At 52.6% G+C, this 57,671-nt stretch carries 54 protein-coding genes and 1 tRNA gene; 21 read left to right on the top strand and 34 right to left on the bottom strand.

Features of this window, described 5'->3' with window-relative positions; translation table 11 throughout:
• Nucleotides 1-277: 277 nt before the first annotated feature.
• A complete protein-coding gene (gene htpX / locus BLV85_RS01325; RefSeq protein ID WP_090411329.1) occupies nucleotides 278-1,159 on the top strand; it encodes a protease HtpX in 882 nt (293 codons plus the stop codon).
• Nucleotides 1,160-1,295: 136 nt separating this feature from the next.
• Here the strand turns inward: htpX and BLV85_RS01320 are convergent, their stop codons facing one another.
• The 4 genes from BLV85_RS01320 to thiD form a co-directional block, all read right to left on the bottom strand.
• Nucleotides 1,296-2,072: an MlaA family lipoprotein gene (locus BLV85_RS01320; RefSeq protein ID WP_090411327.1), complete on the bottom strand. Its 777-nt coding sequence runs from the start codon at nucleotides 2,070-2,072 to the stop codon at nucleotides 1,296-1,298.
• Nucleotides 2,073-2,194: 122 nt separating this feature from the next.
• Complete coding sequence (hemL, locus tag BLV85_RS01315) at nucleotides 2,195-3,478, bottom strand: glutamate-1-semialdehyde 2,1-aminomutase (protein WP_090411325.1); 1,284 nt, start codon at nucleotides 3,476-3,478, stop codon at nucleotides 2,195-2,197.
• Between the two features lie 40 nt (nucleotides 3,479-3,518).
• On the bottom strand, nucleotides 3,519-4,139 hold the full coding sequence (thiE, locus tag BLV85_RS01310; RefSeq protein WP_090411436.1) for a thiamine phosphate synthase: 621 nt from the start codon (nucleotides 4,137-4,139) through the stop codon (nucleotides 3,519-3,521).
• Nucleotides 4,140-4,144: 5 nt separating this feature from the next.
• Nucleotides 4,145-4,987 carry a bifunctional hydroxymethylpyrimidine kinase/phosphomethylpyrimidine kinase gene (gene thiD, locus BLV85_RS01305; RefSeq protein WP_090411323.1) on the bottom strand — a complete coding sequence of 281 codons (843 nt, stop codon included), beginning with the start codon at nucleotides 4,985-4,987 and terminating at the stop codon, nucleotides 4,145-4,147.
• Nucleotides 4,988-5,039: 52 nt separating this feature from the next.
• Between thiD and BLV85_RS01300 the strand changes: the two genes are divergently transcribed.
• The 4 genes from BLV85_RS01300 (at nucleotide 5,040) to erpA (ending at nucleotide 7,794) form a co-directional block, all read left to right on the top strand.
• The gene (locus BLV85_RS01300; RefSeq protein ID WP_090411322.1) at nucleotides 5,040-5,228 is read left to right on the top strand and encodes a rubredoxin; all 189 of its coding nucleotides are present in this window, start codon (nucleotides 5,040-5,042) and stop codon (nucleotides 5,226-5,228) included.
• On the top strand, nucleotides 5,228-5,614 hold the full coding sequence (gloA, locus tag BLV85_RS01295) for a lactoylglutathione lyase (RefSeq protein ID WP_090411320.1): 387 nt from the start codon (nucleotides 5,228-5,230) through the stop codon (nucleotides 5,612-5,614). Before BLV85_RS01300 ends, gloA begins: the two co-directional genes overlap by 1 nt.
• 14 nt (nucleotides 5,615-5,628) lie before the next feature.
• Nucleotides 5,629-7,116, top strand: coding sequence for a helicase HerA-like domain-containing protein (locus tag BLV85_RS01290; RefSeq protein WP_090411317.1), 1,488 nt, complete (start codon nucleotides 5,629-5,631; stop codon nucleotides 7,114-7,116).
• Between the two features lie 312 nt (nucleotides 7,117-7,428).
• A complete protein-coding gene (gene erpA, locus BLV85_RS01285) occupies nucleotides 7,429-7,794 on the top strand; it encodes an iron-sulfur cluster insertion protein ErpA (RefSeq protein WP_090411314.1) in 366 nt (121 codons plus the stop codon).
• Between the two features lie 131 nt (nucleotides 7,795-7,925).
• Here erpA and BLV85_RS01280 read toward each other — a convergent pair whose 3' ends face one another.
• On the bottom strand, nucleotides 7,926-9,023 hold the full coding sequence (locus BLV85_RS01280) for an anhydro-N-acetylmuramic acid kinase (protein ID WP_090411312.1): 1,098 nt from the start codon (nucleotides 9,021-9,023) through the stop codon (nucleotides 7,926-7,928).
• Nucleotides 9,024-9,051: 28 nt separating this feature from the next.
• Nucleotides 9,052-10,269: a M23 family metallopeptidase gene (locus BLV85_RS01275; protein ID WP_342706990.1), complete on the bottom strand. Its 1,218-nt coding sequence runs from the start codon at nucleotides 10,267-10,269 to the stop codon at nucleotides 9,052-9,054.
• A gap of 208 nt (nucleotides 10,270-10,477) precedes the next feature.
• Here BLV85_RS01275 and tyrS point away from each other — a divergent pair, with 208 nt between their 5' ends.
• The 5 genes from tyrS to BLV85_RS01250 all read left to right on the top strand — a co-directional run bounded on the left by tyrS (nucleotide 10,478) and on the right by BLV85_RS01250 (nucleotide 17,067).
• A complete protein-coding gene (tyrS, locus tag BLV85_RS01270; RefSeq protein WP_090411308.1) occupies nucleotides 10,478-11,686 on the top strand; it encodes a tyrosine--tRNA ligase in 1,209 nt (402 codons plus the stop codon).
• Nucleotides 11,687-11,721: 35 nt separating this feature from the next.
• Complete coding sequence (locus tag BLV85_RS01265) at nucleotides 11,722-13,095, top strand: surface carbohydrate biosynthesis protein (protein WP_090411306.1); 1,374 nt, start codon at nucleotides 11,722-11,724, stop codon at nucleotides 13,093-13,095.
• 95 nt (nucleotides 13,096-13,190) lie between these two features.
• Nucleotides 13,191-14,288 (top strand): Gfo/Idh/MocA family protein, encoded by a 1,098-nt coding sequence (locus tag BLV85_RS01260; protein WP_090411304.1) that lies wholly within the window; start codon nucleotides 13,191-13,193, stop codon nucleotides 14,286-14,288.
• An 18-nt stretch (nucleotides 14,289-14,306) separates the two neighbouring features.
• A complete protein-coding gene (locus BLV85_RS01255) occupies nucleotides 14,307-15,368 on the top strand; it encodes an acylneuraminate cytidylyltransferase family protein (protein WP_090411302.1) in 1,062 nt (353 codons plus the stop codon).
• Nucleotides 15,369-15,558: 190 nt separating this feature from the next.
• The gene (locus BLV85_RS01250; RefSeq protein ID WP_090411300.1) at nucleotides 15,559-17,067 is read left to right on the top strand and encodes an N-acetylneuraminate synthase family protein; all 1,509 of its coding nucleotides are present in this window, start codon (nucleotides 15,559-15,561) and stop codon (nucleotides 17,065-17,067) included.
• Between the two features lie 23 nt (nucleotides 17,068-17,090).
• Here the strand turns inward: BLV85_RS01250 and nrdR are convergent, their stop codons facing one another.
• Both nrdR and glyA read right to left on the bottom strand, forming a co-directional pair.
• Nucleotides 17,091-17,558, bottom strand: a complete 468-nt coding sequence (gene nrdR / locus BLV85_RS01245) for a transcriptional regulator NrdR (RefSeq protein ID WP_090411299.1) — start codon at nucleotides 17,556-17,558, stop codon at nucleotides 17,091-17,093.
• A 79-nt stretch (nucleotides 17,559-17,637) separates the two neighbouring features.
• Nucleotides 17,638-18,888, bottom strand: coding sequence for a serine hydroxymethyltransferase (gene glyA / locus BLV85_RS01240; protein WP_090411297.1), 1,251 nt, complete (start codon nucleotides 18,886-18,888; stop codon nucleotides 17,638-17,640).
• Nucleotides 18,889-19,083: 195 nt separating this feature from the next.
• On the opposite strand from glyA, the gene BLV85_RS01235 reads away from it, so the two are divergent.
• Nucleotides 19,084-19,827 (top strand): 4-aminobenzoate synthase, encoded by a 744-nt coding sequence (locus BLV85_RS01235; RefSeq protein ID WP_090411295.1) that lies wholly within the window; start codon nucleotides 19,084-19,086, stop codon nucleotides 19,825-19,827.
• A gap of 241 nt (nucleotides 19,828-20,068) precedes the next feature.
• On the opposite strand, the gene BLV85_RS01230 is transcribed toward BLV85_RS01235, so the two are convergent.
• Nucleotides 20,069-21,004 carry a LysR family transcriptional regulator gene (locus tag BLV85_RS01230; RefSeq protein WP_090411293.1) on the bottom strand — a complete coding sequence of 312 codons (936 nt, stop codon included), beginning with the start codon at nucleotides 21,002-21,004 and terminating at the stop codon, nucleotides 20,069-20,071.
• Nucleotides 21,005-21,299: 295 nt separating this feature from the next.
• Between BLV85_RS01230 and BLV85_RS01225 the strand changes: the two genes are divergently transcribed.
• The gene (locus tag BLV85_RS01225; RefSeq protein ID WP_090411291.1) at nucleotides 21,300-22,043 is read left to right on the top strand and encodes a 4-aminobenzoate synthase; all 744 of its coding nucleotides are present in this window, start codon (nucleotides 21,300-21,302) and stop codon (nucleotides 22,041-22,043) included.
• 133 nt (nucleotides 22,044-22,176) lie between these two features.
• Here the strand turns inward: BLV85_RS01225 and BLV85_RS01220 are convergent, their stop codons facing one another.
• Nucleotides 22,177-22,437 carry a LysR substrate-binding domain-containing protein gene (locus BLV85_RS01220; RefSeq protein WP_245725032.1) on the bottom strand — a complete coding sequence of 87 codons (261 nt, stop codon included), beginning with the start codon at nucleotides 22,435-22,437 and terminating at the stop codon, nucleotides 22,177-22,179.
• 106 nt (nucleotides 22,438-22,543) lie between these two features.
• On the opposite strand from BLV85_RS01220, the gene metE reads away from it, so the two are divergent.
• Nucleotides 22,544-24,817 carry a 5-methyltetrahydropteroyltriglutamate--homocysteine S-methyltransferase gene (gene metE, locus BLV85_RS01215; RefSeq protein ID WP_090411287.1) on the top strand — a complete coding sequence of 758 codons (2,274 nt, stop codon included), beginning with the start codon at nucleotides 22,544-22,546 and terminating at the stop codon, nucleotides 24,815-24,817.
• A 357-nt stretch (nucleotides 24,818-25,174) separates the two neighbouring features.
• Here the strand turns inward: metE and BLV85_RS15045 are convergent, their stop codons facing one another.
• Nucleotides 25,175-25,327, bottom strand: coding sequence for a hypothetical protein (locus BLV85_RS15045; protein WP_176973884.1), 153 nt, complete (start codon nucleotides 25,325-25,327; stop codon nucleotides 25,175-25,177).
• Nucleotides 25,328-25,380: 53 nt separating this feature from the next.
• Between BLV85_RS15045 and BLV85_RS01210 the strand changes: the two genes are divergently transcribed.
• Nucleotides 25,381-27,009: a Na/Pi cotransporter family protein gene (locus BLV85_RS01210; protein WP_245725031.1), complete on the top strand. Its 1,629-nt coding sequence runs from the start codon at nucleotides 25,381-25,383 to the stop codon at nucleotides 27,007-27,009.
• A 193-nt stretch (nucleotides 27,010-27,202) separates the two neighbouring features.
• Complete coding sequence (locus tag BLV85_RS01205) at nucleotides 27,203-28,285, top strand: DUF21 domain-containing protein (protein ID WP_090411283.1); 1,083 nt, start codon at nucleotides 27,203-27,205, stop codon at nucleotides 28,283-28,285.
• Nucleotides 28,286-28,316: 31 nt separating this feature from the next.
• Here BLV85_RS01205 and sugE read toward each other — a convergent pair whose 3' ends face one another.
• Both sugE and htpG read right to left on the bottom strand, forming a co-directional pair.
• Nucleotides 28,317-28,637, bottom strand: coding sequence for a quaternary ammonium compound efflux SMR transporter SugE (gene sugE, locus BLV85_RS01200; RefSeq protein ID WP_090411281.1), 321 nt, complete (start codon nucleotides 28,635-28,637; stop codon nucleotides 28,317-28,319).
• A 181-nt stretch (nucleotides 28,638-28,818) separates the two neighbouring features.
• Complete coding sequence (gene htpG / locus BLV85_RS01190; protein ID WP_090411277.1) at nucleotides 28,819-30,741, bottom strand: molecular chaperone HtpG; 1,923 nt, start codon at nucleotides 30,739-30,741, stop codon at nucleotides 28,819-28,821.
• 117 nt (nucleotides 30,742-30,858) lie between these two features.
• Between htpG and BLV85_RS01185 the strand changes: the two genes are divergently transcribed.
• A complete protein-coding gene (locus BLV85_RS01185) occupies nucleotides 30,859-31,992 on the top strand; it encodes a PQQ-dependent sugar dehydrogenase (RefSeq protein ID WP_090411276.1) in 1,134 nt (377 codons plus the stop codon).
• Nucleotides 31,993-32,409: 417 nt separating this feature from the next.
• Here the strand turns inward: BLV85_RS01185 and nuoN are convergent, their stop codons facing one another.
• From nuoN to tpiA, 17 genes are all read right to left on the bottom strand, one after another.
• Entirely contained in the window at nucleotides 32,410-33,855 is a 1,446-nt protein-coding gene (gene nuoN, locus BLV85_RS01180; RefSeq protein WP_090411274.1) for an NADH-quinone oxidoreductase subunit NuoN, read from the bottom strand.
• A 64-nt stretch (nucleotides 33,856-33,919) separates the two neighbouring features.
• On the bottom strand, nucleotides 33,920-35,401 hold the full coding sequence (locus tag BLV85_RS01175) for an NADH-quinone oxidoreductase subunit M (RefSeq protein ID WP_090411272.1): 1,482 nt from the start codon (nucleotides 35,399-35,401) through the stop codon (nucleotides 33,920-33,922).
• Nucleotides 35,402-35,495: 94 nt separating this feature from the next.
• Nucleotides 35,496-37,442 carry an NADH-quinone oxidoreductase subunit L gene (nuoL, locus tag BLV85_RS01170; RefSeq protein WP_090411270.1) on the bottom strand — a complete coding sequence of 649 codons (1,947 nt, stop codon included), beginning with the start codon at nucleotides 37,440-37,442 and terminating at the stop codon, nucleotides 35,496-35,498.
• Between the two features lie 77 nt (nucleotides 37,443-37,519).
• A complete protein-coding gene (gene nuoK / locus BLV85_RS01165) occupies nucleotides 37,520-37,825 on the bottom strand; it encodes an NADH-quinone oxidoreductase subunit NuoK (protein ID WP_090411267.1) in 306 nt (101 codons plus the stop codon).
• A gap of 58 nt (nucleotides 37,826-37,883) precedes the next feature.
• Nucleotides 37,884-38,489 carry an NADH-quinone oxidoreductase subunit J gene (locus BLV85_RS01160; protein WP_090411265.1) on the bottom strand — a complete coding sequence of 202 codons (606 nt, stop codon included), beginning with the start codon at nucleotides 38,487-38,489 and terminating at the stop codon, nucleotides 37,884-37,886.
• 18 nt (nucleotides 38,490-38,507) lie between these two features.
• Nucleotides 38,508-38,996, bottom strand: coding sequence for an NADH-quinone oxidoreductase subunit NuoI (nuoI, locus tag BLV85_RS01155; protein WP_090411434.1), 489 nt, complete (start codon nucleotides 38,994-38,996; stop codon nucleotides 38,508-38,510).
• A 14-nt stretch (nucleotides 38,997-39,010) separates the two neighbouring features.
• Entirely contained in the window at nucleotides 39,011-40,111 is a 1,101-nt protein-coding gene (gene nuoH, locus BLV85_RS01150; RefSeq protein WP_090411263.1) for an NADH-quinone oxidoreductase subunit NuoH, read from the bottom strand.
• A 22-nt stretch (nucleotides 40,112-40,133) separates the two neighbouring features.
• Nucleotides 40,134-42,533 carry an NADH-quinone oxidoreductase subunit NuoG gene (gene nuoG, locus BLV85_RS01145; protein WP_090411260.1) on the bottom strand — a complete coding sequence of 800 codons (2,400 nt, stop codon included), beginning with the start codon at nucleotides 42,531-42,533 and terminating at the stop codon, nucleotides 40,134-40,136.
• A 67-nt stretch (nucleotides 42,534-42,600) separates the two neighbouring features.
• The gene (gene nuoF, locus BLV85_RS01140; protein WP_090411258.1) at nucleotides 42,601-43,878 is read right to left on the bottom strand and encodes an NADH-quinone oxidoreductase subunit NuoF; all 1,278 of its coding nucleotides are present in this window, start codon (nucleotides 43,876-43,878) and stop codon (nucleotides 42,601-42,603) included.
• A complete protein-coding gene (nuoE, locus tag BLV85_RS01135) occupies nucleotides 43,875-44,351 on the bottom strand; it encodes an NADH-quinone oxidoreductase subunit NuoE (RefSeq protein ID WP_090411256.1) in 477 nt (158 codons plus the stop codon). The genes nuoF and nuoE overlap by 4 nt, the downstream gene beginning before the upstream one ends.
• 8 nt (nucleotides 44,352-44,359) lie before the next feature.
• Nucleotides 44,360-45,613, bottom strand: a complete 1,254-nt coding sequence (locus BLV85_RS01130) for an NADH-quinone oxidoreductase subunit D (protein ID WP_090411254.1) — start codon at nucleotides 45,611-45,613, stop codon at nucleotides 44,360-44,362.
• Between the two features lie 61 nt (nucleotides 45,614-45,674).
• On the bottom strand, nucleotides 45,675-46,295 hold the full coding sequence (locus tag BLV85_RS01125; RefSeq protein WP_090411252.1) for an NADH-quinone oxidoreductase subunit C: 621 nt from the start codon (nucleotides 46,293-46,295) through the stop codon (nucleotides 45,675-45,677).
• A gap of 9 nt (nucleotides 46,296-46,304) precedes the next feature.
• Nucleotides 46,305-46,781 (bottom strand): NuoB/complex I 20 kDa subunit family protein, encoded by a 477-nt coding sequence (locus tag BLV85_RS01120; protein WP_090411250.1) that lies wholly within the window; start codon nucleotides 46,779-46,781, stop codon nucleotides 46,305-46,307.
• A 3-nt stretch (nucleotides 46,782-46,784) separates the two neighbouring features.
• On the bottom strand, nucleotides 46,785-47,141 hold the full coding sequence (locus BLV85_RS01115; RefSeq protein WP_090411432.1) for an NADH-quinone oxidoreductase subunit A: 357 nt from the start codon (nucleotides 47,139-47,141) through the stop codon (nucleotides 46,785-46,787).
• Between the two features lie 76 nt (nucleotides 47,142-47,217).
• A tRNA-Leu gene (locus BLV85_RS01110) sits at nucleotides 47,218-47,302 on the bottom strand.
• Between the two features lie 36 nt (nucleotides 47,303-47,338).
• Complete coding sequence (gene secG, locus BLV85_RS01105; RefSeq protein WP_090411248.1) at nucleotides 47,339-47,710, bottom strand: preprotein translocase subunit SecG; 372 nt, start codon at nucleotides 47,708-47,710, stop codon at nucleotides 47,339-47,341.
• A 28-nt stretch (nucleotides 47,711-47,738) separates the two neighbouring features.
• Nucleotides 47,739-48,494, bottom strand: coding sequence for a triose-phosphate isomerase (gene tpiA, locus BLV85_RS01100; RefSeq protein WP_090411430.1), 756 nt, complete (start codon nucleotides 48,492-48,494; stop codon nucleotides 47,739-47,741).
• A gap of 172 nt (nucleotides 48,495-48,666) precedes the next feature.
• On the opposite strand from tpiA, the gene gpmA reads away from it, so the two are divergent.
• From gpmA to BLV85_RS01080, 4 genes are all read left to right on the top strand, one after another.
• Nucleotides 48,667-49,416 (top strand): 2,3-diphosphoglycerate-dependent phosphoglycerate mutase, encoded by a 750-nt coding sequence (gpmA, locus tag BLV85_RS01095; protein WP_090411246.1) that lies wholly within the window; start codon nucleotides 48,667-48,669, stop codon nucleotides 49,414-49,416.
• A 390-nt stretch (nucleotides 49,417-49,806) separates the two neighbouring features.
• A complete protein-coding gene (locus BLV85_RS01090) occupies nucleotides 49,807-51,033 on the top strand; it encodes a murein hydrolase activator EnvC family protein (protein ID WP_090411244.1) in 1,227 nt (408 codons plus the stop codon).
• 98 nt (nucleotides 51,034-51,131) lie between these two features.
• Complete coding sequence (locus BLV85_RS01085) at nucleotides 51,132-52,547, top strand: S41 family peptidase (RefSeq protein WP_090411428.1); 1,416 nt, start codon at nucleotides 51,132-51,134, stop codon at nucleotides 52,545-52,547.
• Between the two features lie 43 nt (nucleotides 52,548-52,590).
• Nucleotides 52,591-53,376 (top strand): HesA/MoeB/ThiF family protein, encoded by a 786-nt coding sequence (locus BLV85_RS01080; RefSeq protein ID WP_090411242.1) that lies wholly within the window; start codon nucleotides 52,591-52,593, stop codon nucleotides 53,374-53,376.
• A gap of 167 nt (nucleotides 53,377-53,543) precedes the next feature.
• Here BLV85_RS01080 and BLV85_RS01075 read toward each other — a convergent pair whose 3' ends face one another.
• Together BLV85_RS01075 and BLV85_RS15040 are read right to left on the bottom strand one after the other, a co-directional pair.
• On the bottom strand, nucleotides 53,544-55,307 hold the full coding sequence (locus tag BLV85_RS01075; RefSeq protein ID WP_090411240.1) for an ABC transporter transmembrane domain-containing protein: 1,764 nt from the start codon (nucleotides 55,305-55,307) through the stop codon (nucleotides 53,544-53,546).
• A gap of 143 nt (nucleotides 55,308-55,450) precedes the next feature.
• Entirely contained in the window at nucleotides 55,451-55,621 is a 171-nt protein-coding gene (locus BLV85_RS15040; RefSeq protein WP_176973883.1) for a hypothetical protein, read from the bottom strand.
• A 171-nt stretch (nucleotides 55,622-55,792) separates the two neighbouring features.
• Here BLV85_RS15040 and BLV85_RS01070 point away from each other — a divergent pair, with 171 nt between their 5' ends.
• The gene (locus tag BLV85_RS01070) at nucleotides 55,793-56,311 is read left to right on the top strand and encodes a low molecular weight protein-tyrosine-phosphatase (RefSeq protein WP_090411238.1); all 519 of its coding nucleotides are present in this window, start codon (nucleotides 55,793-55,795) and stop codon (nucleotides 56,309-56,311) included.
• Here the strand turns inward: BLV85_RS01070 and BLV85_RS01065 are convergent, their stop codons facing one another.
• Both BLV85_RS01065 and BLV85_RS01060 read right to left on the bottom strand, forming a co-directional pair.
• Nucleotides 56,312-57,016, bottom strand: a complete 705-nt coding sequence (locus BLV85_RS01065) for a hypothetical protein (protein ID WP_090411236.1) — start codon at nucleotides 57,014-57,016, stop codon at nucleotides 56,312-56,314. It abuts the gene before it with no gap.
• 505 nt (nucleotides 57,017-57,521) lie between these two features.
• The coding region (locus tag BLV85_RS01060; protein WP_176973882.1) for a transposase at nucleotides 57,522-57,671 on the bottom strand (150 nt) is incomplete at its 5' end.

The raw sequence follows: 57,671 nt of genomic DNA, 5'->3' as shown, positions 1-57,671 counted from the left end.
ATCTTCTCCCCTTTTAATGTTCCGTAGTCGCAGTGTAATAATTAGCCATAGCCGCAAACAGATTAGAATTCCACTGCCTGAACTAAGGGCTCGTTAATAAATAACCGTTCATTATAATGGCATCTCAGGCAAATTTGCTCACGGCAATGCAACCCTGGCCGACAGTGAGCTGACACACTTGATATTATGAAATGTGTCATCATATGGGATCATGTTGTGATCGATTACCGTTTAACATTTTTGAATGCTCGTCAACCAACCTTGAAGGAACACGGCAATGAAACGAATTCTTCTGTTTATTGCAACCAACCTTGCAATATTAGTGGTATTAAGCATCACCCTGCGTTTGCTTGGGGTGGATCGGATTTTAGATGCCGAAGGCAGCGCCCTGAATTTTAATGCCCTGCTAGTTTTTTCGGCAGTCATCGGCTTTGGCGGCTCGCTCATTTCGCTGGCCATGTCGAAGTGGAGTGCAAAACACATGACGGGCGCCATGGTCATTGAGATCCCTTCGAATGCGACCGAGGGCTGGCTGGTCGATACCGTTCGCCGGCAGGCCAGGGCAGCGGGAATAGGTATGCCAGAGGTGGCTATTTATGATTCGCCCGACATCAATGCCTTCGCAACAGGGATGAACAAAAACAATGCACTGGTAGCAGTAAGTAGCGGTTTGTTGCAGAAAATGAGCCAAGATGAGGCTGAGGCGGTCTTGGCCCATGAAGTCAGCCATATCGCGAATGGCGACATGATCACCCTCGCGCTCATTCAGGGAGTCGTCAACACTTTCGTCATTTTCCTGTCGCGCGTGATCGGTCACTTGATCGACCGTGCCGTCTTCAAAACCGAAGAAGGCCATGGACCGGCCTATTTCATCACCAGCCTGATCGCTCAGCTAGTGCTTGGCATACTGGCGACCATTATCGTCATGTGGTTCAGCCGCCAGCGTGAGTTCCGTGCCGATGCCGGCAGTGCGCAACTTTCAGGGCGCACCAAGATGATTGCGGCACTGCAGCGCTTGCAGCAGGAATATGAGCCCTCCCATTTGCCAGAAAAAATTGCGGCTTTTGGAATTTCCGGGCAACGCAGCCAACTGGGACGTCTATTCATGTCACACCCGCCACTTGAAGAGCGAATCGAAGCGTTGCGTGCCGCCGGTTGATCCCGGCTGACTCTGCCGGACTCAGCACATATCATTATCCGTCGAGTCAGACAGCAATTGTTCCACCTGGAATTTTCTGCCGCCGCATGGCGAGGCACACCTTGCCATGTGGTTATTTCATTCGAGGATTCCGGGTTCAATCATCCAGCATAAACTCTTCATCGAGATCATTGAACTCTTCAAAATCTTCATCCGCTAACGGCCTGCCATCACGCACCAGGCTCGCGCGTCGCTGCAGAAAAGCATCGCGGACAAACTCGTACTTATCCAGCGCCGCTTCTTCCAGCGTTTTATCGAGATCCAGCATCTGCGCACGCCGGTCGATCAGCTGACCGGTCGAGGCCGGCGCCCGCACTGTCCATAAATCCAAATTGGTATAAATCGCCCGCGCAGGATGAATAAAGCTACTGTCCACACCGATGCCGATTGCATCTCTCACAGTGCTCGGGCCCAATACCGGCAGAACAAGATAGGGACCGCTACCGATCCCATAGTGCCCCAATGTCTGACCAAAATCCTCGTTGCGTTTGCTGATATCGACGTCGCTCACGCGGCTGATATGGCTCGCCAGGTCAACCGCTCCCAACATGCCGAAAGTCGTATTGATCAGCACGCGCGTCGAACTTGCTGCCGCATCCGCAAACTTCAGTTGCAACAGTGAATTGGCCGTGATGACCACATCATCCAGATTGGAAAAAAAATTCCCGACGATCATCTCGATCGGATCTGGTGTCACAGCCCGATAGCCCCTCGCTACCGGCTCCAGCACAACCTCATCCAGCTTCTCGTTAAACGCGAATATGGCGCGGTTCATCGATTCCAAAGGATCGCGCCGATCGTTCACGGAAGCACAACCTGACAACGCGCACCCCGTCAATAATAGCGCCACAAGTTTCTGAGGATAGGTAGACATTTTCGTTATTGTTGAGATCGATTGTTCATATTGCCATAGCGATGCTCGTGCAACAAGTTGCCAGACTAAAAAACCAACGGCAACCCAAATCGTTAATTGAGGCCCTCATCAAAAATGCGCGCTCATATACCTTGGCTGAATATATGCTCGGCTGCCGCGACGGTTTTCGCTATATCCGCATCGCTATGTGCAGCGGATACGAATCCGGCTTCAAATGCAGAGGGCGCGAAATAGACACCCGCCTTCAGCATGGCATGAAAGAAGCGATTGAATGCCTCACGATCGCTATCCATGACTTCAGCGAAACTTTTGGGCGGCTCCTGTCTGAAATACAGACCAAACATGCCCCCTACTGCTTGCGCACTGAAGGTCACACCATTTTTCTTGGCAGCAGCCGTCAGGCCATCGGTCAATTGCCGGGTTTGCGCAGACAGCTTGTCAAAAAAACCTGGCGCCTGGATTTGTCTTAATGTTTCCAATCCGGCCGCGACAGCAACCGGATTGCCCGAAAGCGTGCCCGCCTGATAAACCGGGCCCAGCGGCGCCAGGCACTGCATCACGTCGCGGCGCCCCCCAAAAGCCGCCAAGGGCATGCCTCCGCCGATCACCTTGCCGAGTATGGTGAGATCGGGCTTGATCTGGTACAGCCCTTGTGCACATTCTAGGCCTACGCGAAATCCCGTCATTACTTCGTCCAATATCAATAAACTGCCATGCTGCGTGCATAGCGCCCTGAGCGTTTCCAGAAATGCTGGTTCAGCTCGGACCAGATTCATGTTGCCGGCAATCGGTTCTACAATCACTGCCGCAATTTCGCTGCCGTGTTCACTGAAAGCCTGTTTCGCGCCAGCCACATCGTTGTAATCCAGTACCATGGTGTGCCCGGCCGTTTCTGCGGGCACACCCGCCGAGCTGGGATGACCGAAGGTCAGGGCGCCCGATCCGGCCTTGACCAGCAGCGCATCGTCATGCCCATGATAACAACCCTCAAACTTGATGATCCGGCTTCTGCCGGTATAGCCACGCGCCAGCCGGATCGCGCTCATGCCGGCCTCAGTACCAGAACTCACCAATCTAACTTGTTCCAGTGACGGCAGCAGCTGACAGAGCAATTCAGCAATTTCGAGCTCGGCCCGAGTCGGCGCACCGAAAGACATGCCGAGACTTGCAGCTTCCTGTACCTTTCCAACGACCGCGGGATGTGCATGCCCGAGAATCAAGGGCCCCCAGGAGCCAACATAATCAATATAGGTCTGGCCTTCTACATCCCAAAAATAAGCACCCTGGCCACGTTCGAAAAATATCGGGGTGCCGCCAACCGATTTGAATGCGCGCACAGGTGAATTGACACCACCGGGAATATACTGCTGGGAACGTTCAAACAATTGTTGATTACTGATTGTCATAAAAGGATTTATCTGGATAAGTTATAGAAAAGTGGAAGAATTAAAACAATCGGGAGAAACACTTTGCGGCAAACTCGATATCTTCGGCCCCGAACAATGCCTGGCTGACCGCAATTGCATCACATCCGCGCGCAACCAGGCTGGCTGCATTATTCAAATCAATGCCGCCGATCGCCACAACCGGGACAGACAACACAGATTTGGCTTCACTGATCAAGCTGACTGCAGCGCGAACCGCATTCGGTTTGGTTGCCGAGGGAAAGAAAGCACCAAACGCCACGTAGCTTGCGCCGGCCTTTTCCGCTTCGACAGCCCTGGCTAGCTGACTGTAGCAAGACACACCAATCAGCTTGTGCGGTGCCAAACGATCTTTGATCGCCGGGAGTGTGCTATCGTCCTGGCCCACATGCAGGCCATCGGCACCGATCTGGCAGGCAAGCTCCAGGTAGTCATTGATAATCAGAGGCACTTGATAACGTTGACAAAGCGGAAGAAGCGCGCTCGATTGCACGAGGCGGAGCGGGGCATCAGCGCTTTTATTGCGGTATTGCAAGCAGCCTACGCCCCCTGCCAATGTCTGTTCGACCATCTGACAAAGCCGTCCGGTATCCGTGATATCCGGGGTAATGGCATAAAGGCCACTGATTTCGGATCTGCTCATCGCCATCAATCTTCGGTTTTGCTATCTGGCTGCTCCGGATTACCGTTTTCCATCCAGAAAAAACGGTCTGGTATATATTGCCCCATCCCTGGCCTGAAACCTGCCTTGAGCGCATGCCAGGTATAATCCTGGGCCTCATAGACACTATCTGCAACGGATATGCCATGCGCCAGCGACGCGGCTATGGCTGAAGACAAGGTACAGCCCGAACCGTGATACGATCCCGGCAGCCGTTGCCAGGTATCCGATCGCACCACACCGTTGATATCGTATAACGTATTGACCACCTTGGGCGTGTTCTCATGCGTGCCCTTGATCAACACATAGCCACACCCCCATTGCAGCAACCGGTCGGCACTTTGCTGCAAACTGAGAATGTCCGGATCATCTTCGTTCTCGAGCGCAATTCGCCTGGCTTCGAGACTATTGGGCGTGATGATTGTTGCCTGCGGAAACAGCATTTCGCGCATGGCCATGATGACCTCTTCGTTTGCGAATGAATCGCCGCGTCCTGACGCAAGCACCGGGTCAATTACCAGCGGAATATCCGGGTAATCGGAAATGACTTCAGTAATGGCTGCTATGGTTTCAACGCTGCCCAGCATGCCGATTTTAAAGGCCTGGACAGGCATATCCTGCAGTACGGTGCGTGCCTGATCAACGACCCATTCCGCATCCAGCAGCCAAATATCTTCCACGCCAGTGGTATCCTGTACCGTGATGGCAGTAACGACAGTCAGCGGATGGCAGCCCATTCCGGCAAGCGTGAGAATATCCGCCTGGATGCCTGCGCCCCCGGTCGGATCACTTGCAGCGAAGGATAATACAATTGGAGGTGGTAGCGACATGCAATAATACCGTAAAATGTCATTTTAACTTAAGCGAGCATATTTATCCATCATGACTACTGAGGACAACCAGGTTTTTCATCGTTATATGTGCATGATTTGTGGTTTTATCTATGACGAAGCGGAAGGGTGGCCACAAGATGGCATTCCTGCAGGCACCCGCTGGGCAGATGTGCCCATCAACTGGACCTGCCCGGAATGCGGCGCACGCAAGGAAGATTTTGAAATGGTCCAAATATAATGCGCATCCTGCATACCATGCTGCGAGTGGGTAATCTCGAGCAATCCATCCAGTTTTACACCCATGTATTGGGCATGAGGGTGCTGCGCCGCAAGGATTATCCGGAAGGAAAATTCACATTGGCCTTTGTCGGCTATCAAGACGAAGCGGAAGGCACGGTATTGGAACTCACCCATAACTGGGAGACGAATCAATACGAACTGGGTACAGGTTTTGGCCATATTGCAATCGAAGTGGATAACGCCTATGAGGCTTGCGAGAAAGTCAAGCAACTCGGTGGACGTGTCACTCGGGAAGCGGGTCCGATGAAACATGGTACAACCGTGATTGCATTTGTGGAAGATCCGGATGGTTACAAAATCGAGTTTATTCAGAAAAAACAATAAAAACTGACGTCATCATGAATACCTCCCTTACCATTGCGCAATCCAGCCGCTCCAGCAATCAGGTGCTCAGCCTCAATCTGCGCATGGCAAACCGGCATGGCTTGATTGCCGGCGCAACCGGCACGGGCAAAACGGTAACCTTGCAAGTTCTGGCCGAGCAGTTCTCCCGGGCAGGGGTACCGGTATTCATGGCCGACGTAAAAGGCGACCTCTCTGGTCTGGCCATGCCCGGTGGCGGCAACCAGACGGTCGACGCACGTATTCGGGCACTGGAACTGAACGGCTTCGCTTACCATGACAACCCGGTTATTTTCTGGGATGTGTTCGGCGAACAAGGGCACCCCGTACGGGCCACAGTGTCGGACATGGGGCCACTGCTTCTGGCGCGCATGCTCCATCTCAATCCCGTGCAAACGGGCATCTTGACCATCGTATTCAAAATTGCCGACGACCACGGACTGCTGCTGCTCGATCTCAAAGATCTGCGCGCCATACTGACCTACGTCTCGGAAAATACACGCATTTTGTCCTCGGAATATGGGCATATCGCTCGCGCAAGTGTCGGCGCGATTCAGCGCAGCCTGCTGCAGCTTACCCAGGAAGGTGGCGATCATCTTTTTGGTGAACCCATGCTGGATATCACGGACTTGATGCAAACCAATGGCGACGGCCATGGCACAATCAATATTCTAGCTGCGGAAACCCTCTACCGCACGCCGCGAGTCTATGCCACATTATTGTTATGGCTATTGTCGGAACTGTTCGAACAGCTTCCCGAAACCGGCGATAGTGAGCGCCCCAGGCTGGTATTTTTTTTCGACGAAGCGCATTTGCTATTCAAGAATGCCCCCAAGGTATTGCTTGACAAGATTGAGCAGGTCGTACGACTGATCCGTTCGAAAGGAGTGGGCATTTATTTCATCAGCCAGAATCCCCTGGATATTCCAGATGCCGTACTGGGACAACTGGGCAATCGGGTCCAGCATGCCTTGCGCGCTTTCACACCGAAAGATCAGAAAGCAGTCAGAGCAGCTGCCCAAACTTTCCGCACCCATCCCGGCATCGACGTTGAAACGGCCATCACCCAGCTGGGCATTGGCGAAGCCTTGGTCTCGTTTTTGGACGACAAGGGCAGCCCTCATCCGGTGGAAATTGCCCGCGTTCATCCTCCCCACAGCCTGATTGGTATGCTGCCCGCCCCTGCGCGACAATCAATCATCCGCAATTCCCCCATTTATGGGCTATATGAAACGCCCATCGACCGGGAATCCGCTTATGAAATTTTGCAGGCGCGCACTGAACAATCCAGCAGGACAAACCCGGCCAGACAGGCGAATCTGCCCACTCAAAGTCAGGCCAGCAGCAGCAGACAATCAGACCGTACTTCACCCAATCTGATCGAAACGTTTGCCAGACAGACCGCCCGCACAATCGGCAATGAAATCGGGCGGCGCATCATAAGAGGGGTACTGGGCTCGATTCTGGGCAACGGGCGCCGCTAGGAGGCTATCCGAGAATAGCGATCGAAGCGAGGGCGAAGCGGGCTGAGCGGAATTTTTCTATCATTTGAGGCGAATAGTTGTACTATTCAACGAAAAGGATCGAAAAATCCAGCCTGCCAGGTTCATCCGCAGTAGATCAGTCTACTCTCGGACAGCCTCCTAGCAGACCGATTTCTCAAGCCAACGGCTGACCGGCATTCATTTGCATATGCCGGTTGCAGGCAACTTGATCAGGCAACACGGAATTTTGGATTTCCTGGAAAGTCTATGTAATTGCTATTCACAACAATTCACACATCCAAACGGACAAATATGAGCACATCAACACATGATTTAGTCAACGAGGTTCAACCACAGTTAATTTTTACCGACGGCGCCGCCGGCAAGGTCAAAGAACTGATTGAAGAAGAAGCCAATCCGGAACTGAAACTGAGAGTCTTTGTCAGCGGTGGTGGCTGTTCTGGATTCCAATATGGTTTCGCCTTCGATGAGACCATTAACGAGGATGACATCGTAATGGAAAAGCAGGGCGTGAAACTGCTTGTCGACTCAATGAGTTTTCAATATTTGATAGGCGCCGAGATCGACTACCAGGAAAACGCTCAGGGTGCGCAATTTGTCATCAAGAATCCAGCGGCAGCCAGCACCTGTGGTTGCGGTTCTTCCTTTTCCGTTTAGCCCTGCTCCAGGAAAAAGCCGCAGCGGTATCATACCTCCTGAAATCCGAGGCTTGCATGGTGCAAGACCAACGACTGACGCGCACCGGGATCCATCGCAGCCAGACAGTCTGTGGCGCACCACGATGGCGCTCAGGCAGGATAAATGGCACCCAGAATCCGGCTCTCGTTAGCGCCGGTCACATCCGGCAGGTTGCCCGGCGCCCGCTCGATAGCCCGCTGTGCCAACCAAGCAAAGGCACAGGCCTCCACCCAATCAGCATCGATCCCCAGCGCATTGGTCAACTTGATATCGCTGGCGGGCAATCCTTGCCGCAGCTGATCGACGAGCGCGCCGTTATGGGCACCGCCTCCGCACAAGTAAATTTCATCGGCCTCTGGAAAATAAGCCGACACCGCACGAGCGATCGTGGTAGCTGTCAGGGCCACCAGAGTCGCTTGCACATCCTGCGCCGCCTCATCGCCTTGCAAATAGGATTGCAGCCAGTCGATATTGAACATTTCCCTACCAGTACTTTTGGGAGGCGGCAGAGAAAAATAGGGAAAAGCCTGCAAGTTTTCCAATAGCCTGGGAATGACTCTGCCGCTTACACCCCATTGACCATCGCGATCATAAGGTGTATCCAAATGCCTGGCACACCACGCATCCAGCAAAATATTGCCCGGGCCACAATCAAAGCCAGTGACATGCCCATTGACCGGCAGACAGGTAATATTGGCTATCCCCCCGATATTAACGATCGAGCGGTCAATGGCAGAATGGGCAAACACTTCCTGATGGAATGCCGGTACCAACGGTGCACCCTGCCCGCCCGCCGCAATGTCACGGCTCCTGAAGTCGGTCACAACCGCAATACCAGTGAGCTCGGCCAGCAATGCGCCATTGACCAACTGAATACTGTAACCATTCTCTGGTTGCGGATAATGCCTGACCGTCTGCCCATGACAACCAATCGCCACGATCTGCCGCGGATTGATGCCAGTCTCATCGAGCAAGCGCCTCACCGACTCTGCGTATAGCCTGGCAATACGGTTGGCCAACACGGCGGCACGATGCAACTCGTCCTCACTACGCTGATTGAGTGCCAGTAACGCTGCCCGCAATGCCGCATCGTAAGGCATGTAACAAGTGTGCTCAAGTGGGCAAGATTGTGTGAAATCCACCAGAACCGCATCGACTCCATCGAGGCTGGTTCCCGACATGATGCCTATATAATGCGTGGCGCTCAATTATCCGCCGTCGTCAGCCAGCGACCTGTCAGTTGTTCAGTGCCGCAAACCCCGTGTTGCGCAACAGATCCAACTGCGTCAACAAGGTCTTGGTTTGTCGATGGAATACCGCTCGATATTTCTTGCCGATCGGTTGCGCAGCCGGCATAACGATTTTGGATGGATCACGCTGGACGCCATTGACCCTCAGCTCATAGTGAAGATGGGGGCCAGTCGCCATGCCCGTTGCACCGACATAGCCAATCACATCCCCCTGTTTGATTCGTTTCCCGGGTTGCAAATGCTTGCTGAACTTGGATAGATGCCCATAGGCAGAGCTGTACTGAGCATCGTGCTTCAGAATGACCAGATTGCCGTAACCATTCTGCCAGCCTTTGAACTCCACGATACCATTTGCAGTCGCCATGATGGGGGTGCCGGTCGGTGCGGCATAATCAATTCCTCGATGGGCACGCCATTTCTTTAGGATTGGATGATAGCGGGCCTTGGTAAAACCGGAACTGATCCGGGAAAACTTCAATGGCGCCAGCAGGAAGGGTCTGCGCAAGCTCTCGCCTGCAGGGGTATAGTAATCGCCTTCTCCATCCTCCATCTGGAAGTAAACCGCACGATGGGCCTTACCCTTGTTGAAAAATTCTGCCGCGAGTATCCGGCCTATTTGTGTCTTGCCGCTTTCATCCTGTCCCGATTCATAAACAACCGTAAAACGGTCACCTTTATGCAAGTCACGATGAAAGTCGATATGGCTGGAAAAAATATCAAAAATCTGCGAAGCAATCGCACTCGGCAGACCGGCCTTATCAACTGCTGCGAACAGAGAACTACTGATAACGCCCGAGCCCACTCGGATATGCGCATGATGTTCAACAGGCTGTTCGCGCAGCTCAAAGGCACCATCGATTTTTTCCATTAAAAACTGCTCGCCATTTCCGTAGAAATAACGCAGTTTCAACAATTCGCCATTCGGCTTGGTCTCGGCATGAACGACCTCGCCGGGTTTGAGCCGGCGCATGGCCTGACTGTCGCGCGCTGTATCCAAAAAACTGATCCTGTCTGCCTGATTGACTTCGAGCCGGGCAAGTATGGCCGCGATTGTGTCGCCACGACGTATGCTTTCCTGATGCCAGAAAGTCATATCGGGATCGGATGAAGCAAATTTTTCAGGAAGAGGCAGTGAGCGAACGATCCGCTGCGTGGATACCTCCTGCAACGAGGCGTCGGGGACGATTCCAAATGCGGTAACCATGCCAAATAAGGGTACACTGGATAAAATAGTAATCCAACGTACTTTTTTTTGTGCAAGAAAGCTAAGTTTTTGCGCTAGAATGCTCGTTTTTTTCGGGGGTGATTGGTAATACATCAGATGTCATCACTCCTGTTCACTGATTAAAACTTTTGTAGTCTAGCATGGAAATACTCCAATATGATGACGACTGATTTATCTTTGATTCGCCGTGGCTAAAACCATCGCTCAACAACTGGCAGCCATAAAGCGCGGCTGCCAGGAACTGCTGATTGAAGAGGAATTTGCGCATAAACTCGCTCAGGGAATACCGCTGAGAATCAAGGCGGGATTCGACCCCACGGCGCCTGACTTGCATCTGGGGCATACTGTCTTGCTGAATAAACTGCGCCTGCTTCAGGATATGGGACATCATGTCTTGTTTCTGATTGGCGACTTTACCGGCATGATTGGTGATCCCAGTGGCAAGAATGCGACACGTCCACCCTTGACACGCGAGCAAGTCGCCTCCAATGCCGAATCCTATACCACACAGGTATTTAAAATACTCAGACCCGATCAAACAGAGGTCGTATTCAATTCCACCTGGATGGACAAGCTAAGCGCAGCCGACTTGATCCGGCTTGCTGCCTCTCATACCGTGGCGCGCATGCTGGAGCGGGATGACTTCAGTAAACGTTATCGCAACAATCAGCCGATAGCCATACATGAATTTCTCTATCCGCTCATCCAGGGCTATGATTCAGTGGCATTAAAAGCCGATCTTGAATTGGGCGGCACCGACCAGAAATTCAATCTGTTAATGGGACGCGAATTACAGAAACATTTTGGCCAAGCCCAGCAATGCATCCTGACCATGCCTCTGCTGGAAGGACTCGACGGCGTCCAGAAAATGTCCAAATCATTGAATAACTATATCGGCATTACCGAGCCCCCGGGAGAGATTTTTGGCAAGCTGATGTCGATCAGCGATACCTTGATGTGGCGCTATATTGAATTGCTCTCCTTTGAATCACTGGACACAGTGCATCAGTGGCAGCAAGAAGTCGAAGCGGGACGCAATCCACGCGAAATCAAAGTACAATTTGCCCAGGAGATCGTCGCACGTTTCCACAGTCAGGCTGATGCCAATCAGGCGCTGGCCGATTTCGAGGCCCGTTTCAGCAGAGGGGCGCTGCCCGATGATATCCCGGAGAAAACCCTATACATCCAGGGCAATGCCTTGCCAATCGCGCAGTTGCTCAAGCTCGCATCGCTGACTGCCAGCACCAGCGAGGCCTTGCGTATGATCGGACAGGGCGGCGTGAAACTGGATGGCAACAAAATTGTGGACAAATCGATGACCATCCCGCTGAATGCCTCCATCATTGTTCAGATTGGCAAACGCAAGTTTGCCAAAGTCACACTTTTACCCGAATAAGGCAGACTAACGCCGTTGCAGGATCACTAATACCCATGATGAATGATGATATCGTAATACTCCCCTGCGAAACGCGAGCGCGTGAATTCGATGCCAAACTACTGCTCGCCTGTCATCTTGCCGAAAGCGGTCTGCCCACTATCGTTGGCGCCAAAAAAGTGATCGACAAAATGGCCACATCCCTGCCGCGGGGCCTCTACATTGGCAAGAGCATGACTGTGCGCAGCGCAACTGTTTTGCGCATGCTGCGGCGGTTAGGCTTCACCGTCACGGCCTGGGATGAGGAAGGACTGGTATGGGCCACACCCGAACTGTATCGCCTGACAAAACTGGATGCCCACGCACTTCGGGAACCTTCATGCATCTTTGCCTGGGGAGAGGCCAATGCAGCGGCCATCCGCGACCATCCCAGCTTCACCAACGCGCCACTGCATTTGACCGGCAATCCACGCACAGATCTGCTCCGGCCAGCGCTGCGCGGACTTTTCAACCAGCAGACGGATGAATTGCGTGCGCGCTATGGTAAATTTGTGTTGATCAATACCAATTTCTCCCGGATCAATCATTACTATCCGGGTGAAAGTCATCTACTCAATCTGCTCGAAGCCCAGAAACACAAGCAGGGACAACCCAGCGACCCCAAGCTCGGTATGGCCATCCATAAAAAGACGATTTTCGAGCATTTCCTGAAAATGGTGGCAGCGGTGGGCGAAGCGTTTCCCGAAATCACAGTTGTGATTCGCCCGCATCCGTCCGAGAATCACGCCACCTGGATCGAGGCGACCCGCCATTGCAGCAACGTACGGGTGCTTTATGAAGGCAATGTCGTTCCCTGGTTGATGGCGGCAGCCGTAACCGTTCACAATAGTTGCACGACAGCAGTCGAATCTTTCCTGCTCGATCGCACCGCCTTGGCCTATTGCCCGGTAACCGCCGAAGCCTATGACCATCCACTGCCCAACAATCTCAGCATTCAATGCCAGAATCTGTCCACCCTATTGGACTGGATCAAGCAGGCGCTGGTCGACAGCACAGCACTGGATGCGCAGCATATTCAGCAACGCAAGGACTTGGCCCGCCATCATCTGGCCTCGTATGACGGCACAACATCATGCGAACGGCTGGTATCGGTCATTCATCAGCTGAAAAAACAGTCCGTGCAGAGTCGCCCTCCGCTGCTGACGCGGGCGGTAGGATTGAGCACGGCTTACTGGCGCAAAGCGATCAAGAAACGCATTGAAGCCCAATTACCGGGGCATCGCAATAATACCAACTATCTGCGGCATATGTTTCCACTTACCTCTAGCGCAGATGTCGAATATCAAATACAACGCATGGGCAGTCAGCTGGGCCGCTTTCAGAAGCTGCGCATCAAGGAGCTGACCGAAAATGTGTTTATGATTCAGTGACAGTAAACGGAAGTGGCGATGGATGGCCAGCGCACTGCTCGGACACACCCAAAATTAGAGATTACTCATTATAAAATTCGCACTACCTCTAGGCTATGAAAACTAAAGTAAAAATTATCGGAGCCGGTTCAATCGGCAATCATCTCGCATATGGATGCCGGCAGCAGGACTGGGAAGTTGTGCTGTGCGATATCGATCCGGCTGCACTCGAGCGTACCCGCACGGAAATCTATCCCAACCGTTATGGTCGCTGGGATGAAACCATTCGACTGGCGCATCCCGAAGCTATGAGCGAAGAAAATTTTGATGTCGTCATCATCGGCACGCCGCCCGACACACATATCAAAATAGCGCTCGACATCCTGAAACAGCGCCCACCAAAATTGCTTTTGATCGAAAAACCATTATGCCCCCCTTCCCTGGCTGATTGCGAACAATTACGCAGCCGGGCAGAATCATTGGGCGTTCAGGTTCTGGTCGGTTACAACCATACCCTGACGCCCAACACGCGCCTGACAGAACAATGGCTGCAGGCCGGTTCGCTCGGCAAGATATTAACCATTCACGCCCAGATTAGAGAACACTGGCAAGGCATTTTCAAAGCCCATCCCTGGATTTCCGGCCCGGAAGAAACCTATCTTGGCTATACCGAACGCGGGGGGGGCGCACTTGGCGAGCATTCGCATGGATTAGCCATTTGGCAGCATTTTGCGCATCTCAGTGGTCATGGGCGGATTGTCGAGGTGTCAGCGATGCTCGATATGGTCGAGGAACGTGGCGCCTGCTATGATCGATTGGCGCAACTCAATCTGCGCACCGAAAGTGGCCTGACCGGCTTATTGGTCCAGGATGTCATCACAGAGCCGGCTGACAAGCAATTGCGGCTGCAAGGCGAGAATGGCTACATAGACTGGTTTATCAATCTCAAGCCGGGCATGGATGCCGTCAAGCTGCAATTGCAGGGCAAACCCGAACAATTGCAATACTTCGAAAAAACCAGGCCAGATGATTTTCAGCCCGAAATTGCGCATGTCGGCGATCTGCTCACAAATCCAGGGCAAATTTCACCCATCTCCCTCCAGCAGGGAATGGAAACCATGCTGGTGATCGCAGCTGCGCTCCGCTCGCACGCAACCGGACGCGTGGTTAAAATTGATTATGGTCGTCCCTACGGTCCAGACTCGCTGCAGTAGCCGCCTGAACCCTCGCATATGTACGCACAAAGAAAAGTACTGGCTGTCGTACCTGCCCGCGGAGGCAGCAAGGGCGTGCCATTGAAAAATTTACGCAAAATTGGCGGCACTTCCCTGGTCGGGCATGTCGGACAACTGGTGCGCGAACTGGGCTGGATCGATCGCGCGGTCGTCTCCACCGATCATCCGGAAATCGCCCGAACCGCCGAGCAAGCTGGCCTCGCCGCGCCATTCTGGCGGCCGGCCGAACTTTCCGGGGATCGGATTGGTGACATTCCGGTATTGCAACATGCTTTACAGGCGATGGAATCGATCGATGGCTGCGAATATGACATCATTCTCATGCTGCAACCGACTTCCCCCCTGCGCTTGCCGGAACATGTGGCCGCAACAGTCGAGAAACTGGTGCAAGGCAACTTTGATGCCGTCTGGACAGTCAGTCCGACCGATCTCAAATATCATCCGCTCAAACAGCTGGCGTTGGATGATGATGCCATGCTCGGGTTATGGGATCAGCGTGGCGCAGACATTATCGCCCGCCAGCAGCTCAAGCCTGTATACCATCGAAATGGCGCAGCCTATGCCCTGACCCGTGCATGTCTGCTCACCCAGTCTGCGCTCATGGGCGCGCGCAGCGCAGCAGTCGTGATTGACACGCCCATGCTGAGCATCGATAGCGAAGACGATCTCGACCAGGCAGAATGCTTGCTGAACAAGCAAGCAAGCCAGCATGCTCCCCAGCTGAGAGTACGCCAGGAAGGTGCAGCGGCACCGTTCAAAACCTTCGTGGTGGATATCGATGGCGTACTGGCATCATTGGTCGCCAATAACGATTACACGCTGAGCGAGCCCATACAGGAAAATATTGCCATCATCAATCGATTGTATGAAGCGGGCCACAGGATTATTTTGTTTACTGCACGCGGCTCGGCCACCGGCATAGATTGGCAGGATGTGACCCGCAAACAGATGACTGACTGGAAGGTGCGCTTTCATGCCCTGCAGTTTGGCAAGCCTGCAGCGGATTATTATATCGACGATCGGCTGATCACATTACAAGAGGCGTTACAGCATTGTTGATGGACATGCATGCTTTTGTATTACCACATCCAGATAAAAACCCGCTCACGGACCGTGCCGTGACCAACCTGATCCAACCATCAGATATTCCGCCCGATAAACGAAGCATCAGCCCACGCTTACTCGTCACTCTGTCACACAGACGAATTGTTTCCAGACTCTCAAGTAAAAATATTGTTCAAGGGCGATCATGAAGACACTGTTAGACCAATTGTATATTTTTGAAATGGCCAACAACCACCAGGGCAGCGTGGAACATGGTCTGAAAATCATTGATGCAACTGCCAAAATTGCCCGGAAACATCAGATCAAAGCGGCGGTCAAGTTGCAACTGCGCGAACTGGATACCTTTATTCATCCAGATTACAAGGGCCGCACGGACGTCAAGCATATTGGCCGCTTTGAAAGCACCCGTTTGACCATGGATGATTTTCAGCGGTTGGTGGAAGCGATCCGTGAGCAGGGGCTGGTCACGGTAGCCACGCCGTTCGATGAGCAGTCGGTACAAACCTGCCAGGCTTTGGGTGTGCAGGTATTGAAGCTTGCCAGTTGCTCGGCAACCGACTGGCCGTTGATTTCAGCCATCGCGGATGCCAACCGGCCGGTGATTGCTTCAACTGGCGGCTTGAGCATCTATGACATCGACAATCTGGTCAGTTATCTGCACAAACGAGCACCTGCTTTTGCACTGATGCATTGTGTCTCGCTCTACCCCACGCCGAACGAACGCATTCACATGAATTTCCTGAACAAGATCATGCGCCGTTACCCCTATGTGTCAGTCGGATATTCCGGCCATGAGGCACCCGATAATCTCGAAGTGGCCATGGCAGCCATCGCCAAGGGCGCGCGCTTGCTTGAGCGCCACATCGGGGTGGCAACGCCCGACATCCAACTCAACACTTACTCGCTGGATCCAGAGCAGGCTGACCAGTGGGTGGCTGCTGCCGAGCGCATGCGCGCCATTTGCGGGGCGAGTGAAGAGAAACATGTCATACAAAATGAAAAGGACTCGCTGCGCGAGCTGCAGCGAGGAGTTTTCGTCAAACGCAACATCGCACAGGGAGAAGAAATCCGGTCAGAAGATGTATTCTTCGCCATGCCTTGCGCAGAGGGACAGCTGACAAGCGGGGAATTCGGTCAGTTGCGTGCGCATTTTGTTGCCTCCCGCGATTACGTGACCGGCTCGGCTGTATTCGAAGCGCCCAAGCAAGATGCCATGCGGCTCATCCGGGGGATCCTGCATGATGCGAAAGGTCAGTTATATGAGGCAGGCATTTCTCTCGGCGATGACTATACGGTTGAAATCTCGCATCACTATGGCCTCCCCCGCTTCCGGGAAACAGGCTGTATTCTGGTCAACCTGATCAACCGGGAGTATTGCTACAAACTGCTGATCATGCTGCCCGGACAGAAACATCCGCCGCATATGCACAAACAGAAGGAGGAAACCTTTTGCATGTTGTGGGGCGATCTGTCGGTCAATCTGCACCAGCAAGACACGCAGGAGTCGGTCAATTTGAAACCCGGCGACAAATTGCTGGTGCCGCGGGGCACCATGCATGATTTTGCCACCCGATCAGGCGCTATTTTTGCCGAAGTTTCCACCCATAGCATCGTGGGGGATTCCTATTATGCGCACCCGGAAATCGCAGAGCTGGACCCGATGCAACGCAAAACCATTCTGGAAAGCTGGTAAGGCGATCACTGGCCGCGCATCATTCATTGCTTGTCAGATGGAGGTGACTGAACCTCCCGGATGACTTCCTGAAAGTCGCCTATGTCTTCAAAGCTTCTGTAGACCGAGGCAAAACGGATATAGGCGACTTTATCCAGGGAATAGAGCTCTTGCATGACCCATTCACCGATGGTGCGGGAGGTAATTTCCTGGACCCCCGTACTCAAGAGTTTTTGTAAAATTCGCTCCAAGGCCGCATCGACCTGCTCGGTCGGGACCGGACGCTTATGCAATGCCCGCGTAAAACTGGTATAAAGTTTGTTCCGGTCAAATTCGACACGGTTGCCATCCTGCTTGATGACCTGCGGAAATCGTAATTCAATTGTTTCGTAGGTAGTAAAGCGCTTCTCACAGGCGGTACAACGCCGCCTGCGCCTGATCCTCGTCCCCTCCTCGCTCTCGCGCGAATCGATGACGCTGGTATCTTCAGCACCACAAAATGGACATCTCATAGCTGAATTCTGTCGCCAGAGCCAGTGAATGGCTCCGGACTTGTCAGAAAGGAAAATTGCTGGTTAACGATGCGCCCAATCACTCGCCATAAACGGGAAATTTTGCGCATAATACTTGCGCCTGCTGAGCCACCTGCTCCAGGACTTTGGAGTCATTCGGCGCATCCAGCACATCTGCCACCAAATTGGCCAGCTGCTCGGCTTCCAGCTCCTTGAAACCACGGGTGGTAATAGCCGGTGTGCCGATGCGAATACCGCTGGTGACAAATGGCTTCTGCGGATCATTCGGGATCGCATTTTTATTGACGGTAATATGCGATGCTTCCAGCGCAGCCTCAGCCTCTTTGCCGGTCAGATTCTTGGCGCGCAAGTCGACCAGGAACATATGGCAGTCGGTACTGCCGGAAACAATCCGCAAACCTCGCTGCTGCAGCACCTTGGCCATGACGCGTGCATTTTCAATTACCTGCTCCTGATAATCCTTGAATTCCTGGCTGGCAGCTTCCTTGAAGGCCACCGCCTTGGCGGCGATCACATGCATGAGCGGGCCGCCCTGAGTCTGCGGGAATACCGCGGAATTGAGTGATTTTTCATACTCGGCTTTTGCCATGATCACCCCGCCACGCGGCCCACGCAGTGTTTTATGCGTAGTGCTCGTCACAAAATCGGCAATCCCGACTGGATTGGGATAGAAGCCGGCTGCAATCAAACCCGCATAATGCGCCATATCGACAAACAAGTAGGCCTCTACGCTGTCGGCAATTTTTCGGAACCGTTTCCAGTCGATGATTCTTGCATAGGAAGAAGCGCCGGCAACGATCATGCGTGGTCGGTGCTCCATCGCAAGCCGTTCCACCTCGTCATAATCGATCTCTTCGATAGCGGGATCGAGTCCGTAAGCCACTGAATTGAAAATTTTGCCACTCATGCTGACAGCCGCCCCATGCGTCAGATGGCCGCCATGCGCGAGCGACATGCCCAGAAGCGTATCGCCGGGCTTCAGGGCCGATAAATAGACAGCGGCATTCGCCTGGGAACCGGAGTGCGGCTGCACATTGACATATTCGGCATTATATAAGGCTTTGAGCCGGTCAATCGCAAGTTGCTCAACCCTATCCACATATTTGCAGCCACCATAGTAACGTTTGCCGGGGTAGCCCTCCGCGTATTTGTTGGTCAAGACCGAGCCTTGCGCCTGCAAGACCGCCGGACTCGCGTAATTTTCCGAAGCAATCAATTCGATATGATCTTCCTGTCGCTGTATTTCCCCTTGAATTGCCTGCCATAAATCAGGATCAACCTGTCCGATTGTCACTTTCTGTGAAAACATAACATCCGCTCTCTAGTTTTTTATTTGAAACAAACATTCTATCATCGCGCAGCCTGCTAAGCTGTGATTGTACGGTTTTCTTGTTATGTCGGGGCATCGGATCAATTTGACTTCATTTCGTGAATTAGCGATGATAATAAACTGTTGCCCAAAATATCTTGTTAATCCACTCTATTTACACTCATAGGAGCTATCATGGCCACAAACGAAACACTTAAGCAACAGGTCAATGCCATCATTCAAAGCAGACATTTGCTGCAACACCCCTTCTACATTGCCTGGACGGAAGGCAAACTCACCAAAGAGCAGCTGCGCCATTACGCCGAACAATATTTTTACAACGTTCTGGCTGAACCGACCTACCTGAGCGCGGTGCATTTCAACACACCGCATTTCCACGATACGCGCAACAGTGGCGATATCAGCGTACGCCAGGAAGTCCTGAAAAACCTGATCGACGAGGAGCATGGCGAGAAAAACCATCCTGCACTCTGGAAAACGTTTGCATTCGCACTAGGTGCCGACGATGCCAGCCTGGCGAAAGCCGATGCTCTGCCGGAAACGCAGAATCTGGTTTCCACTTTCCGTGACATTTGCCTGAACCAGCCGTTCTATGCCGGTCTGGCCGCCCTGCACGCATTCGAATCACAAGTGCCCGATATTGCTGCCGTCAAGATTGATGGCCTGGCCAAATTCTATGGCATGAACAATCCCCAGGATTATGAATTTTTCTCGGTCCACCAAAAAGCGGATGTTTATCATTCACAGGCTGAATGGGCCATCATTGAAAAATTTGCCGACACGCCAGAGAAACAGGCCGAAGTGCTGGCCGCGACACGCCGGGCATGTGACGCACTCTGGAAGTTCCTGGACGGTGTGCATCAAACCTACTGCGCCGATCTCGAATGCGAGGATAAATCTGCCGCAACCCTGCATTAAGACCCGCTTCGACTGGCAGTTCAGCGTGACCGGGTGGCAGCCAGTCGGCAAGACTGGCAAACCACCCGGTCATTCCTTAAGGAGTCGTGAAGGAATAAGTGTGGCAATTGGACGCGTCTGGTGGGATGCAAGACGAGAGGAGGAGTCATAGCAAGGCTATGGCGACGAACGAGCAACGCCGCAGTGCGCCCGCCAGATGCGATCCAAGTGTTACAGTTATTTATGAGCGACTCCTAAAATCTCACTTCTTCCGCTGCTTGGCCGCCCGCAATGGCCTGACACCTTCCAGCTTGGCAAAGCAGACTTGGCGAATCGTTGCCAGGAAATCCTGCAGATAACCCAAAGTGGCGGTTTCCTCCCGCACTGAAAGATACAAATCGCTCCACAACCCGCGCCTACCGATGCGGCGGGCAATCACGTAATCATAATCCAGATAGTTGGTGATCCCCCAGCCAGGGAGTGCGGCGATACCCCGCCGGCTGGCCACGAGTTGCAGAATGGCCACGGTAAGTTCAGCCGTGCGCCGCTGCCAAGTGACATTGGCAGGGATCAATACCTGGCGGATCAAATCAATTCGTTCATCGGGCACCGGATAAGTAATCAGCATATCGCGGGAAAAATCCTGGGCCTCGAGCACGCGTTTCTTGCCCAGCTCATGACCAGGCGCAAGCACCGCCAGGATCTCGAAGCGGAACAAGGGAAAATGCACGATGCCAGGCTGCAGCCCGGGTTCCGATCCAATGACCACATCCGCAGCGCCATGCCTGAGCAAATGCACGGGATCGCTGTGAAACCCGGATACCAGATCAAGTTCCACGTCGGGCCAATCGGCACGGAATGTATCCATGATCGGCATCAGCCAGTCAAAGCAGGTATGGCATTCCAGTACGATGCGCAGACTGCCCGTGGCTTTCTGCGAGATTTTGGCCAGATCTCGTTCTGCTGCCCGAATCTCTCCAAGAATTTTTTCTGCCAGCTGCACCAAGCGCCTGCCCGCCTCGGTTAACTGCACAGCATGTCCATGGCGTTGAATGATCGGCGACTGATAATGCGCCTGCAACACTCTGATCTGATGAGACAGGGCAGACTGGGTCAAATGCACGCGCGCTGCCGCGCGCGAAACACTCCCCGTTTCATGCAAGGCCTGCAGTGTGCGCAAATGACGCAATTCCAGCATAATTATGAATAGTGTTCATAGTTGATCATAAAAATTTTCATTTGATTCATTATAAAGTATTCAACAAAATGCTAGCTCCTAGATAGAAAGCGCTTGGTAATAGTATTGACACATCATCTCGGTTTCCCAAGAATCAGTCCACAACGTGAATTGAAAAAAACACTGGCAGCCCACTGAAAGAAAAAATCAGTACCAAGCAATTATCGACGACAGCCGACACAATATTAGCGATGATAATAAACCATTGCCCAAAATATCTTGTTAATCCACTCTATTTATACTCATAGGAGCTATCATGGCCACAAACGAAACACTTAAGCAACAGGTCAATGCCATCATTCAAAGCAGACATTTGCTGCAACACCCCTTCTACATTGCCTGGACGGAAGGCAAACTCACCAAAGAGCAGCTGCGCCATTACGCCGAACAATATTTTTACAACGTTCTGGCTGAACCGACCTACCTGAGCGCGGTGCATTTCAACACACCGCATTTCCACGATACGCGCAACAGTGGCGATATCAGCGTACGCCAGGAAGTCCTGAAAAACCTGATCGACGAGGAGCATGGCGAGAAAAACCATCCTGCACTCTGGAAAACGTTTGCATTCGCACTAGGTGCCGACGATGCCAGCCTGGCGAAAGCCGATGCTCTGCCGGAAACGCAGAATCTGGTTTCCACTTTCCGTGACATTTGCCTGAACCAGCCGTTCTATGCCGGTCTGGCCGCCCTGCACGCATTCGAATCACAAGTGCCCGATATTGCTGCCGTCAAGATTGATGGCCTGGCCAAATTCTATGGCATGAACAATCCCCAGGATTATGAATTTTTCTCGGTCCACCAAAAAGCGGATGTTTATCATTCACAGGCTGAATGGGCCATCATTGAAAAATTTGCCGACACGCCAGAGAAACAGGCCGAAGTGCTAGCCGCGACACGCCGAGCATGTGACGCACTCTGGAAGTTCCTGGACGGTGTGCACCAAACCTACTGCGCCGATCTCGAATGCGAGGATAAATCTGCCGTAACCCTGCATTAAGACCCGCTTCGACTGGCAGTTCAGCGTGACCGGGTGGCACCAGTCGGCAAGACTGGCAAACCACCCGGTCATTCCTTAAATCTCACCTATTCCACTGCTTGGCCGCCCGCAATGGCCTGACACCTTCCCGGGTCTAGAGCACGCGTTTCCTGCCCAGCTCATGACCAGACGCAAGCACTGCCAGGATCTGGAAGCGGCTCAAGGGAGAATGTTCGATGCCAGACCGCAACCTGAACTCCGATCCGATGACCACATCCGCAGCGCCATGCCCGAGCAAATGCACGGGATCACTGTAACACCCGGATAGCAGATCGAGTTCCACGTCGGGCCAATCGGCACGGAATGTATCCATGATCGGCATCAGCCAGTCAAAGCAGGTATGACATTCCAGCACGATTATGAATGTTATTCATAATATGTCATAAAAACTTTCATTTGATTCATTGTAAAGTATTCAACAGAATGATAGCTCCTTCAATCTAGATAAAAAGAGCTTGATAATGGTATTGACACATAATCTCGGTTTCCCAAGAATCGGTCCGCAACGTGAATTGAAAAAAGCACTCGAAGCCCACTGGAAGCAACAAATCAGTGCCGAGCAATTATTGACGACAGCCGATGCAATTCGTGCCGCCAATTGGCACACTCAACAACAGGCAGGCATGGATTGGATTCCGGTCGGCGATTTCTCCTTGTATGACCATGTGCTCGACATGACCGTATTGCTCGGCGCGGTGCCGCACCGCTTCGGGCCAGTCACCGATGAAATCTCCCTCGAGCTGTATTTTGCCATGGCGCGCGGCACAGCCGATCAGCCGGCAATGGAAATGACCAAATGGTTCAATACCAACTACCATTACATTGTGCCTGAATTCGATGAAGCGACTGTTTTCCGGCTCGCATCCAATCGTTTGTTTCAGGAAATTGCAGCAGCGCAAGCGCTTGGAATAACCCCCAAACCCGTATTGCTCGGCCCCCTGAGCTATCTGTACTTAGGCAAGGAGACAACGCCAGGTTTCAACAAACTTCAATTGCTGTCCCGGCTATTGCCAGCATATCAAGAAATCCTGTCCAGTATCGCCACGCTGGGCGTACAGTGGGTGCAAATTGACGAGCCAATACTTGCGCTCGATCTGGATCAGAACTGGCTAGAGGGCCTGCAGACCGCTTATCACGCCCTGCAGCACAACGGATGCCGGCTATTGTTGACGACCTATTTCGGCACAGTCGAGCACCACCTGTCGCAACTCAGCGCTTTACCTATCGATGGACTCCATCTCGATCTATGCCGCGCACCGGAACAACTTGAAGCTTTTCTGGGCCAGGCGTTCGCGAACAAAACGCTGTCATTGGGTGTGATCGATGGCCGTAATATCTGGCGCGCGGATCTTTCGAACAAGCTCGACATGCTGACACATGCGCATACCGTACTTGGAAACAGGCTCTGGATTGCGCCCAGCTGTTCGCTCCTGCATTGTCCGGTCGACCTCACACAAGAAACGCAACTTGACCAGGAAATCCGCAATTGGCTGGCATTCTCGGTACAGAAACTGGCAGAAGTGACCATCCTCGGGCAAGGCTTGAATGCAGGCAGGGCATCGATCCAGTCATCACTGACAATTTCCGATCAAGCCTGCCGCGCCAGGCGGGAATCCAGCCGCATCCATAACCCGGTCGTCGCACAGCGAATCCAGAACCTGAATGCGCATGACGCACAACGCCAGCAGTCGTTTGCATTCAGGCGCCCACTCCAGCAGCAACGCTTTCGTCTGCCTCTGTTGCCGACAACCTCGATCGGTTCCTTCCCACAAACCAGCGAGATTCGCCAAACACGCGCGGCTTTCAAGAAAGGCCGTGTGAGTCATCTCGAATATCTGGCGGCCATGCGCGCCGAAATCCAGGACATTATTACCAAACAGGAACAGGTTGGGCTGGATGTCCTGGTTCACGGCGAACCCGAGCGCGGGGATATGGTGGAATATTTCGGCGAACAATTGTGGGGCTACACATTCACCGAACATGGCTGGGTCCAGAGCTATGGCTCACGCTGCGTCAAGCCCCCGATTCTCTATGGCGATGTCTATCGGCCGGAAGCGATGACCGTGGAATGGATCAAATATGCACAAAGCCTGACGAGCAAGCCGGTCAAAGGCATGTTGACGGGACCGGTCACGATGCTGATGTGGTCATTCGTGCGCGATGATCAGCCCCAAGCAGACACTGCCTTACAGCTCGCGCTGGCGATTCGTGATGAAGTCAGCGACCTGGAACGTGCCGGCATCGGGATGATCCAGATCGATGAGCCGGCCTTCCGCGAAGGATTACCGCTGCGGCGGTCGGATTGGGCGCATTATCTGGAGTGGGCAGTCAAAGCTTTCCGCATTGCGAGCTCAGGCGTCAAGGACGACACGCAAATTCATACGCATATGTGTTATTCGGAGTTTCATGACATTCTGCCAGCAATCGCCAACCTCGATGCAGATGTCATCACGATTGAAACCTCACGTTCCCGCATGGAATTACTGGATGCCTTTGTGGAGTTTGCCTATCCGAACGAAATCGGACCTGGCGTCTACGATATTCATTCACCCCGCGTGCCCAATGCTTCGGAAATGCTGGATCTGCTCAAGAAAGCAGTCCGGCATATCGACCCGCAGCATTTATGGGTCAATCCGGATTGCGGCCTGAAAACGCGCAACTGGTCCGAGACTGCCGCCGCATTGAGCAAGATGGTGGACTGCGCCAGAACCATGCGCAATTTACTGAAAGCCTGATTAGGAGCCGTGAAGAAATAAGTGTGACATTTGGGCGCGTCTGGCGGGATGCAATGCAAGGCGAGAGGAGGAGTCATAGCAAGGCTATGGCGACGACGAGTAACGCCGCAGTGCGCCCGCCAGATGCGATTCAAATGTTACAGCTATTTATGAGCGACTCCTTAGATCAGTATCGCGGCTGTGCCCGCCCATATGCGCGGGTAGCGGCAGCCAAAATGTACCCCCTATCCGCTCAAACTGACCTCCCTACAGCAGGTCCACAAGACCATCTCCAAACTTATAGAAGTATTAGCACCGGCAGAACAATTCCCATCCCATCCCTTGGCACCGCAAGCGATACGTTAAACTATAAAAATATTACATTGATGTTTCACTTTCACTTACCATGCTTCTCCCGATGAAATAAGGGGCTTTTACTGTAATTGTCATCCACTCAACAATCGCATCATGCCGGCTATCATCAACCCATATATCAATTTCGCCACACAACTGATAAATCATCAAAGCCATTCGATGCGGGAACTCTTTGCTTATTCCTCTGAGGTATCCGGACAATGACTGCCATGATTTTTCAACTGATGGGCGGCATCGGCCTGTTCCTCATGGGTATGGTATTGCTCACCGACGGCCTGAAATCCTTGACCGGTGAAGCGCTGCGTCGTGCGCTGGTACGCTTCACGGGAACACCCTACAAGGCCTTCGCATCCGGTACCCTGGTCACACTGATGGTGCAATCATCCAGTGCCACGACCGTGACCTTGATCGGGTTCGTCAGTGCCGGCCTGCTCACTTTTCCTCAGGCACTGGGGGTCGTGCTGGGAGCCAGCCTGGGTACAACCGGCACCGGTTGGCTAGTCTCGGTGCTTGGACTGAAAATAAGCCTGGGATTTTATGCCTTGCCGCTGGTGGGAGTTGGTGCGCTCATGCGGCTGCTGACCCGCGGACGCTGGCGCTCGCTGGGTCTGGCACTGGGAGGTTTCGGGCTGATCTTCGTTGGAATCGACACCCTGCAAACCGGTATGCAGGATCTGGCGGGCGCCTTTGACTTGGCGCTGCTGCCTTCGACTGGTCTGATTGGTTATCTGGCGGTTGTCTCAATCGGCGCACTGATGACAATCGTGATGCAATCTTCCAGCGCAGCGGTCGCCACCACACTGACCGCCCTGCACGCCAGCGCTGTCAACTTCGATCAAGCCGCCTTGTTGGTAATCGGTGCAGCGATCGGCACCACGATCAAGGGGCCGTTGGCAGCGATTGGCGGCAGTGTCTCTGCCAAGCGTACCGCCCTCGCTCACGTGCTGTTCAATCTGGCGACTGGCATCATAGCGCTACTGATGCTGCCAGTTCTATTGGGAGGATTGGAATTCGCGCAACAGCAAATGCATCTCGAACCCGGCGCCATCAGTCTGGCTGCTTTCCACACCCTGTTCATCGTACTGGGTGTCTTGATTTTCCTGCCTTTCACCAAGCCTTTTGCACGCTGGATCGAGCACCTGTTGCCTGAACACGGACCGAGACTGACCCGTCATCTCGATGATTCCTTACTGCAGGTGCCAGCCGTTGCACTGGAATCCACCCGGCGCACTCTGGTAGATACCACTTTGGAAGTCATCAATCTGCTCGAGCAGTTGTTAAGCAGTGCGGTGGGCCAGGTTAACGAAACACAACGTACAGAAGTCAAAGGCGCATTGGAAACCACACAACGCTTCTTTACAAAGATTCCATCGATTGCGGATGACGAACCTCTCTCCCACCAGCGGGTTGTACAGTTACATGCCATTGATCATTTAGCGCGCTTGCTGACCCGCCTGAATCTGTCAGCCACTGCACGTAAGGCACTGGCACAGCCATCCATGCAACTTGCACTTAGGCAAACGCGCGCAACACTCGCTCTGGCACGCCAAGGATTACTGGGTCGTGCGCCAGCCGATTGGCTGACTCAGATGGAACAGCAGGCAATGGTTCTGGCTGACTTGCGGCGCGATGAGCGCCTGGGAATTCTCCGTCAAACCGCAGCAGGCCGACGCAGTCCATTCGATGCGCTGGATGCATTAGATACTGTACGGTGGCTGGAGCGCGTCGCTTATCATACCTGGCGGCTTTGCCACTATCTTGCTGAGGAACATATGATTGAGGCCAAGGGAGATAACATTAAACCCATAGATCTGCTGGCAAACACTTTGGATCAATAACTCCAATCAGCGTGTGCATGGGATGATCAAGCCCCACGCCATTCGACCTGTGACAGGAAATGACCATAAAGGAGACATTCGATTTTTTCATTGCTTCGATCGGATCATGTGGCACATCCTGCCTGGCGAAGATTTGCCAGGATCATGGACTGATATTTAGTTCCATAGCCGGAGATACAATGGACTCTATATCATGAACGAATTACTCACTTGGGTCGGCATTGCCCTATGCCTGACGCAGTCGGCCATATTTTCCGGACTTAACCTGGCCGTGTTCAGTCTCAGCCGTTTACGGCTGCAAATAGCCGCCGAAAATGGCGATCACGATGCGCAGAAGGTTCTGATGTTGCGGCAAAATGCCAATTACACGCTGACGACCATCCTGTGGGGAAATGTTTCGATCAATGTCCTGCTGACCCTGCTGGCCGATTCCGTTCTGATGGGTCTGAGCGCCTTCTTTTTCTCTACCGTCGTGATCACTTTTGCCGGTGAAATTCTTCCTCAAGCCTATTTTTCTCGGCATGCACTGGTGGTCGCATCACGACTCACCCCGTTGTTGCACTTGTATCGGATACTGTTGTGGCCGGTTGCCTGGCCTTCGAGCAAGCTGCTCGATATCTGGATCGGTCCGGAAGGTATTCCCTGGTTGCGTGAGCGCGAGCTCAAGCAAATGCTGGAACAACACGCCCGCGACCTGGATACCGAAATCAGCCAGGTCGAGGCTGCGGGTGCGATCAATTTCCTGGCATTGGATGATTTGCCGGTCGGGCTGGAAGGCGAATTGCTCGATCCTCAAAGCGTGATCTGTCTGACCTTTCAGAACGGACGGCCGGTATTTCCAGAAATTTCCTGTAATGTGGCAGATCCGTTCCTGCAGCGCATTGCTGCAAGCGGCAAAAAATGGGTTGTATTGGTGGATGAGGCGGAAGAGCCTCGCCTGGTGGTCAATGCGCCCGCATTGTTGCGAGCTGCGCTCTTCGACGACCAATCGTTTGATCCCGCGCAATTCTGTCACCATCCCTTGGTCGTACGCAATCCCCAGCTGCCACTCGGCCAGACACTGACTCGTTTGACCGTAAGTCCGGAGCGGCCAGGTGATGATGTCATCGATGAAGACCTCATTTTGGTATGGGGCAAGGCAAGAAGGCATATCATCACAGGCTCCGATATCCTGGGGCGACTGCTGCGCCAGATCGTTCAACAAAGACCGGTTCCGGCCGACTCCCGCAGCCGGCAGACTGCTTCAACCTGCATCGGGTCCAGCAAGCGAAGATGAATCTTCCGGCCCGCCACAGTCTGCAACACCATCAGGCAGGCGTTGCAAACTTGAGACCGATAATACCGCCAACGATGAGTGCAATGCTGAATACTCGCATGCCATTCACCGGCTCACCAAACAGCAGCATGCCAAAGATAACCGTGCCCACCACGCCGACCCCGACCCATATCCCGTAAGCGGTCCCGACAGGCAGCGATTTCATGGCGATTCCCAGTAACCAGATACTGACAATCATCGCCAGCACCGTCCAGACACTGGGCCACAGCCGACTGAAACCCTCCGTGTATTTCAAGCCGATCGCCCAGGCGACTTCAAACAAACCCGCCAGCACAAGTATAAACCAGGCCATTGATTGTCCTCACAATTTGGGTTGCACGGGTCGTCCCGGCCGATATCGAAAAATTGAGGTCGTCCCCAATTGCACGCCACTGGTTGGCATCCGGGCCAGCTTGTGCCAGTCAAGCATCCAGCCAAGGCGCCCGGGATCACATGGCACTGGTGGCCATTATCCAGCAGGCTGGAAATGCTTACTAATTGTCGCTCAACACGTTCTGCAGCAGCAGATCGTTCAATCGCTTGACAAAACTAGCCGGATCTTCAAGCTGCCCCCCTTCGGCCAGCAGCGCCTGGTCGAACAAAATCCGGCTCCAGTCTGAAAACTTGGCTTCTTCGTATTTCAATCGCTGCACCATCGGATGATGTGGGTTGATTTCCAGGATCGGTTTGCTGTCTGGAACCTTCTGACCGGCTGATTTGAGTAGACGCTCCAAATTACCACCCATATCATGCAAATCGGCCACCAGGCAGGCAGGCGATTCGGTCAGACGGAATGTAATTCGCACATCCTTGACCTGTTCGCTCAGAATTTCTTTCATTTTTGTTGCCAAGTCCTGGAAATCGCCGGCCTCTTTTTCCTGTGCCTTTTTCTCTTCCTCGTCGGCGAGCTTGCCCAGATCGAGATCACCCTTGGCCACCGATTGCAGCGGCTTGCCAGCATACTCATGCAGATGGGCAACCAGCCACTCATCGATACGATCGCACAAGAGCAGCACTTCGATCCCCTTCTTGCGGAAGATTTCAAGATGCGGGCTGCTCTGGGCAGCTTTCAAACCATCTGCAGTGATGTAATAGATTTTATCCTGCTCCGGTTTCATGCGGGCGATATAATCATCCAGCGATACCATCTGCTCTGCCCGTTCATCATGGGTCGAGACAAACCGCAGCAGCTTGGCAATTCGTTCGCGATTGGCAAAATCTTCCGCCACGCCTTCTTTCAGAACCTGGCCGAACTCCTTCCAGAAGGTTCTGAATTTTTCCTGATTTTCGCTTTGATCACTGCTGGCCAATTCCTCGATCAATCCCAGTATTTTCTTGACCGAACCCGCCCGGATGCTGTCGATATCCTTGGATTCCTGCAGGATTTCGCGCGAAACATTCAAAGGCAGATCATTGGAATCGATAACGCCGCGCACGAAACGCAAATAGCCGGGCAGCAGTTTCTCGGCATCGTCCATAATAAACACACGCTTGACATACAATTTGACACCGTGACGGTGTTCCCGGTCGAATAAATCGAATGGCGCGTGGGAGGGAATATATAGCAACTGGGTATATTCCTGCTTGCCTTCTACCTTGGCATGCACATAAGCGAGTGGCGGCTCGAAATCATGTCCGACATGTTTATAGAACTCATCATACTGTTCCGGCGTGATCTCATTCTTGGGCCGCGCCCAGATCGCACTGGCCTGGTTAATGGTTTCATCTTCGTCGCCGATACGGTAATCCTTGCTCTCTTCGTCCCACTCCTCTTTTTTCATCACGATCGGCAAAGTGATATGGTCCGAATAGCGGCGAATGATTGAATGCAGTTTGAAGCCATTCAGGAATTCATCCTCCTCAGCGCGCAAATGCAGCACGACTTCAGTACCACGGTCCTGCTTCGTCACCGTTTCAAGTGTGAATTCGCCCTCCCCTTTCGATTCCCAGCGTACGCCATGCTCAGCGGTCAGCCCCGCACGGCGTGTGGTCAGGGTGACTTTGTCTGCGACAATGAAAGCCGAATAAAAACCGACTCCGAATTGGCCAATCAGGTGTGCATCCTTGGCCTGATCGCCGGTCAATGAATTGAAAAATTCCCGGGTACCGGATTTGGCGATAGTCCCCACATTGTCGATGACCTCCTGTCTGGACATCCCGATTCCGTTATCGCTGATGGTAATCGTGCGTGCCTGCTTGTCATAGGCAACACGAATTTTCAGGTCAGGATCGGATTCATACAGGGCTGCGTCAGACAGTCCCTCAAACCGGAGCTTGTCAGCGGCATCGGATGCATTGGAAATCAATTCACGCAAAAATATTTCCTTGTTGCTGTAGAGCGAATGAATCATCAACTTCAGAAGTTGTTTCGCCTCAGCCTGAAAGCTCATATGTTCGACGTTTTCTGCTGTTTGCATACTTTCCTCCTTAAAAAATGCGTTAATATTGTGCGGTCAGATTAGGCAATTTCAAGCCATCCTATCGATGATGGCTCTGCCGTCACCGCAAGCTTTCAAATTATTCTCTTTAGACGTATGAAATTTCTACCCATTTTCAACCTGATAGTATTGTTTTGCATATCAACATCAGCAAAGAGCGACCAGCAAACCGCACTGCCGCTCGAAAACATCCAATTACCTCCAGGATTCTCCATCAGTGTCTGGGCAGAAGTCCCGGATGCGCGCGCCATGGCGCTGGGGGACGATGGCACAGTATTCGTCGGCTCAAAATCAGCCGGCAATGTTTACGCCATCACGGAAAAATCAGGCAAGCGGCAAGTACGCGTCATTGCCGATAGACTCAAAATGCCAACCGGTATCGCGTTCCATGAGGGTGCGCTGTATATCGCAGCAGTCGATAAAATCCTGCGTATCGACAATATCGAAAATACACTTGATAAACCCGCAGCACCGCATATTATAAACGCGGATTATCCCAGCGAGACGATTCATGCGCAGCGCTATATCGCCGCCGGGCCGGATGGCTGGTTGTATGTATCGATTGGCTCACCCTGCAATGTCTGCGAGGCCGATCCGACTGAGTTTGCCATTATTTCACGCATCCGGCCGGATGGTTCAGAGCGCGAGGTATTTGCCCAGGGCGTACGTAACTCGTTGGGTTTTGATTGGCACCCCGTCACCGGGGATATTTGGTTCACCAATAACAACCGCGACTGGATGGGAGAGGATCTGCCGCCGCATGAAATGAATCATGCACCCAGGCCGGGCCTGCATTTCGGCTTTCCCTACTGTCATGGAAGTACGCTCCTTGATCCCAAATTCGGGGCCAAGCGCGGTTGCAACAAATCCACGCCGCCCGCTGCAGAGCTCGATCCTCATGTCACGCCGATGGGCATGCGCTTTTATACAGGCAGTCTGTTTCCGGAACGCTACCGCAACCAGATCATCATGGCAGAACACGGCTCTTGGAACCGCCGCGTGAAAGTGGGCCATCGGTTGTTATTCGTACAGCTAGAAGCGGATCAAGTGGTCAGCAAGGAAGTCTTTGCCGAAGGCTGGCTGATAGCAGAACAAAACCAGGCTTGGGGAAGCCCAGTGGATGTGTTGGTCATGCCAGACGGCGCATTGCTGGTTTCAGACGACACGACGGGTGCAATTTACCGCATTAGCTACGATGAAACTGCAATCGGACAAGATGAAGACAATTGACAGGATCTGTCGTATTTGTCGTATTGTGTCTTAAATCTAGGATCTTGGCAGAATTTTCATCAAGATCTGCCAAGATCTCCAATAAATTCTTGAACTAAGGAGTCGCTCATAAATAACTGTAACACTTATTCCTTCACGGCTCCTAATAACCGCTTACAAGACCTGCCGCTGTGTAAAAAATCCACACCTTCGAAGGTGTGCGATTGATCATGGGCCTCCAAATCGTTTCAAGGAGGGACCACAGGCTGCCCGGAATAATCAATCGTTAGCGTGGTGGTGCTGCGCAAGTGCACCCTGCGAGGGAGTCAGAAACAAGCCAATTATAATCCCACTGGACGAGGAAGCGACTGGCGCCCAATCAGAATTTACAACCGCCTCCTCACAGGAACAGTGGCTGCAAACCCTGATCGACAAATATTACATTGAATGCTGTATCGCGAACAAGCTCAGGCCCATCAGCATTTGTGGGAAGATGCCCAGCATGACGACAGCCAGACCATTGACAGTGATCAAAAGTCTGACATCGGGTTTGAATACGATGGGCTGGGTAATTTCAGGTGTATCGAAATACATGAATTTGATAATGCGCAGGTAATAGAACGCACCAATCAGAGATAGCACCACAGCTGATATCACCAGCCATAAATAACCTGCCTCTAGGGCCGCCTGCAGGACAGACAGCTTCGCATAGAAACCAATCATGGGAGGAATACCTGCCATTGACAACATGACGACCATCATGATCAGGGCAACCCAAGAATTTCTCTGATTGAGTCCCTTGAAATCACTGATCGCATCGGCTTCGAAGCCTTCACGAGAGAGCAGCATGATGATTCCAAAAGCTGCGACCGTCATGAGCACATAGGCGATCACATAAAACATCGCAGCACTATAGCCATTCTCGTTGATGGCAAGAAAGCCCAGCAATACGAATCCCATATGTGAAATCGTCGAATAAGCCAGCATGCGCTTGATATTACTCTGGGCAATAGCCACGATATTACCCACCGCCATGGAAGCGATCGCCAGCAATGCCAGCATACCCTGCCAGTCGGCAGCCATTTCTCCCAGCCCTTCAACCAGCAAACGCATGACAAATCCGAATGCTGCCAGTTTGGGTGCCGAACCGATAAACAGCGTCACTGCCGTGGGCGCACCCTCATAGACATCCGGCGCCCACATATGAAATGGGACGGCGCTCATTTTGAAACTGATGCCGGCCACCACGAACACCAGCCCAATCACCAGCACAGCATGGTCCATCACGCCCGAGCGTATGACGGCCGTAAGCTCGGGTGTATGCAAGGTGCCCGTCGCGCCGTAGATCATGGACATGCCATACAGCAGGAAACCGGAAGCCAAGGCACCCAGCACAAAGAATTTCATAGCAGCTTCGGTCGCGACCGATGAATCGCGCTGCAACGCGACCATGGCGTAAAGCGCCAGTGACAACAGCTCCAGTCCCAAATACAAAGTCAAGAGATGACTGGCAGAAACCATCACCATCATGCCGAGTGTGGCAAACAATGCCAGACTGAAAAACTCGCCACGCAGCAGCCCTCTCTTGCTGATGTACACGCGAGAATAGATCAAGACTGTTGCAACCGTAAGATACATCAACAACTTGAGGGTATCTGACAGGGCATCATCGACAAACATGCCGGAAAAGGTATAACTGACCTCGGTAGAGAATGTACTGTAAGTCAACACCGCGGCACCAGCAAGCGCAAACAATGCCAGGAAAAATGCCAAATAGCGATGTTTTTCACCAGCAAACAAATCCGCAAGCATGACCACACACACCATGACCAGTAAGAAAATCTCCGGGTAAGCAGGCGCAAAGTCAGGTGACAGGAAATCCATGAATTGTCCTCAGTTTCCTAAAGGGAATAAATACTTATATGTTTGAAAAACCGGATTAATACTCTTATAGCTTGGAACGAGCGATATGTTCGAGCAAGTTATCAACCGTGACATGCATCACTTCCGTTAAGGGTAGTGGGTAAATGCCCAGCAACAATACAGCCAGTGCCAGTATCGCCAATATTGAAAACTCGCGCCTGGAAATATCCTGCAATCCTTCCACTTTCTGATTGGCGACCGCTCCAAATATGACCCGTTTGTACATCCAGAGTGTATAGGCCGCACCAAAGATCAACGTCAGGGCTGCAAAAAAGGCATACCAGAAATTGACCTCGATCGACCCCATGATCACCATAAACTCACCGACAAATCCGCTGGTGCCGGGTAATCCGGCATTGGCCATCGCAAACAACATAAAAAATGCGGCAAAAACCGGCATTTTGTTTACCACCCCACCGTAATCCGAAATCTGGCGGGAGTGCATGCGGTCATACAAGACCCCGACGCACAAGAACATGGCGCCTGAAATAAAGCCATGAGAAATCATTTGCACCATCGCGCCTTCCAGACCATAGGCATTGAACAGGAAGAAGCCCAGCGTCACGAATCCCATATGCGAAACCGACGAATAGGCAATGAGCTTTTTCATGTCCTGTTGCATCAATGCCACCAAGCCAATATAAACGACCGCAACCAGCGACAGAAGAATCAATAACCAAGCCAGCTCCTGACTGGCATCAGGCGTGATGGGCAAGGAAAATCTCAGGAAACCGTAGCCGCCCAGCTTGAGCAGGATAGCCGCCAGAACCACGGATCCACCAGTAGGCGCTTCCACATGCGCATCCGGCAACCAGGTATGAACCGGCCACATGGGCACCTTGACCGCAAAAGCCAACATAAAGGCAATGAAGATCAGAATCTGAGCGGTCATTGGAATCGGGAGCTGGTGGTAATCCAGGATCGAGAAACTGCCTTCCGAAGTCTGATATAGGTAAATCAGCGCCACCAGCATCAACAACGAGCCCAGCAAGGTGTAGAGGAAGAACTTAATCGCCGCGTAAACCCGGTTAGGCCCACCCCAGACACCGATGATGATGAACATCGGAATCAACGAGGCTTCCCAGAAGGTATAGAACAGCACCGCATCGAGCGAGGCGAAGACACCGTTGACGATGCCGGACATGATCAAAAACGCGCCCATATACTGCGAAACGCGTTCACGAATGACTTCCCAGCCAGCGATAACGACCAGCGGTGTCGTGAAACAGTTCAACAGAATCAATGGCATCGATATGCCATCCACGCCAAGATCGTAAAACACATTGAGCCGCTCGAACCATACACTGCGTTCGGTAAATTGCATCGTGCTAACGGATGAGTCAAAGCCGCCATAAAGCGGGAGCGCCACCAAGAAGCCAGCCACAGCTCCAACCAGCGAAAGCCAACGGGTTACCTTCAAATTACGGTCACCCATCACCAGCACAACCAGGCCAAAAATAATCGGTAACCAGATAATCAGACTTAACAGCGGAAATCCAAACAACATGATTTTTTCGTCTCGAATTGCATATCAATGCGTATAAGTTATTCCAGGGGTTCAGCCCAGCCAGTCACGGCCTCGGCGGTCAGCTCCCTGGAGCCTAAAAATGGAACAGCCACAGACTCATCAAAATAAAAACACCTACAATCATGCTAAACGCGTAATGGTAGATATACCCTGACTGAAACCGGCGCGCTATGGTTGCAAACCACGCCACTGCCCGGGCCGAGCCATTCACGAAAAATCCATCGATGAGTTTGATATCTCCATATTTCCACAATAGGGAACTCAATGCGCGTGATCCACGCGCAAACAACCATGAATAAAGCTCGTCGATGTAATACTTGCGGTCGAGCAATGTATAGACAGGACCGGCAATTTTCCTGATTTTGGCTGGCCACCCGGTTTTATATTGATACAAGAACCAGGCTGTGAATATGCCCGCAACGGCCAACCAGAAAGGCAGTGTCACGAATGCATGGCCGATCATACCGAAAATGCCGGTATAGGCCTCGCCCATCCTGGCCACCACATCATGTTGGGCCTGGACATGGATCACGTCAGCGAAATAATCGCCGAAGAGCATAGGGCCGATGAACCAGCCAGCGACCACTGTCGGTACCGCCAATGCAATCAGCGGCAACGTGACCACTCGCGGTGATTCGTGCAAATGCTCACGCGTATGGCTATCCATACGTGGCTGGCCGTAGAAGGTCATGAACATCAGGCGGAAGGTGTACAGGGCCGTCACGAAAACCGTACTCAACACACAGAAGTAGGCAAAATCCGCACCGGGAATCTCTGAAAAATGTACTGCCTCGATAATCGCATCCTTGGAAAAGAAGCCCGAGAAACCGGGCACGCCCGCACTGGCCAGCGCTGCGATAAACATGGTAGCGAAAGTGATCGGCATATATTGCTTCAGCCCCCCCATTTTGCGCATGTCCTGCTCGTGATGCATGGCGATGATGACCGAGCCGGCACCCAGGAACAGCAGTGCCTTGAAGAAAGCATGCGTCATCAGATGAAAGATCGCGACCGAATACGCCGAGGCACCCAACGCTACTGTCATATAGCCCAGCTGCGACAAGGTGGAAAAGGCAACCACGCGCTTGATATCGTTCTGCACCACCGCAACCAGCGCCATGAACAAGGTCGTGATACCGCCGATCACCAGGACAGTGGATAAGGCTGTTTCCGAGAATTCAAACAAAGGTGACATGCGCGCCACCATAAAGATACCGGCAGTCACCATGGTGGCCGCATGGATCAGGGCTGAAATGGGTGTCGGACCCTCCATCGAATCAGGCAACCAGACATGCAGTGGAAATTGCGCCGACTTACCCATTGCCCCGACAAACAACAGCAGACAGATAACGGTCAACAGCATCCAGGATTCGCCAGGAATGATCTCGATCGACTGCGACGACATATGGCCGGCATGCGAGAAAACTAGCGCATAGTCGAGTGTACCGAAATGCATGAGCACCAGACCAATGCCGAGCAGAAAGCCGAAATCCCCCACTCGATTGACAAGAAAGGCCTTTAAATTTGCATAAGTGGCAGTCGGACGGGTATACCAGAATCCGATCAACAAGTAGGAAACCAGTCCAACCGCCTCCCAACCGAAGAACAATTGCAGGAAATTATTGGACATCACCAGCATCAGCATGGAGAAGGTGAACAGCGAGATATAGCTGAAAAAGCGTTGATAGCCCGGATCCCCATGCATATAGCCAATAGTGTAGACATGCACCATGAGCGAAACACCGGTCACAACCACCATCATGGTAGCCGTCAGCGTATCGATCAGGAAGCCCACTTCAAAGACCGTTTCCCCAGATGTCATCCAGGTGTAGACACTACCGTTATAGGTATTACCCTGGAGTACATCAATAAAAATTACGATGGAGGCGAAGAGTGACAACGCCACCAATGCAATCGTCGTGCGGTGACTCCAGACCAGACCGATCCGCTGTCCAAATAATCCTGCGATGATTGCACCCAGTAAAGGCGCCATCGGAACCAGCAAATAAAGTTTTTCCATCTAAATTATGAATTAACAGTTTTCGGTTAACAAACGGCCTGTGATAGCAGGCTCAGAGTTCCGGGTTAAGCAGATGCCTAGCCCTTGAGCTCGTCGAGATCATCCACATTGATGGTACGCAAATTCCGGAACAACGCGACCAGAATGGCCAGACCAATCGCCGCTTCCGCCGCTGCGACAGCCAGAATGAAGAACACGAATATCTGTCCGGCCGTATCCTGCAAATAATGTGAAAAAGCCACGAAATTCATATTAACGGCCAACAGCATCAGCTCGATTGACATCAACAGAATAATGACATTCTTGCGGTTGAGAAAAATACCGACAACCCCTATGCCAAACAACACTGCGCCAAGCACAAGATAATGTGACAACGATACCAAGACGATTACCTCTTAGGTGGAGTAAATATGAAATGGTCGAAGGTTCTAACCAGCGCTATTATTCTTTCTTCTCGGCTGGCATGGATACGACTCTGATCCGATCATTCCGCCGAACCGCAATTTGTTTGGAAATATTCAGGGACTTCTTATCGGTTCGAGAGCGCAAGGTTATGGCGATGGCAGCGACCATGGCCACCAGCAGAATCACAGCTGCAAGCTCGAATGCATAAACATAGTCGGTATAGAGCAAGCGCCCCAACTCCTTGGTATTGCTGTAATCGGCCGCTTTGGGCGTGGGTGCCGGCATATTATCGGATCCGAACTGCTGCCCCATCAACACCATGCTCATTTCAACCGCCATCACCAAGGCGAGTGCTGCCCCGAACGGAAACCATTTCCAGAAACCCTCGCGCAAGCGATCCAGATTGATATCCAGCATCATCACTACAAACAGAAACAGCACCATGACCGCACCCACGTAGACCAGCACCAGCGTGATCGCCAAAAACTCGGCTTCCAGCAACAACCATAATCCGGAAGACGTGACAAAAGCCAGCACCAGCAGTAATGCGGAGTGGACCGGATTACGCAAGGTAATCACGCCAAGTGCAGAAATGACCAGTACACTTGCCAAGCTATAAAAAATAAAATCCTGGAAATTCATGAAATCACAACCATTGGTTTAACGGTAAGGCGCATCCGCCGCCCTGTCTTGAGCTATCTGTTCTTCATAGCGGTCTCCTACCGCCAACAGCATATCCTTGGTATAGGTCAGATCCCCTCGAATCTCACCGTGATATTCCAGCACACGGGTCTCGACAATCGCATCGACCGGGCAGGCTTCCTCACAGAATCCACAAAAAATGCACTTGATCATATCAATATCATAGCGGGTCGTCCGGCGAGTACCGTCTTCGCGCTGATCGGATTCTATCGTGATCGCCATCGCAGGACACACCGCCTCGCAAAGCTTGCACGCGATACAACGTTCTTCGCCATTGGGATAGCGGCGTAAGGCATGCAATCCTCTGAAGCGTGGAGATTGGGGTGTTTTTTCCTCCGGATAATGCACCGTGATTTTGGGTGCGAACAAATAGCGTCCGGTAACTTTCATACCTTTCAGCAATTCAAATAACAGAAAGGTTTTAAAAAACTGCTTGATACGTTCCATCATTCTGTCTCCTCTCAGCTAAACCAGAGATTGAGTGGGAATGCGAGCCTGACCGTCTCCGGCAGCTGCATGACCGCACCGAGCACTACGATCCAGATCAGGGTGACCGGTATGAAAATCTTCCAACCCAACCGCATAATCTGATCATAACGGTAGCGGGGAAATGTCGCCCGAAACCAAAGGAAGAAAAACAGCATGAAACCAATTTTCAACAACAGCCAGATCATGCCGGGAATCAGATTGAATGGTGCGATATCAACCGGCGGTAACCACCCACCCAGGAACATGATGCTGGCCAGGGTTGCCACCAGAATCATATTGGCATACTCCGCCAGGAAGAAAACGGTAAAAGCCATACCGGAATAATCCACGTGGAATCCGGCCACAATTTCCGATTCACCCTCGGCTACATCGAAGGGTGCACGATTGGTTTCTGCCACACCCGAGATGAAATACACCAGAAACATCGGGAACAAGGGGATCAAGTACCAGTTCAGGAAGCTGCCCCCCTGCTGGCCGGCCACGATATCGCCAAGATTGAGGCTGGATGCCATCATCAGTACGCATACCAGGGCAAATCCCATTGCCAGCTCATAGGAAACAACCTGCGCCGCAGAACGCATGGCACCAAGAAAAGCGTATTTTGAATTGGATGCCCAGCCGGCAATGATCACGCCATACACCCCGAGCGAGGTCATCGCAAGAATATAGAGCAAACCGGCATTGATGTCGGCCAGGACTAGTTCGGGCGAGAACGGTACGACCGCCCAGGCTGCCAAGGCAGGCCCCAGGGTAAGAATCGGAGCCAGCAGGAACAGGAACTTGTTCGCACCGGTCGGCACGATGATTTCCTTCATCAACGCCTTGACTGCATCGGCAATCGGCTGCGCCCAGCCGCGCAGCCAGGGAATACCGAAGAAGGTCACCCGGTTAGGCCCTACCCTAACCTGCATATAGGCGATAATTTTCCTTTCGGCAAATGTAAGATACGCCACTGCCAACAACAGCGGCGTCACAATTGCCAGGATCAGCATCACATTCTTCACCACCAAATAGAGTGGCGCCCCCCATTCCGGGCCGAATAATTGTTCAAATAATTGTTGCGAGTTATCCATTAACAGATCCCGAGTTTAGACCTTATAATTTTTCCAGCTCAATTTCACCGAACATCGCGCCTAACATAGCAGTTTGCGGATATGCACAGGCGAGCCGCACACAGTTGTCAGGCAGACTGTCATCGCGGGTGGTGGTCACTTGAATTGCCTGCTCACCTTGTTTAATCCTGACCGCTTCACCTGCCTGCAGACCCAGCTTATCGAGCAATCCAGTTGAAATGAATGCGACCGGCAGCGCCGCGTCGCGTGTCGCTTGCAATGATGCAGCACGCCGCACAATTGGATCTGCCTGGTAAATCGGTACTTCACCTATTCGCTCGATACTTTTAACAGGGTGCAGGATACTGACAGCATACGTGGCGAGAGAATTATTCAATAGCTGACTCAGCTGCTGACCATCCGGCACAATTTCGGCGCGCACCTGCTCCGATGTCTCATAATCGAATCCATCCAGTTGCAGCAGATTCCCCAGCACACGCAATACCTTCCATGCTGGACGCGTCTCGCCCAGTGGCGGCACGACACCATTGAAACCTTGCAAGCGTCCTTCAGTATTGACAAAAGTCCCCGAAGTCTCAGTAAAGGGTGCTATCGGCAGAATGACATGCGCGTAGTTGGGTACGTTTCCCTGATAGCTGCTCAGGGAAACGACAAAATCCGCTTTGCTCAGAGCCTGTATCGCGCGTTGGGTATCATAACTATCCAGCTCGGGTTCGAGATTCATCAGAATATAACCCCGGCAACCCTCTTGGCTGGATGCTGCCCAGCCGAGCATTTGACCGGCATTCATTCCCGTCGGCGAAGATTCGCTGTCAGCGGCTGTCTGGGTAGTATTCATCCACGGTACGGCACCCGCTACAAATGCTCCGACACTGTTTGCCGCTTCGCCCAATACACCAAAGCTGGCGCCGGTTATCGTGGACAGGGCTTCTGCCAGCGCCAGTAAATCAGCATATTGCGGATGGTGCTGTGCGAGATTTCCGAGGAAGATCGCTGCCGGCGTCTGTTCAATCAGGCTGCCAGCCATGGCTCGTGCGGTTTCGGATACATCGACCGATTCAACTGCGGCCTGTACATTTGACGGAATGCGCGCACCCTTGATGTCAGCAGCCGCTTTCAAAACCTGTGCCAAAACACCCGCCATCGCCGAAGGTGCAACGATGGCACGATGCGCAACCTTGGTCAGCAGATCGTCATTGACCGGATTGATGAGACTCAATTGACCGCCCTGCTTGACAGCTTGCCGCATCCGTTGCGCCAGCAATGGATGATCCTTGCGCAAAGTGCTGCCAATGACCAGCATGGCCTTCAATTCTGAAACGTTGGCAATCGGCGTCCCCAGCCAGGGAATGCCCGGCATGACCGTATCTGCCCGGAAATCGGATTGACGGATACGATGATCAATGTTCTGGCTACCCAGCCCGCGCACCAGTTTCTGCAGCAGATAGAGTTCTTCCAGCGTGCTATGAGGAGAGCCCAGTGCGCCGATAGCTTGCTGGCCATGTTTTTGAATCACCTTCTGTACGCCATCCACGGCAAAGGCCAGTGCTTCCTGCCAGTTACACGCCTGCCATTGTCCGTCGCGTTTGATCAGGGGTGTTCTCAAGCGATCATCCGAATTCAGACCTTCGTAGGCGAACCGGTCTTTATCCGATAACCAGCATTCATTTATCGACTCGTTGTCTCGCGGCAATACACGCATGACTCGATCCTGCTTAACCTGGACAACCAGATTGCTGCCCAGCCCGCAATGCGGACTGATCGACTTCCGGCGCGACAACTCCCAGGTACGGGCCGAATAACGGAAAGGCTTGCTCACCAACGCGCCCACCGGACACAGATCGATCACATTGCCGGACAATTCCGAATCGACCGTCTTGCCAACAAAAGACAAAATTTCGGAATGCTCGCCGCGGCCAGCCATACCCAGCTCCATGATCCCGGCGATCTCCTGACCAAAGCGTACACAGCGCGTGCAATGAATGCAGCGCGTCATGTCGGTTGAAATCAGCGGGCCCAGGTTTTTATTGGTGACAACTCGCTTGGCTTCCTGATAGCGGGAGCCGCTGGAGCCATAGCCTACCGCCAGATCCTGCAGCTGACATTCCCCCCCCTGATCACAAATGGGGCAATCGAGCGGATGATTGATAAGCAAAAATTCCATGACGCCTTTTTGCGCAGTCACAGCCTGCTGAGATTGCGTCGACACCTTCATGCCATCCGCAGCGGGTGTCGCACAGGCAGGCAGGGGTTTGGGTGCCTTTTCCACCTCTACCAGACACATCCGGCAATTGGCAGCAATGGATAATTTCTTGTGATAGCAAAAATGCGGTATGTAAATTCCAACCTGCTTGGCAGCTTCCATCACGGTACTGCCCTTGGGCACGGTTACCTGCTTACCATCAATTTCAATATTAATCATCGGCCGAAAACTCTCGGATTATTGAACGTCAAAAAAATACGTGCGCATGAAACCGTTCGCGCATGACCTACACCATGCATTGCTTATGCTCGATGTGGTAGCTGAATTCATCTCTGAAATGCTGCAACATCGCGCGAACCGGCATGGCTGCCGCATCACCGAGAGCGCAAATGGTACGGCCCTGAATATTGTCTGCCAGATTATCCAGTAAATCCAAGTCTTCAGGACGGCCCTTGCCATGCTCGATACGATGAACAATTCGATAAAGCCAGCCGGTGCCCTCACGGCACGGCGTGCATTGTCCGCAGGATTCTTCGTAATAAAAATAGGACAACCGCTCCAATGCGCGCACCATACAAGTCGTATCATCCATGATGATCACGGCGCCGGAACCCAGCATAGAGCCGGCTTTGGCGATGGAATCATAATCCATGTCGGTTTCCATCATGACATCGCCGGGCAGCACTGGCATGGATGAGCCGCCGGGAATGCAGCCTTTGAGCTTTCTGCCCCCGCGCATGCCCCCAGCCATCTCCAGCAATGTGGCGAAAGGCGTTCCCATCGGAATTTCATAGTTGCCGGGCTTGTTGACATGCCCGGAAACGGAAAATATCTTGGTTCCACCGTTGTTGGGGCGGCCAAGCTGGAGATATTTCTCTCCACCGTGACGAATGATCCACGGCACCGCAGCGAATGTTTCTGTATTGTTGATCGTGGTCGGCTTGCCATACAAACCAAAATTGGCTGGAAATGGCGGCTTGAATCGTGGCTGGCCTTTTTTGCCTTCTATCGATTCGAGTAGAGCGGTCTCTTCCCCGCAAATGTACGCACCATAGCCATGATGGTTGTGCAGTTGAAAACTGAAATTGGAACCCAGGATATTGTCGCCCAGAAATCCGGCAGCACGGGCCTCTTCGACGGCTTCTTCCATGCGTTCGTAGGTTGCCCAGATTTCGCCGTGTATATAGTTGTAGCCAGTGCGAATACCCATCGCATAGGCCGCAATCAGCATCCCTTCGATCAGAATATGCGGGTTGTAACGCATGATATCCCGATCCTTGAAAGTACCTGGCTCACCCTCATCCGAATTGCAGACCAGATATTTTTCCCCTTCATACTGGCGTGGCATGAAGCTCCACTTCAAACCTGTCGGAAAACCGGCCCCGCCACGGCCGCGCAATGCGGATTTTTTGACCTCCTCGATCACTTCCTCGGGAGATATTTTCTGGGACAGAATCTTTTTCAGCGCTGCATAACCGTCGCGCTTCAGATAGCTTTTCAGTTTCCAGTTATCGGGATCGGCAGGATCAACCCCTGCCATGATCGTCTGAACGGATTGAGTCATTTATCTAATTCCTCAAGTAACCGGTCTATTTGGTCGTTAGTCATAAAGCTGCACATTTGCCTATTGTTGACCAGCATGACCGGAGCATCGCCACAAGCCCCCATGCATTCACCCTCTTTAAGGGTGAATTTGCCGTCGGCGGTGGTTTCATTGAAATCGATTCCGAGTTTTTGCTTGAGATAGTCTGCTGCCTGGTTCCCACCCGACAGGGCGCAGGGTAAATTGGTACACACCGTCACTTTATATTTACCGGTGGGCTGCAAGTTATACATATTGTAGAACGTTGCCACCTCGTAGACGGCAATGGCAGGCATGTCCAGGTATTGCGCAACGAAATCCATGGTTTCGGTTGCCAACCAGCCTTTCTCATCCTGTGCGATGGCTAGCGCAGACATCACCGCAGACTGCTTTTGATCGCTGGGATATTTTGCAATCTCCCGGTCTATTTTTTTCAGGGCTTCAGCACTTAACATTGGTTTACTTATCTGTCTATTTCGCCAAATACGATATCCTGCGTACCGATGACCGCCACCAGATCGGCGATCATGTGTCCCCGGGTCATCTCATCCAATGCTGCCAGATGAGCGAAACCCGGCGCGCGGATCTTCAAGCGATAAGGCTTATTGGCCCCATCGGAGATAATATAAATTCCAAACTCGCCTTTAGGATGCTCCACCCCGACATAGGCCTCGCCACGTGGCACATGCATACCCTCGGTGAAGAGTTTGAAGTGATGAATCATTTCTTCCATGTTTTGCTTCATGGATAGACGCGAGGGCGGTGCAATCTTGTGATTGTCGGTAATCACCGAGCCGGGATTGTTGCGCAACCAATCGACGCACTGCTTGATGATCCGGTTGGCCTGACGCATCTCTTCCATACGCACCAGGTAACGATCGTAGCAGTCGCCATTGACGCCCACGGGGATATCGAATTCCACCCGGTCATAGACTTCATAGGGTTGTTTTTTGCGCAAATCCCATTCCACGCCGGAACCCCGCAACATCGGCCCGGTAAAACCCAGCGCTTTGGCGCGTTCCGGGCTGACGACACCGATATCGACCAGCCGCTGTTTCCAGATGCGGTTATCTGTCAACAAGGTTTCGTATTCATCGACATACTTTGGAAATCGGTTGGTAAAGTCCTCGATAAAATCCAGCAACGAACCTTGCCGGTTTTCATTGCGCTGCCGGGTCGACTTCTCGTTGTGTATGCTGGATGGCTGATAGTGCGGCATGCTATCCGGCAAATCCCGGTACACGCCACCCGGCCGGTAATAGGCCGCATGCATCCTCGCGCCCGAGACCGCCTCGTAACAATCCATCAGATCCTCGCGATCGCGGAATGTGTAGAGGAACACGGTCATCGCCCCAACATCGAGCGCATGACAGCCAAGCCACAGCAGGTGATTGAGAATGCGCGTGATTTCGTCGAACATGACGCGAATGTATTGCGCCCTCAACGGCACATCAACCTGCAGCAGCTTCTCGATTGCCATCACATAGGCATGCTCATTAACCATCATGGACACGTAGTCCAGACGATCCATGTAGGGCACTGATTGGACGTAGGTCTTGTTTTCGGCCAGTTTTTCTGTCGCCCGATGCAACAATCCGATATGCGGATCGGCACGCCGGATCACCTCTCCATCCAGCTCCATCACAAGACGCAAGACACCATGCGCGGCAGGGTGTTGCGGTCCAAAATTCATGGTGTAATTACGGATTTCAGCCATTTCTTCGGTTACTCCTGCACTTGCAAACCGGCATTCGGTCTACAGTGATTCAATATCTGCGTCATCCTTCATCCCTGCCATATTGCTCTTCGCGAATCACATAGGGGGTTATTTCGCGCGGTTCAATCGTAACTGGTTGATAAACGACTCGCTTCTGGTCAGGGTCATAACTCATCTCCACATGCCCGGACAACGGGAAATCCTTGCGGAACGGATTACCGATAAACCCGTAATCAGTAAGAATTCTTCTCAAATCCGGATGGCCGCTGAATACGATGCCGTATAAATCAAAGGCTTCGCGTTCGAACCAATTGACTGAAGGCCATATGTTCACGACTGAATCAACCATAGGCAATTCGTTATCTTCCACGAAGACGCGCATGCGCAATCTGTAGTTGTGCGTGACCGAGAGCAAGTGATAGACCACAGCGAAGCGCCTGCCTTCCCGACCGCGTCCAGCGTAGGTATCAGTGGTATATTCGCTGAAATCGACGCCACATAAATCGATCAGCGTTTCGAAGCTCAAGTCAGGATGACTCTGCAGTGTTTGAGCCACACCAAGCAGATCGTCGGGGCGGACTCGAATCGTAAGCTCTCCCAACGCCTGGCTGACATCAGCCAACTGATCACCCAATGCCTGCTGCAAATCCGCAGCAAGTTTATCAAGACGACTATTTGTCATTTCTGGATTCTAGCGCGCGATAGTATTGGTGCGCTTGATTTTGTTTTGTAGTTGAATAATGCCGTACAGCAAAGCTTCCGCCGTGGGCGGACAGCCTGGCACATAAATATCGACCGGAACAATACGATCACACCCCCTCACCACCGAGTAGGAATAATGATAGTAACCGCCTCCGTTCGCACATGACCCCATGGAAATCACCCATCTGGGCTCGGCCATCTGGTCATACACCTTGCGCAACGCAGGCGCCATCTTGTTGCACAGGGTGCCCGCCACAATCATCACATCCGATTGGCGAGGGCTTGGACGAAAAACGATACCGAACCGATCCAGATCGTAGCGTGAGGCACCGGTCTGCATCATTTCCACCGCACAACACGCCAAACCAAACGTCATCGGCCACATTGAGCCCGTACGTCCCCAATTAATCAGGGAATCGAGGTTGGTTGTAACAAACCCCTTGTCAAGCGCACCTTCAATACTCATCGCTCAATCCCATTCTAATGCGCCTTTCACCCACTCGTAGATAAAACCCACCACAAGTATGCTGAGAAACACCAGCATGGCAGCAAAACCAAACCAACCTATCTCGTTCAGAACGACTGCCCAGGGAAATAGAAACGCAATTTCCAAATCAAATAAAATAAATAAAATCGCAATCAGGTAATAACGCACATCAAACTTCATGCGCGCATCTTCAAATGCACCGAATCCACATTCATAGGGAGACAGCTTTTCTGCATCCGGCTTGTTTGGCGCCAGCAACCACCCGGCCAGCATTGCCAATACCCCAATCGACAGCCCTATCAGAATAAACAGCAGGATCGGAAAATAATTTCCAAGCATGGTGTCCAACATTTTGATTCCTAAATTAATCGCATCGAGACTTTTTCGATGTACTTTCCGAGTTCATTGCATTCACTGGTGCCGACGGCGAGAATCGAACTCGCACGGCTTTCGCCACCGCCCCCTCAAGACGGCGTGTCTACCAATTCCACCACGTCGGCATATTACTTGCTGCAGTCCAACTCAACCTGGATTGATTACTCGGGAATTTTCCGCGCCCGTGAAGCAGCATCATCCTCTTCGGTTTCCGGCTGCCGCACGCCATCACCCGGCTCTCCAGTCACAGCCGCTTCGGTTGCATCCAGTTCTATTTTTTGCATCACACTGTCAAGCTCAACCTGGTCACCGGATAAATACGCCAGCGAAAGGCTGGTCATAAAAAACACTGTTGCCGCCATGGCGGTCATCCTGCTCAGGAAATTGGCTGAACCGCTCGCGCCAAACACGCTGCCCGAGGCACCGCCACCGAAAGCAGCCCCCATATCCGCGCCTTTTCCCTGCTGCAACATGATTAAGACAATCATCACCGCCGCAGCGATGATATGCAAAGACCAAACAAGTGTTTCCACTATCTCTCACCCTCAATAATTTTTGCGATTACTGCGCCGCCAGACAAATTGAAATAAAATCCTCGGCAATCAGCGATGCGCCACCAATCAGTCCGCCGTCAATATCCGACATGGCAAACAATTCATTGGCATTATTTGCCTTGACACTGCCACCATAGAGTATCTGCACCTTTGCGGCCACTGCCTCATTATTACTGGCCAGCCTGTTACGGATGAACGCATGCACTTCCTGTGCCTGCTCGGGCGTAGCCGTCTTGCCGGTGCCAATTGCCCACACCGGTTCATAGGCAATGACTGATCGCGCAATAGCTTCGATGCCAGCAGTATTAATGACCGCGTCGAGCTGTTCAGCCACCACCCGCTCGGTTTCGCTCGCCTCGCGCTGAGCCAGCGTCTCTCCGACGCATAGAATGGGGGTCAAACCATGTGACTGTGCGATCCTGAACTTGTCTGCGACCAGTTCGCTGGTTTCGTCATAGTACGCGCGCCGCTCGGAATGCCCCACAATCACGTAGCGGCAACCCAGGTCGGTCAACATACTGGCAGAAACTTCCCCAGTATAGGCACCCTGTTCATGCTGACTGACATTTTGCGCACCCCAGGCGACATTTGTCGCGCTCAGCAAGGCACCAGCCTGTGCCAAATATGGGAAAGGCACGCAGACAGCACAGCCCGCATTCTGCAGCGCACGTGTCCCCGCGACAACCTTTGCCAGCAAAGCCTCGTTCTGCTCCAGGTTTCCGTGCATTTTCCAGTTACCTGCCACCAGCCCTGCGCGCGCCATTTTCTCTCCCATCAAATCAAGTCTGTAAAACCCGAGGATCCTACCCGTGAATCGGGGTTGCGTCAATGCCTGCATGCCCCAAGTTCCGTCGAGATGCTGCGCGTAATGCCAAAATATAATAAAATAGCCGGCTGGTTATTTTATAAAGTACGCTTTTGTTTTTAAGGCCAACATGAAAAAACTCGTTCTCCTGCGACATGGAGAAAGCACTTGGAATCAAGAAAACCGTTTCACCGGCTGGACAGATGTAGATCTGACACCCAAAGGCATCGAAGAAGCCCAAACTGCTGGCAAACTGCTGCGTGATCACGGTTTCGCGTTCGATATCGCTCACACCTCCGTCCTCAAGCGTGCGATTCGCACACTCTGGATTACCCTCGACGAAATGGACCGGATGTGGACACCCGTCGAACTCAATTGGCGGCTCAACGAACGCCATTATGGCGCACTGCAAGGCCTGAACAAGGCAGAAACCGCCCAACAATACGGCGACGAGCAGGTTCTGATCTGGCGGCGCAGCTACGACACACAACCTCCAGCAATGACAGCTGATGACAAGCGCTACCCCGGACTCGATCCGCGCTACAAAGACCTGGCGAAAAACGAAATCCCGCTCACCGAAAGTCTCAAGGACACAGTCGCGCGCTTCCTACCCTACTGGGATCAAGTCATAGCGCCGCAAATCCGGTCCGGAAAAAATGTCATCATCGTCGCACACGGCAACTCCCTACGCGCTTTGATCAAGCATCTCGACCAGATCTCCGATCAGGATATCCTGAACTACAATATCCCGACCGGCATCCCTTTGATCTACGAGCTCGATGATGACTTGAAGCCCATTCAAAACTACTACTTGGGCGAAACGGCCGCGGTCGAACAAGCCATGTTCACAGTCGCCAATCAGGGCAAGGTCAAGGCCTGAACCATCGTCATCCAGGGGCGTGGGTGTATGTAGTTATCATACAATCCGGAACCCTCCCCTGATTGAGCATCATCGGTGTGCCCTGCCCTCTGCCAATGGCAACCATTCGACGCGCGCAGGGCACGGCAAAAAAACCGTCCCTGTTTGCACAGCACATCGGCTGGCACTGTTCGGAATCATGAGAAATGAAACGCCCCCTATGTCTACTCAGAAGCATATAATGTTCTGCAATCGGGCTTTCGTCCAAATTTAAGCGTGAACGAATCATATGACCCATGGAACACACGACCACCAATCGACTGCAGATGCCCAATATTAATACTGTCATCCGGGTTGCGGACAGATCCTACCGAATCATCAAATTGATCCAACCATTAACCCTATAATAAAGTGCGACTGCTGCCCCAAGTCCTCTCGCTACTGCTATTGCTGAACCCGTGCTGCATCCTCTCGTCTGCTGCCGCGCAATCCAATCAGGACAACAAAAAGCAGCTTCGGGACCTGCAGGGACGCATTTCAACCCTGCAGAAGGATTTAGCGCAAAAAGAATCCTCCAAGAATGAGGCCGCCGATGCGCTCCGTGATTCCGAGCGGGCAATCAGCGATATCCAGCGCCAACTCGTCAAGCTTGCCAAGCAGCGGCAAAATGTACAAACACAACTGGCCCAACTGCAAGCGCAATCCGCGCAACTCGAACAGCAGATTAGCCTTAAGCAGGCACAACTCGGCCAACTAATCTATCACCAGCATCTGACTGGGCGCGAAGAGCATTTGCCGTTACTGCTCAAGCAGCAGGATCCGAATGCACTCATGCGCAAGCTGCATTACTACGGTTACCTGGTTCGCGCACGCTCAGAGCATATTGACTCCCTGCGTGACCAGATGCATGAGCTCGATGCCCTGACCAAGGAAAGTCTCGCCAAGCAACGGAAACTGGAACGCATTCAGCAGGCCCAGCTCAGCCAGAAGAACCGACTCGAGCAGGAAAAAACCAAGCGGGCAGCGTTACTGGCCAAACTCTCAGAAGCAATCGAACAGCAGCGCAATGAAATCACCACACTCAGGCAGGATGAACAGCGCCTGACCGAGCTGATTGCACAAATCAACAAACTGCTGGCGCAAAGAAAAGCCGCTGCTGCTGCTGCCGCAGCGGCCAAGCAAAGCAGCAAATCTCCCCGCCTGCGCAACGAACAGCTGCCCGATGCCGGCAAGCAGCGCGGCGTGTTCGCTTCCCTCAAAGGCAAGCTACGCCTGCCCGTGCGTGGGGAACTTGTCAATCGCTTCGGCAGTCCACGTGAAGGCAGCGTCAAGTGGAAAGGCTTGTTCATCCGCGCTCGCGGCGGAAACGAGGTCAAGGCCATTGCAAACGGCCAGGTTGTGTTTGCCGACTGGCTCCGTGGCTTCGGCAATCTGCTGATAGTGGACCACGGTGGTGACTATATGAGTCTGTACGGCAACAATGAAGCAATTTACAAGCGCGTGGGCGACAAGGTCAAAACCGGTGATACCATTGCAGCAGTCGGAAATAGCGGGGGCAATGCAGAAACCGGTCTATACTTTGAATTGAGATACCAGGGCAAACCATTTGACCCATTGACCTGGGCAAAAATAGAATGATTCGGTGAATTCATCAACAATCCATGAGTCCAATGAACATTGAATATAACCAGCACACTCGTAATTTTCCAAAAGATACCCAGCGCGGAGCGAATACAATGCGTAATTTTATGAAAAAAACCAGTTTAATCTTTGTCGGCATGGTTGCCGGAATCATGGTCAGTCTCAATTTCTCTGCCATAGCCGACAAACAAATCAGGGATGAACTGCACACCCTCCCGATCGAGGAATTGCGGGCATTTTCGCAAGTTTTCGGCCGCATCAAGAGCGACTATGTGGAACCGGTAGAAGACAAGAAACTGATTACCGAAGCGATCAACGGCATGCTCGTGGGGCTGGATCCGCATTCAGCCTTCCTCGATACCGAAGAATACAAGGAACTGCAAATCGGCACGCAAGGCGAATTTGGCGGCCTGGGCATTCAGGTCACCATGGAAGATGGCCTGGTCAAGGTCATTTCACCCATCGAGGATACACCGGCCTTCCGGGCCGGCATCAAAACCGGCGACCTGATCATCAAGATCGATAACACCGCGGTCAAAGGCATGACGCTCAGCGACGCAATCAAACGCATGCGCGGCAAACCGGACACCTCCATCGAGCTGACCATCGTGCGCGAGGGCGAAACCGATCCACTGATGTTTGAACTGGTTCGCGCCATCATCAAAATCGAAAGTGTCAAATCCAAACTGGTTGAACCCGGTTACGGCTACGTGCGCATCACCCAATTTCAGGAACGCACAGGAGAGAACCTGGCCGAAGCCATTACCAAGCTCTATCAGGAAAGCGAAATTCCCATGAAAGGCCTGGTACTGGATTTACGCAGTGACCCGGGTGGACTGTTGAACAGCGCGGTTGCCGTATCAGCGGCCTTCCTGCCAAGCGACGCACTGGTGGTATACACCGAAGGCCGGACCAGCGATGCCAAAATGCAGCTGCGCGCCAGCCCGGAATACTATCTGCGCAGCTCCGGCCGGGATTTTCTGGCAAATTTACCAGCCGATATCAAAACCATCCCAATGATCACACTCGTGGATGGCGGCTCCGCCTCGGCTTCGGAAATTGTCGCTGGCGCCCTGCAGGATCACAAACGGTCAGTCGTCATGGGTGCGCAAACCTTTGGCAAGGGATCGGTCCAGACCATCCTGCCGCTCGGCAACAATACTGCCATCAAACTGACCACGGCGCGCTACTATACGCCCAATGGCCAATCGATCCAGGCCAAAGGCATCACGCCGGATATTCTGGACGAAGAAACCAGCAGCAACTCGCGCCTGTTGCGTGAGGCTGATCTGAGCCGTCATTTGAGCAATGGCAAGGAAGACGAAAAAACAGCCACCAAAAAAGCTGACAAACCGTCTGCCAGCAAATCGCCCAAGAAAAAACACGACAAGAAAAAAGAAGGACCGATGGAGTTTGGTTCCAGCGACGATCACCTGCTGGTCAGAGCAATCGACCACCTGAAGTCGCTCATCCAGCAACCGGAAATCCAGACCAGCAAGGCACAAGGCTGATCCGGCACTGACAGCCAGCGAGCAGAGATAGAGGCATATCGTAATGAATGATAGACAGTTATTGCGCTACAGCCGCCATCTCCTGCTCCCTGAAATCGATCTCTCTGGCCAGGACAAGCTGATGCAGTCCAGGGTCATGATCGTCGGTGCCGGTGGGCTGGGTTCACCGGCCGCGCTTTATCTTGCCGCCAGTGGCATTGGCAAATTGATCATCTGCGATCATGACCGGGTCGACCTGACCAACCTGCAACGCCAAATCCTGCATGAAACCGCCGCCATCGGCAGATTGAAAGCCGATTCCGCCCAAGATACGCTGCGGCGTATCAACCCCGATATCGAGATTGTTTCCCTCCCGCAACGCGCCTCCATCGGTCTGTTGACCAAGGAAGTCTACGAAGTCGATGCCGTGGTGGATGCGAGCGACAACTTCGCAGCCCGTTATGCAATCAACCAGGTTTGCCTGAAATACCGCAAACCTTTGATATCCGGCGCAGTCATGCGTTTTGACGGACAAGTCACCGTCTTTGACCTGCGCCAGCAGGAAAGCCCCTGCTACCACTGTCTGTTCCCGGAATCGGGGGAAAGCGAGGATCCCAACTGCGCCCTCATGGGCGTCTTCTCGCCGCTGGCCGGCATCATCGGCTGCGTGCAGGCGGCCGAGACCATCAAAGTATTAATCGGCATGGGTGAAACACTCAATGGCCGTCTCCTGCTCCTGAATGGTCTCAACATGCAATGGCGTTCCCTCAAACTGCAAAAGGATCCCGCCTGTCCAGCCTGCGGTCCAAACCGGACCCGGCGCAGCCAGGTTGCCATTCAATCGTTGTAGGGTGCGCCTGCGCACCATCCAACCGATGTTAAATTACAATCGTCCGGAAAAAGCCTGACTTCGTGCTTTCCAGCTTCGTGAATGATGAGCATGTGCCACGGTCATAATCCATCATCGAATTTATGGTACGCGAGCACACCCCTGATGACTGCCCGGTCCCGCCCGCCTCAGGAAGCATGAAACTGCAATGCCGCCAGACGCGCATACAATTCGTTGGTCGCCATCAGCTCGGCATGCGTGCCAAGCGCCTGCAACCGTCCATGCTGCAGCAGCGCAATACGGTCAGATGACATGACCGTGCTCAAGCGATGCGCGATCACAATCGTCGTCCGGTCGGCACTCAATCTAGCCAGTGCCTGCTGCACCCAGTATTCGCTCTGTGCATCCAGCGCACTGGTTGCCTCGTCCAACAGCAAAATCGGCGCATCGGCCAGAATCGCGCGCGCGATCGCCAGCCGCTGCTTCTGTCCACCCGATAAACCCAGACCGGCATCCCCCAGCCGGGTCTGATAACCCTGAGGCAGGGCCTGAATGAAATCATGCGCAAATGCAGCTTTGGCCGCTGCCTCCACGGCCGCATCGCTGGCATCCGGGCAGGCATAACGCAGATTCTCCCCGATGGTGCCGTGAAACAAGGCCGGGTGTTGCGAGACCAGCGCAAAGCAACGGCGCAGCGCGACCAGATCGAGCTGCCGGATATCCACGCCTTCAAGCCTGATGCAACCGGACTGGACATCGAAAAAACGCAGCATCAAATCAAACAGAGTCGATTTGCCCGCACCCGAAGGCCCGACCAGCGCCAGTGTTTCACCGGGACGCACAGATAACGAAAAATGATCGGTCACCCAAACTTCCGGCCGGGAAGGATAGGCGAAGCACACCTGCTCGAAGGCGATATTGCCCACCACCGGCGGCAATGCCTGCGGATGCAACGGCGAGCGGATCTGGTTCGGCGCTTCCAGCAGCTCCATCGTCCGTTCGGCTGCCCCGGCCGCGCGCTGCAATTCGCCATACACCTCGGATATCGAACCGACCGCCGACCCGACAATAATGCTGTAGAACACAAACGCAGCCAGCTCCCCGCCGCTGATCTTGCCCGCGATCACATCCATGCCCCCCACCCACAGCATCATGCCGATCGCGCCAAACACCAGCACAATCACCACCCCGATCAGCCTGGCACGCTGCAGGGTACGCTGGCGGGCAATGGCGAATGCATCCTCCACATGCTGGTCGAAACGCATTTTGTCCGTCGCCTGATGGTTGTAGGCCTGCACAGTCTTGATCTGCCCCAGCACCTCGCCCACATAAGCGCCCACTGCCGCCACCCGGTCCTGGCTCTGGCGCGACAATGCCCGCACGCGCCGGCCGAACAGCATGATCGGCACAATCACCAAGGGGATGCTGAGCATCACAATGGCAGTCAACTTGGCATTGGTAATGAACAGCCAGATCACCCCGCCTGCCAGCATGATCAGGTTGCGCAATGCCACCGATACCGAAGATCCCACCACCGACTGCAGCAAAGTCATGTCCGCAGTCAGGCGCGACTGGATCTCCAGACTGCGGTTGGCCTCGAAGAATCCCGGATGCAGCTCGACCAGGTGCGCGAAAACCTGACGCCGAATATCCGCAATCACCCGCTCACCCAGCCAGGTCACCCAGTAATAACGCGTGAACGTGCCCAGCGCCAGCAGCCCGACCAACAATAAAAAAATCAGCACATACTGGGTCAGCAAGGCAGGCGATTGGGTGGCAAAACCGCGATCGATCAGCAACCTGATACCCTGCCCGATCGACAGCGTAATTCCGGCAGTCAATAACAGCGCGATCAGACTGAAAACAAGCGGCCCTTTGTAAGGCGCGACATAAGCAGCCATCTTCCTGACAGCTTGCCAGCGGCGACTGGTAATAAACAGATTCTTGATCATTCAGGCAGGAAAGATTGAAACGACGATTGTGATGGATGCCACTAAATTATTTTGGGCTCGGCCTGTTCGAATACTCGCACAGACAGATTTGAAATCAAATACCAGGCATCGAATTATCGCAAGTATTGGCGTAGCCAAAAAAATTATCGCACCCCACCACCCTCAAAACCAGAACCTTTCCACTCCCCGTAGAGTGCACCTGTGCACCGATCCGCCGATACTATGCCACGGATGGCGGTTTTCCTGGCAATGGCAACCATGATTGCCGGCACCTGATCCACCACACCCAGCACAACGGCCACTGTAGGGTGCACCTGTGCACCGTTCCACCGATAGCTGCACCACGGACAGTAAATTTACCAGCAATAGCCGCCGTAATTATCGCAATACCTGAACCGTCACTGAAAACGTTCACGGGCAGATTCTGCTTCACGACTATCGGCGGTATAATCATGTTTTTATTATCGGTTATCGCAGCAAGGCATATGGCACAGTCTAAACCAGAAAAAATCAATGTATTGTTTGTTTGCATGGGCAATATTTGCCGTTCCCCCACTGCGGATGCAGTCTTCAGGCACCATGTCAGGAATGCAGGGCTGGAACAGCTGATCCACATCGATTCCGCTGGCACACATGCCTACCACATCGGCCACCCACCCGACCGGCGCTCCCAACAGGCGGCCCTGAAACGGGGCTACAGCATGCAGGGCCTGCGCGCGCGCAAAGTCGAACAGGAAGACTTCACCCTATTTCACTATATCCTGGCGATGGATCGCTACAATCTCGAACTACTGCAACAAGAATGCCCGCCGCAACATGCCGGTCGGCTGAGCCTGTTTCTACAATACAGCAGCCACTGGCACACCCACCAGGAAGTGCCCGACCCCTACTACGGCGGCAGCCATGGTTTTGAAAGAGTGCTGGATTTGGTCGAGAGTGCCAGTCAGGGATTGCTGCAGCATCTAATCAATACACAACAACTAGCCGGCAAGAAATATCGATAATTAGTGTATATGCTGACGAAGTGAAGCCATCAGAATTTCAACATTCTTGTCTACTGGACCACTTCCATTAATGGTAAATAATGGAACCTGCATCGCTTCGAGCGCTGCGCTCACCTGTGCAACATCCTGTTCCCATTCCGCTAGAATTTTTCTAATCAAGGCTTTATTTTTATTCAGCGCAAAACGCCTGTATGGCTGGTTGTCATGCAGGATCCGCTGAAACGCAATTTTCGGATCGACCTCAACCCGCACGAAAATAATGCTGTTTATATGCATGAGCGGTGCAAGATAAAAATTCCTGACGTAGTCAAACCCGGTCCGGTAAAAATGTATATCCTCATCTATGGTTCTATGCACCAACCATTCATCAAGAATGAACAATCCCGCATCCCAACCTTTGGACAGATCAAAAAATACTGCTGGATAGCGAGATCGCGCCCACCCATTCCTGATAGCGGTAAGACTAAAGCCGGTATGTTCTACCTCATAAATCATCCGGCGCAAGCGATAAGGAAACAGTATCGGCAGGTAACGCAGATCAATACTAAGCTTTCTGGAAAAAGTGAGATCAATTTGACGATACTCGCCACGCTGCGGGAATACAGCGGTATAGCACGAAGATAATCTGTGGAATAAGGCGCTTGCTAAAGTCGTTTTTCCGGAACCGGAAACACCAATGAATTCCACAATTGTTTTATTGTGCATGATCTAATACCCCGTGTTCTCAGAAGAAGCGATAAAAGAATCTATTGCCGCATTTTTGAATATAAAAATAAAATACGTTGCCGAATCCGCTTGGGAATGGGTCGTGCCATAATGTTGCTGAGCTGGTTCAAATAATATAAAAATCGGCTTTTCATAGGCACCCGATAAGCCATACCCTCCTGAATCGCATATCCGCACGGATTACATATCCCACAAGGTTCATTATTACGGGTTGGCGAATGGCAAAACCAAGTTCGTTCTAGCAAGTCCTTAAATCCATTGATATCAGCGATCGTAGACATGTCGGTTTTTGAGAGATGTAGAATAGAAAACCTAAAGTGTCCAAAAATACTTAATACTTCGGGCTCTGCGTCTTCCCTAATTTCATAGCACTCTTCACTATCCACTTGAATCGGTTTGATATTATCTTTACTAAACAACCACCAGCTAAAGCTGGTGGGTTAGTGACAATGACTAAAGTCAGGATACGGGTCTTAAGACCCGTTTAGCTTTCGGTTCTGAAATTATCATCACCTTTAGGTTCAAAATGATGCTCCAAATAGTTTTGAATCATTTCTTCTGTCAGTTCTCCTGATGTTACACAAAAGTATCCTCGCGCCCAAAAATGGCGCCCCCAGTAGCGTTTTTTTAAGTC

It is taken from the genome of Nitrosomonas halophila, assembly GCF_900107165.1.
GTDB lineage: Bacteria > Pseudomonadota > Gammaproteobacteria > Burkholderiales > Nitrosomonadaceae > Nitrosomonas > Nitrosomonas halophila.
This window is presented reverse-complemented; position numbering and strand designations above follow the sequence as displayed.

What these genes read in the sequence shown, in the direction of transcription:
- BLV85_RS01205 (WP_090411283.1), top strand. Translation starts at nt 27,203, where the DNA reads ATGAACGAATTACTCACTTGGGTCGGCATTGCCCTATGCCTGACGCAG.
- BLV85_RS01260 (WP_090411304.1), top strand. Translation starts at nt 13,191, where the DNA reads ATGAAAACTAAAGTAAAAATTATCGGAGCCGGTTCAATCGGCAATCAT.
- BLV85_RS01185 (WP_090411276.1), top strand. Translation starts at nt 30,859, where the DNA reads ATGAAATTTCTACCCATTTTCAACCTGATAGTATTGTTTTGCATATCA.
- BLV85_RS01300 (WP_090411322.1), top strand. Translation starts at nt 5,040, where the DNA reads ATGACTACTGAGGACAACCAGGTTTTTCATCGTTATATGTGCATGATT.
- BLV85_RS01235 (WP_090411295.1), top strand. Translation starts at nt 19,084, where the DNA reads ATGGCCACAAACGAAACACTTAAGCAACAGGTCAATGCCATCATTCAA.
- BLV85_RS01175 (WP_090411272.1), bottom strand. Translation starts at nt 35,401, where the DNA reads ATGTTGTTTGGATTTCCGCTGTTAAGTCTGATTATCTGGTTACCGATT.
- BLV85_RS01230 (WP_090411293.1), bottom strand. Translation starts at nt 21,004, where the DNA reads ATGCTGGAATTGCGTCATTTGCGCACACTGCAGGCCTTGCATGAAACG.
- hemL (WP_090411325.1), bottom strand. Translation starts at nt 3,478, where the DNA reads ATGACAATCAGTAATCAACAATTGTTTGAACGTTCCCAGCAGTATATT.
- BLV85_RS01225 (WP_090411291.1), top strand. Translation starts at nt 21,300, where the DNA reads ATGGCCACAAACGAAACACTTAAGCAACAGGTCAATGCCATCATTCAA.
- BLV85_RS01160 (WP_090411265.1), bottom strand. Translation starts at nt 38,489, where the DNA reads ATGAATTTCCAGGATTTTATTTTTTATAGCTTGGCAAGTGTACTGGTC.
- BLV85_RS01065 (WP_090411236.1), bottom strand. Translation starts at nt 57,016, where the DNA reads ATGCACAATAAAACAATTGTGGAATTCATTGGTGTTTCCGGTTCCGGA.
- metE (WP_090411287.1), top strand. Translation starts at nt 22,544, where the DNA reads ATGGTATTGACACATAATCTCGGTTTCCCAAGAATCGGTCCGCAACGT.
- BLV85_RS01075 (WP_090411240.1), bottom strand. Translation starts at nt 55,307, where the DNA reads ATGATCAAGAATCTGTTTATTACCAGTCGCCGCTGGCAAGCTGTCAGG.
- BLV85_RS15045 (WP_176973884.1), bottom strand. Translation starts at nt 25,327, where the DNA reads ATGGCTTTGATGATTTATCAGTTGTGTGGCGAAATTGATATATGGGTT.
- sugE (WP_090411281.1), bottom strand. Translation starts at nt 28,637, where the DNA reads ATGGCCTGGTTTATACTTGTGCTGGCGGGTTTGTTTGAAGTCGCCTGG.
- thiD (WP_090411323.1), bottom strand. Translation starts at nt 4,987, where the DNA reads ATGTCGCTACCACCTCCAATTGTATTATCCTTCGCTGCAAGTGATCCG.
- BLV85_RS01070 (WP_090411238.1), top strand. Translation starts at nt 55,793, where the DNA reads ATGGCACAGTCTAAACCAGAAAAAATCAATGTATTGTTTGTTTGCATG.
- nuoH (WP_090411263.1), bottom strand. Translation starts at nt 40,111, where the DNA reads ATGGATAACTCGCAACAATTATTTGAACAATTATTCGGCCCGGAATGG.
- nuoF (WP_090411258.1), bottom strand. Translation starts at nt 43,878, where the DNA reads ATGACTCAATCCGTTCAGACGATCATGGCAGGGGTTGATCCTGCCGAT.
- BLV85_RS01275 (WP_342706990.1), bottom strand. Translation starts at nt 10,269, where the DNA reads ATGGTTACCGCATTTGGAATCGTCCCCGACGCCTCGTTGCAGGAGGTA.
- nrdR (WP_090411299.1), bottom strand. Translation starts at nt 17,558, where the DNA reads ATGAGATGTCCATTTTGTGGTGCTGAAGATACCAGCGTCATCGATTCG.
- BLV85_RS01255 (WP_090411302.1), top strand. Translation starts at nt 14,307, where the DNA reads ATGTACGCACAAAGAAAAGTACTGGCTGTCGTACCTGCCCGCGGAGGC.
- BLV85_RS01250 (WP_090411300.1), top strand. Translation starts at nt 15,559, where the DNA reads ATGAAGACACTGTTAGACCAATTGTATATTTTTGAAATGGCCAACAAC.
- BLV85_RS01085 (WP_090411428.1), top strand. Translation starts at nt 51,132, where the DNA reads ATGCGTAATTTTATGAAAAAAACCAGTTTAATCTTTGTCGGCATGGTT.
- nuoG (WP_090411260.1), bottom strand. Translation starts at nt 42,533, where the DNA reads ATGATTAATATTGAAATTGATGGTAAGCAGGTAACCGTGCCCAAGGGC.
- BLV85_RS01120 (WP_090411250.1), bottom strand. Translation starts at nt 46,781, where the DNA reads ATGAGTATTGAAGGTGCGCTTGACAAGGGGTTTGTTACAACCAACCTC.
- BLV85_RS01125 (WP_090411252.1), bottom strand. Translation starts at nt 46,295, where the DNA reads ATGACAAATAGTCGTCTTGATAAACTTGCTGCGGATTTGCAGCAGGCA.
- nuoE (WP_090411256.1), bottom strand. Translation starts at nt 44,351, where the DNA reads ATGTTAAGTGCTGAAGCCCTGAAAAAAATAGACCGGGAGATTGCAAAA.
- BLV85_RS01115 (WP_090411432.1), bottom strand. Translation starts at nt 47,141, where the DNA reads ATGCTTGGAAATTATTTTCCGATCCTGCTGTTTATTCTGATAGGGCTG.
- nuoN (WP_090411274.1), bottom strand. Translation starts at nt 33,855, where the DNA reads ATGGATTTCCTGTCACCTGACTTTGCGCCTGCTTACCCGGAGATTTTC.
- nuoL (WP_090411270.1), bottom strand. Translation starts at nt 37,442, where the DNA reads ATGGAAAAACTTTATTTGCTGGTTCCGATGGCGCCTTTACTGGGTGCA.
- nuoI (WP_090411434.1), bottom strand. Translation starts at nt 38,996, where the DNA reads ATGGAACGTATCAAGCAGTTTTTTAAAACCTTTCTGTTATTTGAATTG.
- gpmA (WP_090411246.1), top strand. Translation starts at nt 48,667, where the DNA reads ATGAAAAAACTCGTTCTCCTGCGACATGGAGAAAGCACTTGGAATCAA.
- thiE (WP_090411436.1), bottom strand. Translation starts at nt 4,139, where the DNA reads ATGAGCAGATCCGAAATCAGTGGCCTTTATGCCATTACCCCGGATATC.
- erpA (WP_090411314.1), top strand. Translation starts at nt 7,429, where the DNA reads ATGAGCACATCAACACATGATTTAGTCAACGAGGTTCAACCACAGTTA.
- BLV85_RS01290 (WP_090411317.1), top strand. Translation starts at nt 5,629, where the DNA reads ATGAATACCTCCCTTACCATTGCGCAATCCAGCCGCTCCAGCAATCAG.
- BLV85_RS01210 (WP_245725031.1), top strand. Translation starts at nt 25,381, where the DNA reads ATGATTTTTCAACTGATGGGCGGCATCGGCCTGTTCCTCATGGGTATG.
- htpG (WP_090411277.1), bottom strand. Translation starts at nt 30,741, where the DNA reads ATGCAAACAGCAGAAAACGTCGAACATATGAGCTTTCAGGCTGAGGCG.
- glyA (WP_090411297.1), bottom strand. Translation starts at nt 18,888, where the DNA reads ATGTTTTCACAGAAAGTGACAATCGGACAGGTTGATCCTGATTTATGG.
- BLV85_RS01130 (WP_090411254.1), bottom strand. Translation starts at nt 45,613, where the DNA reads ATGGCTGAAATCCGTAATTACACCATGAATTTTGGACCGCAACACCCT.
- BLV85_RS01265 (WP_090411306.1), top strand. Translation starts at nt 11,722, where the DNA reads ATGATGAATGATGATATCGTAATACTCCCCTGCGAAACGCGAGCGCGT.
- gloA (WP_090411320.1), top strand. Translation starts at nt 5,228, where the DNA reads ATGCGCATCCTGCATACCATGCTGCGAGTGGGTAATCTCGAGCAATCC.
- BLV85_RS01080 (WP_090411242.1), top strand. Translation starts at nt 52,591, where the DNA reads ATGAATGATAGACAGTTATTGCGCTACAGCCGCCATCTCCTGCTCCCT.
- BLV85_RS01320 (WP_090411327.1), bottom strand. Translation starts at nt 2,072, where the DNA reads ATGTCTACCTATCCTCAGAAACTTGTGGCGCTATTATTGACGGGGTGC.
- htpX (WP_090411329.1), top strand. Translation starts at nt 278, where the DNA reads ATGAAACGAATTCTTCTGTTTATTGCAACCAACCTTGCAATATTAGTG.
- tpiA (WP_090411430.1), bottom strand. Translation starts at nt 48,494, where the DNA reads ATGGCGCGCGCAGGGCTGGTGGCAGGTAACTGGAAAATGCACGGAAAC.